Annotated in this window: 53 protein-coding genes, 1 pseudogene and 1 riboswitch (1 of these 55 running past the window's edge); of the genes and pseudogenes, 31 read left to right on the top strand and 23 right to left on the bottom strand. The window is 74.2% G+C overall.

Going from position 1 to position 54797, the window contains the following annotated elements; genetic code table 11:
- On the bottom strand, positions 1-583 hold the start of the coding sequence (locus ACWEJ6_RS39540; protein WP_452430580.1) for a DUF5722 domain-containing protein. It extends 983 nt beyond the left edge of the window; the window shows 583 of its 1566 coding nt (coding positions 1-583); it begins with the start codon at positions 581-583; its stop codon lies off the left edge, out of view.
- Positions 584-672: 89 nt separating this feature from the next.
- Positions 673-1710 carry a LacI family DNA-binding transcriptional regulator gene (locus ACWEJ6_RS39535; protein ID WP_387680919.1) on the bottom strand — a complete coding sequence of 346 codons (1038 nt, stop codon included), beginning with the start codon at positions 1708-1710 and terminating at the stop codon, positions 673-675.
- Between the two features lie 168 nt (positions 1711-1878).
- Here ACWEJ6_RS39535 and ACWEJ6_RS39530 point away from each other — a divergent pair, with 168 nt between their 5' ends.
- Genes ACWEJ6_RS39530 through ACWEJ6_RS39510 form a run of 5 tightly spaced genes read left to right on the top strand, consistent with a single transcriptional unit; the run spans position 1879 to position 11419 of the window.
- On the top strand, positions 1879-5103 hold the full coding sequence (locus ACWEJ6_RS39530; protein WP_452430577.1) for a family 78 glycoside hydrolase catalytic domain: 3225 nt from the start codon (positions 1879-1881) through the stop codon (positions 5101-5103).
- A gap of 5 nt (positions 5104-5108) precedes the next feature.
- On the top strand, positions 5109-5999 hold the full coding sequence (locus tag ACWEJ6_RS39525) for a carbohydrate ABC transporter permease (RefSeq protein WP_387680913.1): 891 nt from the start codon (positions 5109-5111) through the stop codon (positions 5997-5999).
- Positions 5996-6820: a carbohydrate ABC transporter permease gene (locus ACWEJ6_RS39520; protein ID WP_452430574.1), complete on the top strand. Its 825-nt coding sequence runs from the start codon at positions 5996-5998 to the stop codon at positions 6818-6820. The genes ACWEJ6_RS39525 and ACWEJ6_RS39520 overlap by 4 nt, the downstream gene beginning before the upstream one ends.
- Positions 6821-6869: 49 nt before the next feature.
- Positions 6870-8312, top strand: coding sequence for an ABC transporter substrate-binding protein (locus ACWEJ6_RS39515; RefSeq protein ID WP_452430572.1), 1443 nt, complete (start codon positions 6870-6872; stop codon positions 8310-8312).
- Positions 8313-8323: 11 nt separating this feature from the next.
- Positions 8324-11419: a DUF5722 domain-containing protein gene (locus ACWEJ6_RS39510; protein ID WP_452430570.1), complete on the top strand. Its 3096-nt coding sequence runs from the start codon at positions 8324-8326 to the stop codon at positions 11417-11419.
- 45 nt (positions 11420-11464) lie between these two features.
- Here ACWEJ6_RS39510 and ACWEJ6_RS39505 read toward each other — a convergent pair whose 3' ends face one another.
- Both ACWEJ6_RS39505 and ACWEJ6_RS39500 read right to left on the bottom strand, forming a co-directional pair.
- Positions 11465-12067, bottom strand: coding sequence for a histidine phosphatase family protein (locus tag ACWEJ6_RS39505; protein ID WP_452430568.1), 603 nt, complete (start codon positions 12065-12067; stop codon positions 11465-11467).
- Positions 12068-12119: 52 nt separating this feature from the next.
- Positions 12120-13358, bottom strand: a complete 1239-nt coding sequence (locus ACWEJ6_RS39500) for a PEP/pyruvate-binding domain-containing protein (RefSeq protein WP_452430566.1) — start codon at positions 13356-13358, stop codon at positions 12120-12122.
- Between the two features lie 58 nt (positions 13359-13416).
- Here ACWEJ6_RS39500 and ACWEJ6_RS39495 point away from each other — a divergent pair, with 58 nt between their 5' ends.
- Both ACWEJ6_RS39495 and ACWEJ6_RS39490 read left to right on the top strand, forming a co-directional pair.
- On the top strand, positions 13417-13806 hold the full coding sequence (locus ACWEJ6_RS39495) for a DNA-binding protein (RefSeq protein WP_387680898.1): 390 nt from the start codon (positions 13417-13419) through the stop codon (positions 13804-13806).
- Positions 13803-14438 carry a transcriptional regulator gene (locus tag ACWEJ6_RS39490; protein WP_387680895.1) on the top strand — a complete coding sequence of 212 codons (636 nt, stop codon included), beginning with the start codon at positions 13803-13805 and terminating at the stop codon, positions 14436-14438. The genes ACWEJ6_RS39495 and ACWEJ6_RS39490 overlap by 4 nt, the downstream gene beginning before the upstream one ends.
- Positions 14439-14537: 99 nt before the next feature.
- On the opposite strand, the gene ACWEJ6_RS39485 is transcribed toward ACWEJ6_RS39490, so the two are convergent.
- The 7 genes from ACWEJ6_RS39485 to ACWEJ6_RS39455 form a co-directional block, all read right to left on the bottom strand.
- Positions 14538-15929 (bottom strand): MBL fold metallo-hydrolase, encoded by a 1392-nt coding sequence (locus tag ACWEJ6_RS39485; protein WP_452430563.1) that lies wholly within the window; start codon positions 15927-15929, stop codon positions 14538-14540.
- A 171-nt stretch (positions 15930-16100) separates the two neighbouring features.
- On the bottom strand, positions 16101-16370 hold the full coding sequence (locus ACWEJ6_RS39480) for a metal-sensitive transcriptional regulator (RefSeq protein ID WP_352328991.1): 270 nt from the start codon (positions 16368-16370) through the stop codon (positions 16101-16103).
- A gap of 81 nt (positions 16371-16451) precedes the next feature.
- Positions 16452-17180: a hypothetical protein gene (locus ACWEJ6_RS39475; protein ID WP_452430560.1), complete on the bottom strand. Its 729-nt coding sequence runs from the start codon at positions 17178-17180 to the stop codon at positions 16452-16454.
- Positions 17167-17679, bottom strand: a complete 513-nt coding sequence (locus ACWEJ6_RS39470; protein ID WP_358010973.1) for a SigE family RNA polymerase sigma factor — start codon at positions 17677-17679, stop codon at positions 17167-17169. Before ACWEJ6_RS39470 ends, ACWEJ6_RS39475 begins: the two co-directional genes overlap by 14 nt.
- A gap of 492 nt (positions 17680-18171) precedes the next feature.
- The gene (locus tag ACWEJ6_RS39465; RefSeq protein WP_452430558.1) at positions 18172-20409 is read right to left on the bottom strand and encodes an Orn/Lys/Arg family decarboxylase; all 2238 of its coding nucleotides are present in this window, start codon (positions 20407-20409) and stop codon (positions 18172-18174) included.
- A 96-nt stretch (positions 20410-20505) separates the two neighbouring features.
- Positions 20506-21042 (bottom strand): 2'-5' RNA ligase family protein, encoded by a 537-nt coding sequence (locus tag ACWEJ6_RS39460; RefSeq protein ID WP_452430556.1) that lies wholly within the window; start codon positions 21040-21042, stop codon positions 20506-20508.
- Between the two features lie 151 nt (positions 21043-21193).
- Positions 21194-21691: a winged helix-turn-helix transcriptional regulator gene (locus tag ACWEJ6_RS39455; protein WP_452430554.1), complete on the bottom strand. Its 498-nt coding sequence runs from the start codon at positions 21689-21691 to the stop codon at positions 21194-21196.
- A gap of 93 nt (positions 21692-21784) precedes the next feature.
- Here ACWEJ6_RS39455 and ACWEJ6_RS39450 point away from each other — a divergent pair, with 93 nt between their 5' ends.
- Complete coding sequence (locus tag ACWEJ6_RS39450; protein WP_358300405.1) at positions 21785-22165, top strand: TIGR03618 family F420-dependent PPOX class oxidoreductase; 381 nt, start codon at positions 21785-21787, stop codon at positions 22163-22165.
- Here the strand turns inward: ACWEJ6_RS39450 and ACWEJ6_RS39445 are convergent.
- A complete protein-coding gene (locus tag ACWEJ6_RS39445) occupies positions 22134-23285 on the bottom strand; it encodes a hypothetical protein (RefSeq protein ID WP_452430551.1) in 1152 nt (383 codons plus the stop codon). The genes ACWEJ6_RS39450 and ACWEJ6_RS39445 overlap by 32 nt on opposite strands.
- Before the next feature lie 120 nt (positions 23286-23405).
- Here ACWEJ6_RS39445 and ACWEJ6_RS39440 point away from each other — a divergent pair, with 120 nt between their 5' ends.
- Entirely contained in the window at positions 23406-24497 is a 1092-nt protein-coding gene (locus ACWEJ6_RS39440) for a sensor histidine kinase (RefSeq protein WP_452430549.1), read from the top strand.
- Positions 24494-25123, top strand: coding sequence for a response regulator (locus ACWEJ6_RS39435; RefSeq protein WP_452430547.1), 630 nt, complete (start codon positions 24494-24496; stop codon positions 25121-25123). Before ACWEJ6_RS39440 ends, ACWEJ6_RS39435 begins: the two co-directional genes overlap by 4 nt.
- 31 nt (positions 25124-25154) lie before the next feature.
- Here ACWEJ6_RS39435 and ACWEJ6_RS39430 read toward each other — a convergent pair whose 3' ends face one another.
- Positions 25155-25931: a class I SAM-dependent methyltransferase gene (locus ACWEJ6_RS39430; RefSeq protein ID WP_452430545.1), complete on the bottom strand. Its 777-nt coding sequence runs from the start codon at positions 25929-25931 to the stop codon at positions 25155-25157.
- A 104-nt stretch (positions 25932-26035) separates the two neighbouring features.
- Between ACWEJ6_RS39430 and ACWEJ6_RS39425 the strand changes: the two genes are divergently transcribed.
- Positions 26036-26578: an RICIN domain-containing protein gene (locus ACWEJ6_RS39425; RefSeq protein WP_387680869.1), complete on the top strand. Its 543-nt coding sequence runs from the start codon at positions 26036-26038 to the stop codon at positions 26576-26578.
- 42 nt (positions 26579-26620) lie between these two features.
- Here ACWEJ6_RS39425 and ACWEJ6_RS39420 read toward each other — a convergent pair whose 3' ends face one another.
- Positions 26621-27226, bottom strand: coding sequence for a TetR/AcrR family transcriptional regulator (locus ACWEJ6_RS39420; protein ID WP_452430542.1), 606 nt, complete (start codon positions 27224-27226; stop codon positions 26621-26623).
- Between the two features lie 69 nt (positions 27227-27295).
- Between ACWEJ6_RS39420 and ACWEJ6_RS39415 the strand changes: the two genes are divergently transcribed.
- Positions 27296-28828 carry an FAD-dependent monooxygenase gene (locus tag ACWEJ6_RS39415; RefSeq protein ID WP_452430540.1) on the top strand — a complete coding sequence of 511 codons (1533 nt, stop codon included), beginning with the start codon at positions 27296-27298 and terminating at the stop codon, positions 28826-28828.
- Positions 28829-28857: 29 nt separating this feature from the next.
- Here ACWEJ6_RS39415 and ACWEJ6_RS39410 read toward each other — a convergent pair whose 3' ends face one another.
- Together ACWEJ6_RS39410 and ACWEJ6_RS39405 are read right to left on the bottom strand one after the other, a co-directional pair.
- The gene (locus tag ACWEJ6_RS39410; protein WP_352360314.1) at positions 28858-29178 is read right to left on the bottom strand and encodes a DMT family transporter; all 321 of its coding nucleotides are present in this window, start codon (positions 29176-29178) and stop codon (positions 28858-28860) included.
- Between the two features lie 2 nt (positions 29179-29180).
- Entirely contained in the window at positions 29181-29828 is a 648-nt protein-coding gene (locus ACWEJ6_RS39405) for an FMN-dependent NADH-azoreductase (RefSeq protein ID WP_364393589.1), read from the bottom strand.
- A 113-nt stretch (positions 29829-29941) separates the two neighbouring features.
- On the opposite strand from ACWEJ6_RS39405, the gene ACWEJ6_RS39400 reads away from it, so the two are divergent.
- Entirely contained in the window at positions 29942-30562 is a 621-nt protein-coding gene (locus ACWEJ6_RS39400; RefSeq protein WP_387680859.1) for a TetR/AcrR family transcriptional regulator, read from the top strand.
- Positions 30563-30656: 94 nt separating this feature from the next.
- Here the strand turns inward: ACWEJ6_RS39400 and ACWEJ6_RS39395 are convergent, their stop codons facing one another.
- Positions 30657-31604 (bottom strand): alpha/beta hydrolase, encoded by a 948-nt coding sequence (locus ACWEJ6_RS39395; RefSeq protein WP_452430537.1) that lies wholly within the window; start codon positions 31602-31604, stop codon positions 30657-30659.
- 201 nt (positions 31605-31805) lie between these two features.
- A riboswitch (cobalamin riboswitch) is annotated at positions 31806-32010 on the top strand.
- 129 nt (positions 32011-32139) lie between these two features.
- On the opposite strand from ACWEJ6_RS39395, the gene ACWEJ6_RS39390 reads away from it, so the two are divergent.
- Both ACWEJ6_RS39390 and ACWEJ6_RS39385 read left to right on the top strand, forming a co-directional pair.
- Positions 32140-34587 carry a ribonucleoside-diphosphate reductase subunit alpha gene (locus ACWEJ6_RS39390; protein WP_452430535.1) on the top strand — a complete coding sequence of 816 codons (2448 nt, stop codon included), beginning with the start codon at positions 32140-32142 and terminating at the stop codon, positions 34585-34587.
- A 17-nt stretch (positions 34588-34604) separates the two neighbouring features.
- Positions 34605-35600 (top strand): ribonucleotide-diphosphate reductase subunit beta, encoded by a 996-nt coding sequence (locus ACWEJ6_RS39385; RefSeq protein ID WP_452430533.1) that lies wholly within the window; start codon positions 34605-34607, stop codon positions 35598-35600.
- A gap of 56 nt (positions 35601-35656) precedes the next feature.
- Here the strand turns inward: ACWEJ6_RS39385 and ACWEJ6_RS39380 are convergent, their stop codons facing one another.
- Positions 35657-35953 (bottom strand): DUF4287 domain-containing protein, encoded by a 297-nt coding sequence (locus ACWEJ6_RS39380; RefSeq protein ID WP_452430531.1) that lies wholly within the window; start codon positions 35951-35953, stop codon positions 35657-35659.
- Between the two features lie 105 nt (positions 35954-36058).
- Between ACWEJ6_RS39380 and ACWEJ6_RS39375 the strand changes: the two genes are divergently transcribed.
- From ACWEJ6_RS39375 to ACWEJ6_RS39355, 5 genes are all read left to right on the top strand, one after another.
- The gene (locus ACWEJ6_RS39375; RefSeq protein ID WP_452430529.1) at positions 36059-36904 is read left to right on the top strand and encodes an alpha/beta hydrolase family protein; all 846 of its coding nucleotides are present in this window, start codon (positions 36059-36061) and stop codon (positions 36902-36904) included.
- Positions 36905-36986: 82 nt separating this feature from the next.
- Positions 36987-37493, top strand: a complete 507-nt coding sequence (locus tag ACWEJ6_RS39370; protein WP_452430527.1) for a GNAT family N-acetyltransferase — start codon at positions 36987-36989, stop codon at positions 37491-37493.
- Positions 37494-37627: 134 nt separating this feature from the next.
- Entirely contained in the window at positions 37628-38344 is a 717-nt protein-coding gene (locus ACWEJ6_RS39365; RefSeq protein WP_452430525.1) for an alpha/beta hydrolase, read from the top strand.
- A gap of 146 nt (positions 38345-38490) precedes the next feature.
- Positions 38491-38805 (top strand): hypothetical protein, encoded by a 315-nt coding sequence (locus tag ACWEJ6_RS39360; protein WP_452430523.1) that lies wholly within the window; start codon positions 38491-38493, stop codon positions 38803-38805.
- 27 nt (positions 38806-38832) lie between these two features.
- Positions 38833-39519, top strand: coding sequence for a hypothetical protein (locus tag ACWEJ6_RS39355; RefSeq protein ID WP_452430520.1), 687 nt, complete (start codon positions 38833-38835; stop codon positions 39517-39519).
- Positions 39520-39541: 22 nt separating this feature from the next.
- On the opposite strand, the gene ACWEJ6_RS39350 is transcribed toward ACWEJ6_RS39355, so the two are convergent.
- The 4 genes from ACWEJ6_RS39350 to ACWEJ6_RS39335 all read right to left on the bottom strand — a co-directional run bounded on the left by ACWEJ6_RS39350 (position 39542) and on the right by ACWEJ6_RS39335 (position 44546).
- Positions 39542-42145, bottom strand: a complete 2604-nt coding sequence (locus ACWEJ6_RS39350) for a LuxR C-terminal-related transcriptional regulator (RefSeq protein WP_452430518.1) — start codon at positions 42143-42145, stop codon at positions 39542-39544.
- Between the two features lie 94 nt (positions 42146-42239).
- On the bottom strand, positions 42240-42881 hold the full coding sequence (locus ACWEJ6_RS39345) for an NAD(P)-dependent oxidoreductase (protein WP_452430516.1): 642 nt from the start codon (positions 42879-42881) through the stop codon (positions 42240-42242).
- The gene (locus tag ACWEJ6_RS39340; protein ID WP_452430514.1) at positions 42878-43702 is read right to left on the bottom strand and encodes an SGNH/GDSL hydrolase family protein; all 825 of its coding nucleotides are present in this window, start codon (positions 43700-43702) and stop codon (positions 42878-42880) included. Before ACWEJ6_RS39340 ends, ACWEJ6_RS39345 begins: the two co-directional genes overlap by 4 nt.
- 55 nt (positions 43703-43757) lie before the next feature.
- Positions 43758-44546, bottom strand: coding sequence for an SDR family NAD(P)-dependent oxidoreductase (locus tag ACWEJ6_RS39335; RefSeq protein ID WP_452430512.1), 789 nt, complete (start codon positions 44544-44546; stop codon positions 43758-43760).
- A gap of 69 nt (positions 44547-44615) precedes the next feature.
- Here ACWEJ6_RS39335 and ACWEJ6_RS39330 point away from each other — a divergent pair, with 69 nt between their 5' ends.
- Together ACWEJ6_RS39330 and ACWEJ6_RS39325 are read left to right on the top strand one after the other, a co-directional pair.
- On the top strand, positions 44616-45083 hold the full coding sequence (locus ACWEJ6_RS39330; protein WP_397217766.1) for a MarR family winged helix-turn-helix transcriptional regulator: 468 nt from the start codon (positions 44616-44618) through the stop codon (positions 45081-45083).
- Positions 45084-45205: 122 nt separating this feature from the next.
- Positions 45206-45961: a sigma 54 modulation/S30EA ribosomal C-terminal domain-containing protein gene (locus ACWEJ6_RS39325; protein WP_452430510.1), complete on the top strand. Its 756-nt coding sequence runs from the start codon at positions 45206-45208 to the stop codon at positions 45959-45961.
- 51 nt (positions 45962-46012) lie between these two features.
- On the opposite strand, the gene ACWEJ6_RS39320 is transcribed toward ACWEJ6_RS39325, so the two are convergent.
- A complete protein-coding gene (locus ACWEJ6_RS39320) occupies positions 46013-46438 on the bottom strand; it encodes a pyridoxamine 5'-phosphate oxidase family protein (protein ID WP_364341719.1) in 426 nt (141 codons plus the stop codon).
- A 210-nt stretch (positions 46439-46648) separates the two neighbouring features.
- Between ACWEJ6_RS39320 and ACWEJ6_RS39315 the strand changes: the two genes are divergently transcribed.
- The 9 genes and pseudogenes from ACWEJ6_RS39315 to ACWEJ6_RS39275 form a co-directional block, all read left to right on the top strand.
- A complete protein-coding gene (locus ACWEJ6_RS39315; RefSeq protein WP_358300482.1) occupies positions 46649-47815 on the top strand; it encodes a globin domain-containing protein in 1167 nt (388 codons plus the stop codon).
- A 73-nt stretch (positions 47816-47888) separates the two neighbouring features.
- Positions 47889-48380 carry a hypothetical protein gene (locus ACWEJ6_RS39310; RefSeq protein WP_358300485.1) on the top strand — a complete coding sequence of 164 codons (492 nt, stop codon included), beginning with the start codon at positions 47889-47891 and terminating at the stop codon, positions 48378-48380.
- A 15-nt stretch (positions 48381-48395) separates the two neighbouring features.
- Positions 48396-48953 carry a hemerythrin domain-containing protein gene (locus ACWEJ6_RS39305; RefSeq protein ID WP_397178915.1) on the top strand — a complete coding sequence of 186 codons (558 nt, stop codon included), beginning with the start codon at positions 48396-48398 and terminating at the stop codon, positions 48951-48953.
- On the top strand, positions 48946-50373 hold the full coding sequence (locus ACWEJ6_RS39300) for a nitronate monooxygenase (RefSeq protein ID WP_452430506.1): 1428 nt from the start codon (positions 48946-48948) through the stop codon (positions 50371-50373). The genes ACWEJ6_RS39305 and ACWEJ6_RS39300 overlap by 8 nt, the downstream gene beginning before the upstream one ends.
- Positions 50370-51560, top strand: a complete 1191-nt coding sequence (locus ACWEJ6_RS39295) for a TIGR04053 family radical SAM/SPASM domain-containing protein (RefSeq protein WP_452430504.1) — start codon at positions 50370-50372, stop codon at positions 51558-51560. The genes ACWEJ6_RS39300 and ACWEJ6_RS39295 overlap by 4 nt, the downstream gene beginning before the upstream one ends.
- Before the next feature lie 22 nt (positions 51561-51582).
- Entirely contained in the window at positions 51583-51969 is a 387-nt protein-coding gene (locus ACWEJ6_RS39290; protein WP_452430502.1) for a hypothetical protein, read from the top strand.
- Positions 51966-52403, top strand: coding sequence for a hypothetical protein (locus tag ACWEJ6_RS39285; RefSeq protein ID WP_452430500.1), 438 nt, complete (start codon positions 51966-51968; stop codon positions 52401-52403). The genes ACWEJ6_RS39290 and ACWEJ6_RS39285 overlap by 4 nt, the downstream gene beginning before the upstream one ends.
- A gap of 110 nt (positions 52404-52513) precedes the next feature.
- On the top strand, positions 52514-53509 hold the full coding sequence (locus ACWEJ6_RS39280; RefSeq protein ID WP_452430498.1) for an Acg family FMN-binding oxidoreductase: 996 nt from the start codon (positions 52514-52516) through the stop codon (positions 53507-53509).
- A 57-nt stretch (positions 53510-53566) separates the two neighbouring features.
- Positions 53567-54797: pseudogene (locus ACWEJ6_RS39275) on the top strand (multicopper oxidase domain-containing protein); the annotation flags it as partial.

Raw genomic sequence — 54797 nt, 5'->3', positions numbered from 1 at the left:
CGCAGGCCGTGCCCTGGCCGCAGCCGATGTCGAACCAGGTGTTGCTGTTGACCTCGTTCATGACGACGAAGTCGGCGATGCGGCCGTTGCCGTGCTGCCCGTCGTAGCGCTGGGCCAGCATGCCGGCGAAGCGGCCGTAGTCGGCCGGGTCGTCGGGGACGCAGAACTTCTCGAACCCGGGGGCGGCGGGCGTGCAGGGACGGGCCCCGCGGGCCCAGGCCGGGGTGCCGTAGACGACGGCGGTGACGACGAGACCGCGGGCGGTCCAGTCCCTGATGGCGGCGTCGACGGCCGAGCCGACGGTGAAGCAGCGTCCGCCGAACTCCTGCGCGCCCGCCGCGCACGGCGGCGTCTTCACACTGGGCTCCCAGTCGGCCCAGATGAGGTTCATGGCGACGCCGCCGGCGTTGTTGCCGGCGATCTCGTTCTTGTCAGGCCAGAAGTCCGGTTGCAGGCCCTTGATGCGGTAGTCGGACCTGACCGGGTACGGCAGAGCGGCGGCGGTGGTGGTGACGGTGGCGGCGGCCGGAGCGGCCGGAAGGAGAAGTAAGAGGACGGCGGCGATACGGGCAACCCAACCCATGGGACCTCCTGGATTTAAACGTCTCAACAATGAGGCCCAGAAGGCGGCCAGGCAAGACCCGATTCGCTGCGGCGGACTGACTTGAAACGTCACTGAGGAACGGTCGACGCCCTGACCATGAGCTCCGGCTGGAAGACGATCTCCTGGTGCCAGTGGTTGGCGTCGCCCCGGGCGTCGGTGAGCAGCAGCTCCGCGGCCGCCTGGCCGAGCTGGTGCTTGGGCTGCCGGACCGAGGTCAGCGACGGCGACAGCAGCTCGGCGAACTCGACGTCGTCGTAGCCCAGCACCGCCATGTCGTGCGGGACGCGCACCCCGCGCCGCTCCAGGCCGCGCAGCGCGCCCAGCGCCACCGTGTCGTTGACGCAGAACAGCGCCGTCGGCCCCTTGCGCGCGGGCAGCCGCTCCAGCGCCGCCTCGCCCTCGCGCGGCGTCAGCGCGGGCAGCGTGACCTCGGTGATCACCTCGTCGGGGTCGAGCCCGGCGGCCCGCACCGCCCTGGCCAGCCCCTCGCGCCGATCGGCGCACTGGCGCACGATCGGCGGCCCGTTGAGGAAGGCGATGCGCCGGTGGCCGAGCGCGAGCAGGTGGGCGCCGGCCAGCTCGCCGCCCCGGACGTTGTCCACCGCCACCGCGCAGAGCTGGGCGTCGGCGCCCGGCCGGTCGAGCAGCACCATGCCGATGCCGCGCCGGCGCAGCTCCACCAGATGGGAGATGTCGGGCCCGGCGGGCGTGATGAGGATGCCGGGCACCCGGTGCTGCTCCAGGATCTGCAGGTAGTGGGCCTCCTTCTCGACCGAGTCGCCGGAGCTGCACAGCACCAGGAGCAGCTGCTCCTGCGACAGCCGGGTCTCGATGCCCGGCAGCACCTCGCTGAAGAACGGGTTGCCGATGTCGCGCACCATCACGCCGACCGAGCGGCCCGAGCCGCCGCGCAGCTGCCGGGCCGGCGCGCTGGGCACGAAGCCGAGCGTCTTGATGGAGGCGCGCACCCGGCGCAACGTGCGCTCGGCCACCAGCTCGGGCCGGTTGAGCACGTTGGAGACCGTTCCCACGGACACGCCGGCATGGGCCGCGACGTCGACCATGCTGAGCCGGCGGCGCTCGGCCGGCTTGTGGATGTCGGTCACCGGTGGACAGCCCTTCTGGTCACCTGGCAGAGAGGGCCAGTCTACTGGTTGAAATGTTTCAGCCAAACGAACCCGCGCTGCACATCTGGAACCGGGGCATTGACGGATGTACCTCACGGTGCCTACGGTGCGCATTGCTTGAAATGTTTCAACTAGCCGGGAGTACCCTTGTCGCATCTCGCCGTGACCGACCTGCGCGTCGAAGGACTGGCCGAACCACTCGGCCTCGACGTGGACACGCCGGAGTTCTCCTGGCGGATCACCGGGGCCGGGCGTGGACGGGCGCAGAGCGCGTACCGGCTGGTCGTGGCCCGGGAGGGCGATCCGGCCGACGAGGAGGCCGAATCCGTCTGGGACAGCGGCGTGGTGAGCTCGGCCGCGACCTTCGACGTCCCGTACGGCGGCGCCGCGCTGCGGCCGAGGACGCGCTACCAGTGGCGGGTCAAGGTGGCCGACGAGCACGGCGAATGGTCCGGCTGGAGCCCCGCGCACTGGTTCGAGACCGGGCTCGGCGAGGCCGGCGGCTGGATGGCGGGCTGGATCGGCACCCCCATGGTGCCCGGCTCCGAGCGGCTGCCGTCGCTGGAGAACGTGCCGCGCATCTGGGTCGCCGGCCCGCTCGGCCCGTCCGGGGCGCCGGCCGGGGCGTTCCGGACGCGGTTCTCGGTGCCGGGCGGGGCCAGGCCGCTGTCGGCGTGGCTGGTGATCGGCGACGGCGGCGGGACCGAGGCGGCCGGATCGGCCGGGTCGGCCGAGGTGGTCCAGGCGGCCGGGTCGGTCGAGGCGGTCGAGGCGTACGTCAACGGGGTGCGGGTCGCGGGGGAGCGGCGGGCGGGCGCGTTCGTGGCCGACGCCGGCGACCTGGTGGCCTCGGGCGAGAACGTGCTCGCGATCAGGGCCGCCGGGCGGGGGCTGTGCGTGCGGCTGGAGGTCGTGGTCGAGGGGCGGCCCGCGCTGCCGCAGCTCGTCCCGGTGGCGGGCGAGAGCACGGTGACCGTCACCTCCGGCGGCCGGTGGCGGGCCGAGGACCGGCCGGGCGAGGGCTTCGAGCAGCCCGGCTTCGACGACTCCGGCTGGCGGCTGGCCGAGGAGGTCGGGCTGCACGGCGACCCGCCGCTGGGCCGCGAACCGGTCGGCGACCGGCCGAGCCCGTACCTGCGGCGCGAGTTCGGCGTGCCGTCGCCGGTGCGCCGGGCCAGGCTGTACGCCACCGCGCTCGGCGTCTACGAGATCCACCTCAACGGCGCCCGGGTCGGCGCCGACCACCTGGCCCCCGGCTGGACCGACTACCGTCACCGCGTCACGTACCAGACCTACGACGTGACGGCGCTGGTGTCGGAGGGACGCAACACGATCGGCGCGGTCCTCGCCGACGGCTGGTACGCCGGCAACATCAGCTGGTTCGGCTCCTTCCAGTACGGCCGCCGCCTGGCCTTCCGCGCCGAGCTGGAGATCCTGCACGAGGACGGCACCCGCACCCGGCTGCGCACCGACGCCGACTGGCGCGCCGGCTCCGGCGCGATCCGCTACGCCGACCTGCAGAACGGCGAGCGGCAGGACCTGGCGGCCGAGCCGCTCGGCTGGACGGCCGCCGGGTTCGACGACTCCGGCTGGGCGCCCGCGGTGCCGGTGAGCCCGCCGGCCGGCCGGGTGACCGCCTCCGTCGCGCCGCCGATCCGGGTGCACGAGGAGGTGGAGCCGGTGCGGGTGTGGGAGCACCGGCCCGGCGTGTGGATCGCCGACTTCGGCCAGAACCTGGTCGGCTGGGTCCGGCTCACCGGCCGCGCCGGCCGCGACCGCCCGGTGGTGCTGCGGCACGCCGAGGTGCTCGACCACGAGGGCGGGCTGCACCTGGCCAACCTGCGCTCGGCCCGCGCCACGGACGAGTTCCTGCCCCGCGGCGAGCAGGCCGAGACGTTCGAGCCGAGGTTCACCTTCCACGGCTTCCGGTACGCCGAGGTGTCCGGCCTGCGCGCGGCCCCCGAGTCGATCACGGCCAGGGTGGCCCACGCCGCGATGGAGCCGGCCGGCGAGTTCACCTGCTCCGACGAGCGGCTCGACCGGTTGCAGCGCAACATCGTGTGGGGGCAGCGCGGCAACTTCCTGGCCGTCCCCACCGACTGCCCGCAGCGGGACGAGCGGCTCGGCTGGACCGGCGACATCTGGGCCTTCGCCCCGACCGCCCTGTTCAACTACGACGCCGCCGCCTTCCTGCGGAGCTGGCTGACCGACGTGGTGGACGCCCAGGGCGACGACGGCGCGGTCACGCACGTGGTGCCCGACGTGCTGTCGGGCCGCGGCCTGTCGCCCAACCCCAAGGAGGCCGGCTCGCCCGGCTGGGGCGACGCGCTGGTCATGCTGCCGTGGGCGCTGCACCGGCTGCGCGGCGACGCCCGCGTGGTGGCCGCCTGCTTCGAGCCGATGCTGCGCTGGCTGGCCTATCTGGACCGGCGCTCCGAGAACGGCATCTTCCCCGACGAGGGGTTCGGCGACTGGCTGTCGATCGGCGCCGACACCCCCAAGCGGCTCGTCGGCACGGCGATCTTCGCGCTGTCGGCCCGGCAGCTGGCCGGGCTCGCCGCCGCGCTCGGCCGCGACGCCGACCGGCGCTCCTGCCTGGAGCTGTACGAACGGGTGCGCCGGGCCTTCCGGGCGGCCTTCGTCGAGGGCCCCGGCGTGGTGGCGAGCGGCACGCAGGCCGCGTACGTGCTGGCCGTCACCGCCGGGCTGCTGGAGGAGCACGAGCTGCCCAGGGCCGCGGCCCGGCTGGCCGGTGACGTCGAGGCGCGCGGCGGCCACCTGTCGACCGGGTTCCTCGGCACGCCGTACCTGCTGGACGCGCTCACCTCGACCGGACGGCTGGACGTGGCCTACCGGCTGCTGACGCAGGACACCTTCCCGTCCTGGCTCTACCCGGTCGTGCACGGCGACGCGACGACCATGTGGGAGCGCTGGGACTCCTGGAGCCACCACCGCGGGCTGCAGGACCCCGGCATGAACTCCTTCAACCACTACGCCTACGGCGCCGTCGGCGACTGGATGTACCGGACGGTCGGCGGCCTGGCCCCCGGCTCGCCCGGCTACGCCGACATCGTCGTGCGCCCCCGTCCCGGCGGCGGGATCGGCTGGGCGCGGACCGCCCACCGCACCCGGCACGGCCAGGTGGAGATCTCCTGGCGGCTGACGGACGGCGGCCTCGCCCTGGACGTCGTCGTGCCGCCCAACACCCGCGCCGAGGTGCACGTGCCCGCGCCGCCGGAACGGGTGACCGAGGGCGGCCGGCCGGCGGCCGAGGCGGAGGGCGTGACCTTCGACCGCCTCGACGACGGGGCCGCGGTCTACCGGGTCGGCTCGGGCTCGTACGCGTTCCGCACCACCGCTGAGAGGCATTGACGATCGTGACCAGCACCAAAGCGCGCCGACGGATCCCGTGGGGCGTCTACCTCGTCCTCCTGCCCACCTTCGCCCTGCTCGCGGCGTTCGCCTACTACCCGGCGCTCAACGGCATGCTGCACTCGCTGTACGAGTGGCGGCCAGGCTTCGGCTCGCCGTTCGTCGGGCTGGACAACTACCTCACGATGCTCGGCGACGACCTGTGGTGGGCCTCCTTCCGCAACGCCGGGATCATCTTCGTCTGGGCCGTCACGCTCATGTGGGTGTTCCCGCTGCTGGCCGCCGAGCTGGTGATGTCGCTGTCCGGCGAGCGGCTGCGGTTCGTCTTCCGCACCCTGCTCATCCTGCCGCTGGCCTTCCCGGCCGTGGTCAACGTGCTGCTGTGGCAGTTCATGTACGACCCGCGCGACGGCGTCGTCAACAGCCTGCTGCGCGCGCTCGGCCTGGACGGGCTGGCGGGCAACTGGATCGGCGACCCCGCCACGGCGCTGGCCGCGCTGATGACGATCGGCTTCCCGTGGGTGGCCAGTCTGCCGTTCCTGGTCTTCCTGTCGGCGCTGCAGAACGTGCCGGCCGAGATCTACCAGGCCGCCGAGGTGGACGGCGCCGGCCGGCTGCGCCGCTTCTGGAGCATCGACCTGCCGATGATGTTCCGCGACGTCAAGCTGCTGCTGGTGCTGGCGGTGATCTCGGTGCTCCAGTACGGCATGCAGGCCCACATCATGACCAAGGGCGGCCCCGACAACGCCACGCAGGTGCCGGTGCTGCGCATGCTCGACGCCGCCTTCGTGGACACGAGCTGGGGGTACGCGGCCGCGCTCGGCACCGTGCTGTTCGCCCTGACGCTCGGCGTGAGCCTGGGCGCGCTGGCGCTCGGCAGGAGGTCGGGATCGTGAGCCGCACCCGCAGGACCGACCTGGTGGCCGGCGGCATCCTGGCGGTGCTGGCCTTCGCCGGGCTGTTCCCGTACCTGTTCATGCTGGCCGCCTCGGTCAAGGACAACGAGCAGTTCTTCGGCAGCTACTGGTCGCCGGCCTGGCCGGTGCACCTGGACAACTACGCGGCGGCCTGGGAGCAGGTCAGCCCGTACCTGTTCACCTCGTTCGTGGTGGCGGCGCTGGCCATCGCCGGCACGATGCTGCTGGCCCCGGCGGCGGCGTTCGTGTTCGCCCGCTACCGCTTCCCGGGGCGCAACGCGCTGTTCGGGCTGATCGCGGCGCTGCTCATGGTGCCCTCGATCACCAGCCTGATCCCGCTGTTCGTGCTGATGCGCGACCTCGGCATCCTGGACAGCCGGCTGGTGCTGATCATCCCGCACGTCACCGCGAACACGGTCTTCGGGATCGTCGTCATGCGCACGTACATGGCGCAGATCCCCGAGGAGATCTTCGAGGCGGCGCGGGTGGACGGGGCGGGCGGCGTCCGGCTGTTCCTGGCCTTCATGCTGCCGCTGGCCCGGCCGGTCATCGGCACGGTCGCGCTGATGACGGTGCTGGGCGTGTGGAACGACTACTTCTGGCCGCTGCTCACCGTGCAGACCGACGCCTACCGGACGATCCCCGCGGGGCTGGCCTTCTTCGCCAACCAGAACGCGCAGCAGTGGGGCCCGCTGTTCGCCGGCTACGTGCTGGCCAGCCTGCCGCTGGTGGTGCTGTTCACGTTCCTGTCCAAGTGGTTCCTGGCGGGCATCCAGGGCGGCATCGTGTCCGGCAAGTGAGCCGGCGTCCGTGATTGAAACGTATCAATAGGAAAGGACCCGTACCCCGATGAGAACACCCCCCAAGAGCGGGCTCGCGGCGCTGGCCGCGCTGCTCTCGCTGACAGGCTGCGGCCTGCTCGGCACCGGCGGCACGTCCGCCCAGGACGGCGGCGGCAAGGTGACGATCACGCTGGCCGGCCCCAACCAGTGGAACGCCAGCGGCAGCAGCTTCGGACCGGCCTGGGAGGCGCTGGTCGACGCCTTCGAGAAGCGCGAGCCCGGCATCGAGGTCAGGACGCAGGTGCTGCCCCTCGACGGCTTCATGCAGACGATCACCACCCAGCTCGCCGCCGGCACCGCGCCCGAACTGGTCTTCAACCAGCCGCCGCACAAGGCCCACGAGGTGCACGCGCTCGACGCCGAGCTGCAGAAGCCCAACCCGTACGTGCCGGGCAACCAGCGCTGGATCGACGTGTTCAGGAAGGAGTACTACGGCCCCGCCGTCTCCAAGGCGCTGAGCAAGGAGAGCGGCAAGCTGGAGTACGTCCCCTTCAACCTGGTCGCCATCGGCCTGTTCTACAACAAGGACGCCTTCGCCAAGGCGGGCGTCGACCAGCCCCCCGCCACCTGGGAGGACTTCAGGAGCGCCTGCGGGAAGCTCAAGGCGGCCGGCTTCGACCCCGTCGCCCTCGACAAGGGCGGCCTGGCCGCCGGCTGGACGTGGGAGGCGGTCAGTACCCAGCTCATCGACAAGTACCACGACGACTGGAACCTCTTCGACGCCACCGGCAAGCCGGGCAAGGCGCCGACCGTGACCGAGAAGTCGATGAGCAGGGTCATCAAGGAGGGCACGCTCACCACCAGGACGCCCGAGGTCGCCGAGTCCCTGAAGATCTACAAGGAGTTCTTCGACTGCGGCACGCCCAACTGGACGGGCGTCGCCGACGGCGGCGCGACCGTGGGCTACCGCGACTTCGTCTCGGGCAAGGCCGCCATGTCGTGGGGCACGGACTTCGCCGTCGAGGCGCTGAAGGCGGACGCCAAGTTCGCGCTCGGCACGATGCCGTTCCCGACCATCACCAAGGCCAGCACGCCGCTGTCGTCGGAGGCCCCGGCCCGCTACGGCGCCTCGATCGGCGGCACCAGCTACATGATCCCCTCCACCGTCAAGGGCGAGAAGTACGCGGCGGCGGTCAAGTTCCTGCAGTACATGAGCTCGCCGGCGATCAAGCCCTGGCTGGACGCGACCGGCGGCCTGCCCGCCGTCGAGGGCGTCGAGCCGTCGGCCGAGACCGCCGGGCTGCTGGAGGGCGAGTGGGGCAAGCCGTTCCGGGTGGTGGCCCTGCCGGGCGGCCCGGAGGGCACCTCCTTCCGCGACGTCTTCGACGGCTACCTGCTCGGCCGGCGCTCCCTGGAGGAGGAGCTGGCCGACCTGGACAAGTGGTGGAAGCGCGGCATCGAGGCCGGGATCAAGAAGAACGCCTGGGGCGACGAGGACTGGGCGAAGTAGGAGGAGATGACATGCGGTTGTTGATCGCCCTGGCGCTGGCCGTCCCGATGCTGGCCCTCCCGGCGCAGGCGCTGCCCGCGCGCGCGGCGGCGGCCGGCGGGGTGAGCGGCGTCGAGGTCGGCGGGGACACGATCACCGTCACCGGCGTCGCCCCCGGCCCGGCCGTGCTGTACGCGCTGGACACCTGGCAGGACTCGCCCGCGGGGGAGCAGCCGGTCGCGTCCGTCGAGGCGGGCCCGTTCCGCGTCGAGGTGCCCCGGATGGACGGTGACCAGGACCGGCTCTACGACAAGTTCCTCGCGGTGGGCGCGGACGGCCCGCTGGGAGAGGTGCACTACGCCGACAAGCTGAGCTTCCCGTCGGCCAACCAAGCCCCTTATCCCGAAATGTCGGGCAAAAAGGGGTTACAGGTGCAGATGACCGACGACGCCGAGGAGATCGGCGTCCAGCACGCCGGCATCAACCTGGCCCTCGACTCGGTCATGACGGCCGGGCCGGGCGCCCCGGGCAACACCATCGAGTTCGTCTCGCAGGGCAAGACGTACTACTTCGACCGCGGCGCCGTCGCCGGGCTCGACGCCCAGGTCAAGCCGCTGTCGGACAACGGCGTCCTGGTCAACATGATCGTGCTGGTCTACAACAGCGGCGCGCCCAACTCCGCCGCGCGCACGCTCATCCACCCCGACGCCGAGCTGGGCAAGGGCACGGTGTACGCGTTCAACACCAAGACGGCCGAGGGCGAGGCGCACTTCACCGCCGCGATGGAGTTCTTCGCCCAGCGCTACAGCCAGGCCGACGGCCGCTACGGCCGGGCGTGGGGCTGGATCGTCGGCAACGAGATCGACGCCCAGCAGTTCTGGTACAACATGGGCCGCCAGGACCGTGCCGTCTTCCTCGACCAGTACGCCCGCGCCATGCGGCTGACCTGGGAGGCCGTGCGCAAGGCCGACGCCGCCGCCCGCGTCTACACCTCGCTGACGCACTTCTGGACGGGCGCGGCCAACGACGACCCGAAGTACACCTACAAGGGCCGCGACGTGGTGGACGGGCTCAACGCCCTCACCAAGCGCCAGGGCGACTTCGACTGGAACATCGCCTACCACCCCTACCCGGAGAACCTGTTCAACCCGGCGTTCTGGAACGACAAGACCGCCACGGACGGCTTCGACACCCTGCGGATCACGTTCAAGAACATCGAGCTGCTGCCGCGCTACCTCGCCCAGGACGACCTGACCTACCACGGGCAACGGCGGCGGGTGATCCTCTCCGAACAGGGCCTGAACTCCCAGGACTACTCCGCCAAGGAGCTGGAGCTGCAGGCCGCGGCCTACGCGTACGCCTACTACAAGATCGCTTTCGCCGACGGCATCGACTCCTTCATCCTGCACCGGCACGTCGACCACAAGCAGGAGGGCGGCCTGCGGCTCGGCCTGTGGACGTGGGACGAGGAGCACAGCGCGCCCTCCAACGCCGGGGAGCGCAAGCCCCTGCACGAGGTGTTCGCCGCCATCGACACCGACCGGTCGCTGGAGGTGACCGAGTTCGCCAAGAAGATCATCGGCATCTCCGACTGGAAGGACGTCATCCCCGGCTTCGACCCCGCCGAGCTGGCCGTCAGGAAACCGCCCGCCGCGGTGGGCACGCAGCTCGACGCCAGGCCGGTGGCCGAGCGGGTGATCTCCGGCTTCGAGACCGGCGCCGACGGCTGGCGGCCCTCGGACAACGCCGCCGCCGTGGAGCGGGTGGCCGTGGACGGCGGGCACGCGCTGCGCGTGCGCTTCGACCGCGACCTGCCCGGCTGGTCGCGGTACGCCAAGTCGTACAAGGGCGCCGACGTGCTGTTCGGCAAGCCGCTCGACGCCTCGCGCACGCCGTCGCTGTCGGTGTCGGTCCGGGTGCCGCCCGAGGCCGACGACGGCTTCAAGCCGGGCAACGTCTTCACCGCCAAGGTCCGTGTCTACGGGCGCGGCGGCGCGGTCGCGGAGGGCGTCGGCACGGTCGACCCCGAGCTCGGCTGGAACCGGCTCACGCTGGACCTGTCCCGCTGGGCCCCGCGCGCCGCGATCTCCCGGGTCAAGGTGTGGGTACGCGGCTCGGCCGGCTCCGACTGGGCGGGCTCGTACGACCTCGACCGGCTGAGCCTGGCCGCGGCGGCGCTGCCCGGCCTCGCCCGGCGCAACGTCGAGGTGAGCGCGTCCACCGCCGAGCGCGGCCGGCTCGGCTCCAAGGTCACCTTCACCGTCACCAACCGGGACGTGCTGCCGATGGCCGGCCGGGTCACGCTGTCCGCCTGCGACGGCGTGGCCGTCGATCCGCCCGCGCTGCCGGTGACCGGCCTGCGCACGGGCGCGAGCCGCACGACGGAGACCACGCTGACCGCGTACGCGCCCGCGAACCAGGAGTATCCGGTCGTGTGCGCCTCCTACCTGGGGCACACGGACCGGGTGACGTTCCGGCTGCCGCCGCAGGCCGCGTACGTGCCGCCCGCCCCCGACGCCTTCGCCAACCAGGAGCTGGCCGACGGCTTCGACCAGGCCGGCGGCTACCAGGCCCACCGGGTCCAGCCGGAGGACAAGGAGCTGCCGCAGGTGACGTACGCGGGCGGCGCGCTGTCGGCCGCGCACCCGTCGGCGTCCTGGTTCGGGCTGATGTCGTCAGGCGTCTCGCCGCGCAACCCGGCGTTCGCCACGGCGATCACGATCAGGAGGTTCCAGGGCGACTCCACCGACATGGACACCGTCTACACGGGCCTGGTCAAGGACGGCAGCACGGACGTGGCGGCGTTCTACGTCAACAGCCACAGGTTCGCCGGGTTCGAGGTGCGCGGCCCGCAGGTGCCGGGCGGGATCGCGGTCTTCGGCGTCAAGCAGGGCGTCACCGTCCCCGACGGCGGCCGCTTCGCGCTGTCGCTGGTGGGCGAGCGGGCCGCCATGTACGCCGACACCGGCTCCGGCTGGGAGCTGGTGACCGCGGCCACGCTGGAACACCTGCCGGCGTTGTCGGACCCCGAGGTCAGGGCCGGTTACCGCTACGGCTTCGGCGTGCGCGGCGACCCCGGCCCCAGCCCCCTGGTGCTCGACGCGGTGGAGGGACGCAGCATCTCCTGACGCGGCATCCCCTGACGCCACCTCCCGACGCGCCCGCCCCGCCGCTCACGGCCACATGTCCTGCGGGAACCCGGTCCAGCGCAGGCCGGACGGGAGGTGGCCCAGGTCGTTGAACATCACCATCGTGGGCGGCAGGCCGGTGCGGTACTCGATGATCGTCAGGCCGGTGTTGGCGCTGTTCAGGCCGAGCCACCGCGGCGGCGGCGCCTCCAGCGCGTGCCGCACCAGCCAGGCGATCTGACCGGCGTGCGTCACCAGCACCTCGTGCACGTCGGACGCGGGCTCGTCGGGGACCTTCGCGAAGCGGGCGACCAGGGCGTCGGCGAGCGCGCGGCCCGCCTCCGCCTCCGCCTGGTCGAAGCCGTCGAAGTAGCCGGCCCAGGACGCGGGCGTCTCGGCGGGGGCGGGCACGTACGGCACATGGTCGACGAGTTCGTCGGCCGCGGCCACCGGCACGCCGGGCAGAGGCCGGGCGAGCTCGCGCGCGCTCTCGGCGGCACGCGGCAGCGGCGAGTGCCACACCGCGCCGATCGGCATCCCGGCCAGCCGTTCGCCGAGCAGGGCCGCCTGCTGCCGCCCGGCGTCGGTGAGCTGCCCGAACGCGTCGGCCGCGCCGTGGCGGGCCAGGTAGAGGCGTCGTAGCGACATAGGTGGTCGGGGAGCGGCGTGTCGCAGGCCGCTCCCCTCTCCTTTCCCAGGGTCAGGTGGCGGTGACGGTACCGGCGGTGCCGTCGACGGTGACGAGCGCGCCGTCCCGGAGCCTGCTGGTCACGTCCGGGACGCCGAGGACGGCGGGGATGGCGTGCTCGCGGGCCACGATCGCGGCGTGGGACAGCACGCCGCCGGTCTCGGTGACGACGCCGGCGACGATGCGCAGCAGCGGCGTCCACGCCGGGTCGGTGAAGGGGCAGACGAGCACGTCGCCCGGGAGCACGCGGGCGAAGTCGCGCGGACCGCGCACGATCCGCGCGGTGCCGGTCACGGCTCCGCGGCTGCCCGGCGTCCCGACGAGCGCCCCGGCAGGCACGTCCGCCGCCGGGGCGGGCGGGCCGGCGGTCGGGGGAGCGGCGGTGATCGGGCGGGCCTGCAGGATCCAGACGCGGCCGCCCGCGACGGCCCACTCGACGTCCTGCGGCCCGCCGCGCAGGGCCGCGATCCGCGCGCCCAGCCCGGCCAGCCGCACGGCGGTCGCGTCGTCGATCGCCGCCCGCCCTCGGACGTCGTCGGGCACGTTCCGCACGACGAGCCGCGCGCCCTCCCGGTCGAGGCGGGTGCGTTTGTCGGCCACGGCGCGCACGACCGAGCCGTCCGCGGCGACCCGGTAGGAGTCGGGGGTGACCGTGCCGCCCACGACGCTGGGCCCGAGCCCCCACGACGCCTCGATCCCGGTGGGCTCGTCCGGCCCGCCGGGGGTGAACATGACCCCGGACGCCTCGGCGTCCAGGTGGCGCTGGACGACCACGGCCATCGCCGGCCCGTCGCCGGACCCGTCGCCGTCGCCGGACCCGCGGGCGGCGGCGGCGCGCGGCGAGAACAGCGAGGCCCAGCAGGCGCGCACGGCCTCGGCCACCCCGCCCGCGCCGCGCACGGCGAGGAAGCTCTCGTACCGGCCGGCGGCCGAGCTCAGGCCGGTGTCCTCGTCGGCCGCCGACGACCGCACGGCCACGGGCGGGTCGCCGAGCGCGCCGAGCCCCCGAGCCAGCGCCGCGGCCAGCCCGGCGTCGAGCGTGCGCGCCTCGATCGCCCGCCGCGCCGCGGCCAGGTCGTCCGGTCCGGCGGTGTGCCGCCCGAGGTCCAGGCCGCGGACTGCGGCGAGGTAGGCGGCGAACGGCACCACGAAGCCGTCCGGGACCGGCAGCCCGGCCCGCAGCAGCGCGCCGAGCGCGCCGCCCTTGCCCCCGCAGGTGTCGGCCGCGGCCTCCACAAGGGGTACGATCATCCGCCCGCCCTTCAACAAAATGTTGACGATGTCCCGCCGATTGTGAATCATGGCCCGCATGCAACGCAACCACGACCCCGCCCTGAACGCGGACCAGCTCCACGCCCAGCGCGAGACGGAGGCCCGCCGGCGGCTCATGGCCCTGGGCGCCGACCTGCTCGACCCGCGCCCGTGGCAACCCCCGCCCGTCCCGCCGTCGGCGGTCGACCTGACGCGGTTCGCCGTCTGGCGCAACGCCGGCCTGGAGCCGGAGGACATCCTGGGGGCGCTGGCCCTGCTGCCCGCCGCGCGCGCCGAGGTCGAGGCGATCGAGTCGGCCCTGCTGTTCACCGCCCGCAGCGCCGGGCTGACCTGGGCGCAGATGGCGGAGGCGATGGGGTTCAACTCGCCGCAGGCGTGCCAGCAGCACTACACCCGCCTGACCACCCGTCAGGAGGCCGGCTCATGACCTGGCAGTCCGCGCCCGGCCTGCTGGCGCTGCACGCCGTACGCGTCACCGGCTTCGCCGACACCCCGGTGCTCGCCCGCCGGTACGCCCTCGGCGTGGCCGAGACGGAGGAGGAGCTGCTCGACGCCGAGGCGCGCGGCTGGGTGAGCCGCTCCGAGTTCGCCGGCACCGGCGGCTGGTCGCTCACCGAGACCGGCCGGGCCGAGGACGAGCGGCGCCTGGCCGCCGAGCTCGACCAGGCCGGCGGCGGGCAGGAGGTCCGCGACGTCCACCGCGAGTTCCTCCCGCTGAACGCCCTGCTGCTCAAGGCGTGCACCGACTGGCAGCTGCGCCCGGACGGCCGCGACCGGCTCGCCGCCAACGACCACTCCGACCCCGCCTGGGACGCCCGGATCCTGCACGAGCTCACCGTCGTCGGCCGCGCCCTCCAGCCGCTCGCCGACCGGCTGACCGGCGTCCTGGCCCGGTTCGGCGGGTACGACACGCGCTTCGCCGCGGCCCTGGCCCGCGCCCGCAACGGGGAGGGCGCGTGGGTCGACCGCACCGACGTCGACTCCTGTCACCGCGTCTGGTTCGAGCTGCACGAGGACCTGATCTCCACCCTCGGCCTCGACCGCCACGCCCACTCCTGACGGCGGCGCGCGTCCGGGCGCGGGGTGGGGTGGTGCGCACAGCAGGCCGAGCGGCACGTCGCGGGAGCCCGGGACGCGCGCGGCGGCGAACTCGCCGGGTCAGTCGTCGGTGATGGTCAGGCCCGCCTCGGCGGCCGCCGCGTAGGCGTCGTCGATGTGCACCACGCGGCGTCCGGCGCGGGCGAGCAGGCTGGTGGCGGCGGCCGCCCGGTAGCCGGAGCCGCAGTGCGTCCACACCGTGCCGGCCGGGACGTCGGCCAGGCGGTGCGGCAGGTCGGGCAGCGGGATGTGGGTGGCGCCCGCGACGTGGCCGGCCCGCCATTCGTTGGTCATGCGCACGTCCAGCACGACGTCCGGGGCGGGCAGGTGCGCGGGCGCGCGCCCGGCGCGGACGGCGGCCAGGTCGGCGAACGTGGCCACCGCCAGCTCGCCCAGCCGGTCGTCGTGGCCGCCGGCCCACCGGCCGGGGTCGCCGGTCGCGGCGGCGGCCGGGCGGTCGACGCCGATGCGGGCCAGTTCGCGCTGGGCGGCGGCGACCTGCGCGGCGTCCTCGCCCAGCAGGGTGATCGGCGCGCCCCACGGGGCCATCCAGGCGAGCCAGGTGGACATCGGGCCGTCCAGGCCGAAGCTGAGGGTGCCGGTCAGGTGGCGGCTGGCGAACGCCTTGCGGGAGCGCAGGTCCACCACCCATTCCCCGGCCGCGATCCGCTTCCCGAGCTCCTCGGGGTCGGCGGTCCGTACGGGGGTGAGGTCGATCGGGCCGCCGCCCTCGGAGTTGCGCGGGCCCATGTGGGCGTAGTAGGCGGGGTAGGCGTCGAGACCGGCGAGGGTCTGGGCGACGAAGTCGTCGGCCTCCAGGCGCAGCGCCGGGTTGGCCTGCCGCTCGCGGCCGATCGTGGAGGCCGGGGCGTCGGCCTGCGTGGCCGAGCAGAAGCTGCCGAAGCCGTGGGTGGGCCACACGTGGGCGCCGTCGGGCAGCAGGTCGGCCAGGCGGTGCGCCGAGGTGTGCTGGTGGTGGGCCAGGTCGTGGGCGTGCTCGGCGCCGAGCAGGTCGGTGCGGCCGGTGGTGCCGAAGAGCAGGGAGCCGCCGGTGAAGACGCCTTCGGGGCCGTCCGGGCCGGTCAGGATGTACGACAGGTGGTGGAAGGTGTGGCCGGGCGTGGCCACCGCCTGGACGCTCATGGCGCCGGACAGCGTGACCTCGTCGCCGTCGGAGACCGGCCGGCGGTCGAACCGCACGGTCTCGTCGGCGGCGACCAGGTAGGCGGCGCCGGTCACCCGGGCCAGGGCCAGGCCGCCCGAGACGTAGTCGTTGTGCAGGTGGGTCTCGGCCACGTGGGTGATGCGCACGCCGAGCCTTCCGGCCAGGGCGAGGATCCGGTCGATGTCCCGCTGCGGGTCGACGACCAGGGCGACCTGGCCGTCGTGGGCGAGGTAGCTGCGGTCGCCCAGGGAAGAGGTCTCCACCACCTCGATGTGGATCGTGCTCATCTTCTTCGCCGCCTTCGTGTCGTCGCAGTCGCGGTCCGGCCGGTTTCCGGGTCAGGGACCGTCCTACCCATTGATACCCTGGGGGGTATCCGGCAGGTAAAAAGACGGGCATGCTCGGGCGTACGAGTTCATTCGTCGCCGTCGGATGCCCGTGGGGAGATCAGTGCTGCATCAGGACAGGGCCAGGAACAGCTTCTCCAGCCGCTCCGGCGTGATGGCCGGCTCCTCGCCGCGCTCGCGCGCCGCCTGGCACTGCTGCAGGCCGGTGGAGATGATCTTGAATCCGGCCCGGTCCAGGGCCTTGGACACCGCCGCGAGCTGGGTCAGCACCCGCTCGCAGTCGTCACCGTTCTCGATCATGGCGATCACCCCGCCGAGCTGGCCGTGGGCCCGCTTGAGCCGGGTGAGCGCCTCGGCCAGGACGGCCGCGTTCATGTCCATTCGCTCCACCTCCACCGCCAATATACCCCCCGAGGTATGGTGCCGCGCACGTCCGCGGGGGCGCGGTGGAGGCGGAGGCGGTCACGGGTTGGGGGTGAGCCCTTCGGCGATCTTCTTCAGCTCGGCGGACACGCCCTCGGCGTCGCGGAACTCCTTGGCGTACGTCGGGCTGAACATGATCTCGGCCCACTGCTTGTCGCCCATGCGGAGGAAGAGGGTGGGGGTGCCCGCCATGCCGTCCTCACCGACGTTCTGCACGACCAGGTAGCCGCCGCGGTCGCCGACGGTCACCTCCTCGCCGTCCCCCTCGTCGCGGTAGGCCGCGATCCGGTCGCCGAGCTCCTGGACGGCCCCCTCCTCGTACATGTAGATCTGCACCCGGTAGGAGCCCGGGTCGTCGCCCTCGTAGATGTAGGCGGTGGTGTACTTGTCGCCGAAGTCCACCGACCAGCCCGACCACATCAGCCGCTCGGGCAGGTATCCCACCTTGACGTGCCCGAACTTCATCCCGTCGCCCAGATCGCCGAGGCTCGGCGGCTCCGACGGCTGAGGCGGGGTGTCGTCGATGGCGGGCGGCTCCGGCGTCACGGAGATCGTGACCTGGCCGCCCGTCGCGGTCGTCGTGCTCGCGCCCAGGTACGCCACGGGCGCGGCCACGACCGCCACGGACGCCGACAACGCCGCGATCCGGCCCCTCACCCGCCTGCGCCGGGACCCGCGCACCACCCGTTCCACCAGGTCGGGCGCGGCGTGCAGCCGGGCGGTCTCCTCCGTCATGAGCCGGAGGAGCTCCTCCTCAAGCGTGGGCATTCCTGATCACTCCTTCCACTGTCTCCCGTCCGAGGGCCGAACGGAGTTTGGCCGTCGCCTTCGACGCCTGGCTCTTGACCGTGCCGACCGAGCAGCCGAGCACTTCGGCGGTCTGCGCCTCGCTGAGGTCCTCCCAGTACCGCAGGACGATCACCGCCCGCTGCCGGGGCGGCAGGGCGCGCAGCGCGTCCATGAGCACCTGGCGCAGGTCGGTGTCCGTCGCCCGGTCCGGAGTGTCCGGCGGGCTGTGCATCGGGATGATCCTGAGGATCGCCCGGCGGCGGGCCCGGCTGATGGCGGCGTTGACGATGACGCGGCGCACGTACGGCTCGGGGCTGTCGTGGCGGACCCGGTCCCAGTTCCGATAGGTGCGCTCCAGCGCGGTCTGCAGCAGGTCCTCCGCCTCCGCCTCGTCGCCGCAGGCGAGGTAGGCGACCCGTAGCAGGCTCGTGGCGCGTGCGGCCACGAATGCGCCGAAGTCGTGTTCCGTGGCGCTCACGGCTGTCTGTCCGATTTCACGCTTCCTTATACGCCTGGGCGTCGGCGGCGGTTGCCCGCGAGAGCGGGGGAAGGCGGCGGGCAACCCTTCGGAGCGAGTCGATCGACGGGGAAGACCGTGCGGCTGTCCACCGAGCCGGCCAGGGGCCACGTGAGGGCCGTGCGGCAGCCCGTCGAGTTCGAGCCGGCCGGGCAGTCGCTGACCTACGACGAGGTCCAGCGCCTGCCCGCCGACCCCGCCCGGCTCAAGGACTGGCTCACCGAAGCCGGCGGGTCGGCGGCGTCCCCGAGAGCGCCCTGGCCGGCTGGGTGGCCGGGACGTTGCCCCGGCTCCCGCACGCGCTGCCCGCGCCGAAGGAGGCCCGCGACGGTTGATCGTCGACAGCGGCAGGATGGCGCTGCTGTCGCAGGAGCACACCGCCGGTGGCAGCGAAGGGGCCCGTGAAGTCGTCCGTCACCACCCTGGCCGAGGTCGGCTCTTCGGGGGCGGCCGTCAGTCGCGGAGGACCTCCACCCAGTAGCGGCCCTCGCCGTCGCGGTGGGCGCCGTGGATGTCGGTGGCCAGGTCGGGGAAGGTCCGGTCGAAGTCCTCCAGGGCGCGCAGGTAGTGCATCAGCGGGCCGTCGGCCGCGCCGGTCGCCTCGCCCGGCATCAGCATGGGGATCCCGGGCGGGGTGACCACCACGGTCGCCGCCACCACCCGCCCGGCCAGCCGGGCCAGCGGGACCCGCTCGGTACGGGAGCGGATCATGGCCTGGTAGACGTCGGCGGGCGTGGAGACCGGCTCCGGCAGCGCGGTGAAGACCTGGTCGAGCAGCGCGCCCACGCCCGAGTCGCGCAGCTTGGCGTGCACCTCGCCGCAGAACGCCCGCAACGACACGCCGGACGGCCCGAACCCGGGCAGCACGTCCGCCAGCGCCCTGTCGTCGTCGTAGGCGTTCTTGAAGTCGGTGAGCGCGTCGATCAGCGTGCCCCACTTGCCCTTGGTGATGCCCATCGAGAACAGCACCAGCAGGGTGTGGTCGCCGGTCTTCTCCACCACGATGCCGCGCCGCTGCAGGTAGGCGGCCACGACCTTGGCCGGGATGCCCCACTCCAGCGTGCCCTCGGCCGCGTCCGCGCCGGGGCAGGTGATCGTCACCTTGACCGGGTCGAGCAGGGCGTAGTCGTCGCGCATGCCGTCGAAGCCGTGCCAGGCGGCGCCGGGCTCCAGCACCCAGCAGCGCGGCTCCGAGCTCAGCAGCGCCGGGTCGGCGTCGGCGAAGGGCACGGCCCGGCCGGTGTGCGGGTCGAGCACCGAGGGCGGCTGCCAGAGGCCGAAGAACCAGCCGGGCCGGCGGCCGTCCTCGCGGATGCGGGCGGCCAGCCGGGTCATCGCCTGCCGGAACCGGACCGCCTCGACGATCGCCTCGCCGGTCAGGAACGACCCGGAGGGGCCGTCCATCATCGCCGCGGCCACGTCGAGGGAGGCGATCATGGGGTACAGCGGCGAGGTCGAGGCGTGCATCAGGTACGTCTCGTTGAACGCGTCGAAGTCGACCGGCGCCCGCGGCGCGGGCCGGACGTGCAACATCGCCGCCTGCGACAACGCGGCCAGCAACTTGTGCGTGGACTGCGTGGCGAACACGGTGGGACGCTCCGGGCCGGGCAGTGTGCGCTCGTCGACCGACATGGCGTACCGGCGGGAGTAGAGCGGGTTGAACCGGCCGTAGGCGAACCACGCCTCGTCGAAGTGCAGCCGCGGCACGGTGGCGCCCAGCAGCTCGGCGACCCGGACCGCGTCGTAGCAGACGCCGTCGTAGGTGGAGTTCGTGACGACCGCGTACGCGGGGTCGCCCGCCGCGAGCGGATGGCCGGCCACCCGCGCCCGGACGGCGGACGCCTCCAGCGCGGCGGCCGGGATCGGCCCGGCCAGCCCCAGCCCGTTGCGCTCGGGAACCAGGTAGACCGGCCGCGCGCCGCTGATGGCCAGCGCGTGCTGGATCGACTTGTGGCAGTTGCGGTCGACCAGGACGGTGTCGTCGCGGGCGATCGCGTGGTGCCCGACGATGCGGTTGGCGGTGGAGTTGCCGTTGACCACGAAGAACGTGCGCTCGGCGCCGAAGACGCGGGCCGCGTTGTGCTCGGCCTCGCCGATCGGGCCGGTGTGGTCGAGCGGCGAGCCCAGCTCCCCGACGGAGATCGACAGGTCGGTGCGCAGCAGCCGCTCGCCGTAGAAGTCGAAGAACGCCCGGCCCACGGGCGACTTCAGGAACGCCACGCCGCCCGCGTGCGCCGGGGTGTGCCAGGAGTAGGGGTGGTGGTCCTCCAGGTGCAGCAGCGCGCGGAAGAACGGCGGGAGGATCTGGTCGGCGTACTGGTCGGCGGCGTGCGCGATGCGCCCGGCGATGAACTGCGGGGTGTCCTCCAGCGGGAAGACGTAACCCTGGATGACCTCGTACACCCACAGCGGCAGCTCCTGGTCCTGGGTGATCAGGAAGACCGGCAGGCCGCGGAAGCGCTTGGCCACCGCGGCCAGCAGGTCTTCGGCGCCGGGCGCGTCCCAGGCCGCCAGGATCGCCGTGAGCGAGGCGTCGGACCCGACCACCGCCAGGGCGTCGGCCGTGCGGCGGGTCCAGCGCACCTGGAGGCCGAGCTCGCCCATCTCGGCGCACACCCGGCGGATCTGCTCGGCGAGCGCCGAGTCGGCGTCGGGGTGTTCGGTGACGGCGGCCAGAACCGTTCGCTCCATACGGCACTCCGTGATCGATCAGGGACGGGAATCTCCCCTGATCGTAACGCCAAGGAATGGCAAAGACACGGTGAGTGACGAAAGCCTGTCAGGCGCTCAGAAGTGGCGCCCGAGCGCGAAGGTCCGGTCCGCGTGCCAGCGGCGGCCGTCGCTGACCAGCAGGCGCACCTCGCGGACCCGGGCGGCCAGCGGCAGCCCCGCGGCCAGCTCGGCCTCCACGTGGTCGAGGAGCTCCGGCTCCTGCTGGTCGGCGACCGTGAGGTGGGGGACGATCGAGGCGAACCGGCCGCCGTAGGGCGGGGCCTCGGGCCACCGGGCGGCGACCGCCTCCGTCAGCTCCCGGAACGGCCGCTCGGGGTCGGGGGAGAGGTAGAGCACCCCGGGGAACCTGCCGCATCCGGCGAACCGCACGTCGAAGGCGGGATGCGCGCCGATCAGCCGGTCGAGCGCCCCCTCGTCGAGACGGTCGCGATCGAGGAACGGGTAGAGGATCGTCACGTGCGCGGGGACGCCGTCGGCGGCGGCGGCGTCCAGCCGGGAGCGCCAGGGGCCGACCAGCGGCTCCGCTTCGGGGATCGCGGCCACGAGCGCCGTTCCGCCGGCTCGGTACGGGCCCGCTTCCGTGGGAGGCATGACTCAGGCTCCCAGGCCGTCGGTGGCGCCGGCCACCGATTTACCCGGGCCGGTCGGCCGTGCCGCCGGCCGCCGATCTACCCGGGCCGGTCCTCTGTGGCGCCGGCCGCCGATTTACCCGGGCCGGTCCTCCGTGGCGCCGGGTGCCGATTCATCCGGGCAGGCCGGCCGCGCCGGGGCCGGGCGCCGATTTGTCCGGGCCGGCCGCGCCGGGGCCGGGCAGCAGGTCGACGTCGCCGGAGTGCATCGGCGCGCCGCAGTGGGCGCAGCGCAGCTCCACGGCGCTGATCTCGCCGCAGGCGTGGTGGCGGTAGAGCACGGGCGGCCCGGCCTGGCCCGCGAGCCACCGGTCACCCCATCCGGCCATGACCATGAGCAGGTCGACCAGCTCGGCGCCCTTGGCCGTCAGGTGGTATTCGTGGCGCGGCCGCCGGTCGTAGGGGCGGCGTTCGAGGACGCCGTGGTCGACGAGGTGGGTGAGCCGTTCGGTCAGCACCTTGCGGGAGATGCCGAGATCGGCCTGGAGCTGGTCGAACCGCCGTACTCCGGCCCACACGTCCCGCAGGATCAGCGGCGACCACGGCTCGCCGATCACGTCGAGGGTGCGGGCGATGGAGCAGGCCATCTCCGCGAAGTTGGTGCGCTGCATGGACCCACCCTACCTTTCGGGGTTCCCTGAAGGAACTCTCGGTGCTACGGTTACAGAGTCTCCTCAAGGAACTCCAAAACCCGGAGAGAACCCATGAAACTCGACCCCGACGTGCGCGGCGTGCTCGACGGCACCCCGATCGCCCATCTCGCCACCGTCCTGCCCGACGGCGCTCCCCATTCCGTCCCGGTCTGGATCGGCACGCACGGCGACCATGTCGCCGTCCTCACCGGCCCGCGCTCCCGCAAGGCGCTCAACCTGCGGCGCGACCCGCGGGTCGCGCTCTCCCTGACGCCGCCCGGCGACCCGTTCCGGCCGGTGCTCGTCCGGGGCCGGGTCGTGGAGTGGGTCGAGGGCGAGGCGGGCTGGGAGATCGTCGACCGGATCGCCGCGAAGTACATCGGCGGTCCCTACTCGCGCGCGGAGGAACGGGTCGTCCTGCTCATCGAGCCCGACCGGCAGAGCGCGGGCTGACCTCCGCCGCCGGAGGCGGGCTCGCCCGGCGGCGCCGGTGGTAGCAGACGGCGGCGGTGGCCAGCGCGGCGCCCCACACCGGCCAGAAGCACTCCGGCAGCCAGGCTCCCCACTCCTCCAGGGCGAACCGGCCGGCCACGGTCCAGCGGATGTAGGTGAGCCCGGCCACCGTGACGATGATCGAGACGAACCCGGCCGGGACGACCGCCAGCAGCGGCGGCACCCGCCGGCCGCGCAGCCCCGGGATCCACCGCGGGAACACCTCGCCCCACCGCTGGACCAGCCCGAGGGTCAGCACGCCGCCCAGCGCCCCGAACGTCGCCAGGTACGCCCCCGCCAGCCACAGCCCGTCCTCGCCCGCGGCCAGGAACTCCGTGCTCACGCCGAGCGGGATGCCCAGCGCCCAGGCCCACCGGGTGGCGCAGTAGACCAGCGGCACCGCGACCGCCACGTACACCGCGATCCGCCCGCGCGCCGGGGTGAACCAGTTCCCGCGCCCGCGCCCGTGGTCCCGCGCGGCGGCGGCCAGCAGCAGGCCGCCCAGCACGCACACGAGCTGGTTGAGCACCGGCCACGGCCAGGCGTCGGCGAACGTCGCGCCGCCCAGCCCCCAGCCGAACAGGGGCGCGGCCAGGAGCAACGGCGTGTAGGCGACGCCCATCATCAGCCGCGAGTCCGGAACCACCAGCACCAGCAACGCGGCGATCGGCCAGGCCAGAAGGACCGGCACCCGCCCCCACACCCCCTTCGCCGGGCGCTCACCACCCCGGGGGCTCGTCCCGGGTCGGCGCGGCGGCCCGAGCCGGAGCGGCGGAGGGTCGCCCGGCCCAGGTCGGCGCGGCGGAGGGGCGTCCGGTCCGGGGTCGTTCGCCGGGTGGGCGTCGTCGCGGCGGGCCAGGGCCAGTGCCGTCGCGGCCACCAGGGCCGAGAACGCCGCGATCCACCAGCCGAACGGCGGCGCCGTGCCGGCCAGGATCGACAGCGCGCCGTCGGGGTCGGGATCGTCGGCCCCCCAGGGGTAACCGGGCGCCCCGAGCGCCCACGCCGCGCCGAGCAGGCCGTAGGCGACCGCCCACAGCGCCGCCGCGTACCCGTACCGGCCGGAAGTGAAGATCGTCATGCCGACGAGCCTTCCAGCGCGGGCGCACGGCGGGCAGATGCCGTTCGGCACCTCCCGCGGGCCGCGGCAGTGCCGTTCGGCACGTGGGGGCGCGCGGCGCGGGCGCATATCGTGTCCTGGGTGAACGTGCTGTGGATGGCCGCCGCCGCGCTGCCGGCGGCGGTCGCCGTCGCCGTGGCGGCGATCGGGTTGTTCCTGACCAGGAGCAGGGCCGGGAGCAGGGCCGGGAGCAGGGCCGGGAGCAGGGCCGGGTGGCTCGCCTGGCTGGTCCTGCCGGCCGCGGGCGCGTCCCTGGCGGTCACGGCCCTGTGGCGGGCCGCCGGAGGGCCGTCCACGCCGGGCGTCGGCGCGCTGGGCATGGCCGAGAGCGCGGCGCTGACGGTCGCGGCCGGGCTGGTCGTCCGGTACGCGCCGGTCCGCCGGGCCGTGCCCGCGGCGCTGCTGGCGGGGCTCGCCGCGGCCACCTGGCTGCCGCGGGTCTTCACGCCGGCCTCCGCGCTGGAGGCGGCAGGGGCGTGCGCGTTCTGGGGGGCGGGCGTGCTGGCGGGCGCCGCCGTGGGCGCCTACCTGCGCCTGCTCGACGTACGGCAGCGGCGGGCGGTGGCCGACACCCGCACCGTCCTGCGGCTGCGGCTGGCCGGCGACCTGCACGACTTCCTCGCCCACGACATCAGCGAGATGGTCGCGCACGCCCAGGCGGGCGCCGTCGCGGGCGATCCGCTGCGGGCCCTGGAACGCGTCGAGGCGGCCGGTCAACGGGCCCTGTCCACGCTCGACCGCACGCTCGACATGCTCCACCACGACCGGCCCCCCGGACCGTCCGGCGACCTGGACGGCGTCGCCGAGGCCGCCGCGCGCTTCTCCGCCGCCGGATCCGCGCACGTCGGCGTGCGGATCGACCGCGCGGCGGCCGTCCCGGCGGAGACGGCGGCGCTGGCCTACCGGATCGTGATCGAAGGGCTGACCAACATCCGGCGGCACGCGCCGCGGGCCGGCCGCGTCGAGCTGTCCGTCACGACGCCGGGTGACGTCCTGGAGATCACCCTGACCAACGACGGGACGTCCGGCGCGGCGGGCCGCCGCCGCGGCGGCTCCGGCCTGCCCGGCCTGGCCGCGCTCGTCGCCGAAGAAGGGGGCGAGCTGGTCGCGGGGGCCGTGCCGGACGGGTGGTCGCTGGCGGCGCGGCTGCCGCTGCGACAATCTCCCGGGTGAGCATCCGCATCCTCGTCGCCGACGACCAGGAGGGCATCCGCGACGCCTTCCGCCTGATCCTCGACGCCCAGCCCGACCTGAGCGTGGTGGCCGAGGCGGCCGACGGCCGCACCGCGATCGACACCGCCCTCGCCGTCCGGCCGCACGTGGTGCTCGCCGACATCCGCATGCCCGGGGCCGACGGCATCGAGGTGACCCGCGCCCTGGCCGGCACCGGCATCCACGTGGTGGTCGTCACCACGTTCGGGCTGGAGGAGTACGTGCAGGCGGCGCTCAGGCACGGCGCGGCCGGGTTCGTGCTGAAACGTTCGGGCCCCGCGCTGCTCGTGGAGGCCGTCCGGGCGGCCGTGAACGGCGACATGCTCATCAGCCCCCAGCTCACCGTCCGGCTGCTGCGCGGCAGCGGCCCGGAACGGGAGGTGTCGGACGTGGTGCTGACCGAGCGGGAGGACGAGATCGTGGCCCTGGTGGCTCAGGGGCGGACCAACGCGGAGATCGCCGCCGAGCTCTTCCTGTCCCCGGGGACGGTGAAGAACCATGTCGCCGCGGTCCAGCGCAAGATCGGCGCGAGGAACCGCGTGATGATCGCGGGATGGGCGTGGGCGACCGGCAGGGCCCAGCCGTGACGGGGTGCGCCCGTCCGTGCCGTGCCGCCGGTCAGGGGAGGTGGCGGGCCAGGTAGAGGGCCGTCTCGACGTTCAGGGCGACCTGCTCGCCGAGCGTGTCGAGGAGCGTGCCGAACAGGTTCTCGCGCACGTCCTCGGCCAGGATGCGGTAGGACGACTGGGTGGACAGCAGGGCGACGTAGTCGGCGGCCGAGACCGTGCGTCCCGACCGGTAGAGGCGGGTGCCGAGGTCGCCGAACTCGGGCGGCAGCCCCATCTCCCCGGCCCACTCGCGGGCTCCGGCCTCCTCGCCGATGGGCCTGCCGATCGGGCCGGTGTTGGGCCTGATGTGCGGGGCGAACCGCTCGTGCGCGGCCAGCAGCCGCGCGGTCACCCCCTCGTCGGCGGGCCAGTCGACGTTCCAGAACAGGGCGAGCCCGCCGCCCGGGGCCAGCGCCGCGGCGGCCCGCTGCCAGCGCACCTCCTTGTCGACCCAGTGCCACGCCTGGGCGCAGTACAGCAGGCCGAACGCCCGCTCCGGGACGTACTCCTCGAACGCCGAGACGGTGACCGTCACGTTCGGCCGGTCGGCGGTCCGCCGGGCCAGCACGGCGGCCATGGCCGGATCCGGCTCGGTGGCCACGACCTCGACGCCGGTCGCCGCGAACAGCTCCGTCGCCTTCCCCGTGCCCGCGCCCACCTCCAGCGCGGGCCCTCCGGCGTAGGCCAGCACGTCCGCGGCCAGCTGCGCCGGGTAGCCGGGCCGGACCCTGTCGTACTCGTCGGCGACCTCGCCGAAGACCCTTCCTTGAATCCGTTGTGTTGTCATGTGCACGATCCTCATTCATGATCGTCCAGGCGCACAACCCCGTCGCGCACATTGAGTACGCGCTACTCAGGCCCTACGAGCCCGGCCGTCGCACGCTTGGTCGCATGAAGACACATCTCCTTCGCCCGGCGGCCGTCGCCGCCCCGCTGCTCGTCCTCGCGCTCACCGCCGCCCCGGCGCCCGCGTCGGCCTCGTCCGTCTGGGCCGCGTCCAACGTCCAGCTCGTCAACCGGCAGACCGGCAAGTGCCTGACCATCGCCGGGGGCGTCAGCACGGAGAACAACGTGCACGCCGTCCAGTACGACTGCGACAGCCACCCCTCCCGCCGCTGGGACGTCTGGGGCTACTCCAGCGCGGCCCTGCAGGTCAGGAACCGGCAGACCGGCAAGTGCCTGACCATCGCCGGCGGCGTCAGCACCGAGAACAACGTCGTCGCCCTCCAGTACACCTGCGACACCCACCCCTCGCGCTACTGGGCGCTCGGCAACCGCGTCGGCCAGTACGTCGAGTTCCGCAACGTGCAGACCGCCAAGTGCCTGACCATCGCCGGCGGGGTCAGCACCGCCAACAACCTGGAGGCCGTCCAGTACACCTGTGACGGGCACCCGTCCAGGTTCTGGGAGATCCGCGACTACTACGGGAGCTGACCGGCTCGCCGCCACGGGGAGGCCGCCCCTGGTGGCCGCCGGTCAGCCGGGGGACGCGCCCAGCAGGGGCAGCCACACCTCGTCCACGATCTCGGCGATCGACTCCTCCGGCACCCGGCGCATCGTGACGAGCATGTCGTGCCGGAGCAGGTCCAGCGGCAGGTTCACCACCCTGGACGAACGCGGCACGTCGGGCAGCTCGCCGCGCTCGACCGCCCGGCACACGATCGTCTCGAACGCGGTCGCCCGGCCGGGTGGCAGCAGGGTGTCGCGCAGCTCGGTGAGGCTGGTGCCGGCCTCCCGGAAGTAGTCGGCGAGCTGCACGCTCATCAGCGTCAGCATGCCCGCGCGGTCGTCGCCGGCGTTGCGCAGGAACCCGACGGCGTCCTCGCGCAGGCTGCCGGTGTCGGGCACGTCGATCAGCCGCCAGAACTTGGCGAGGGTGGCCAGCAGCAGGTCGTCGCGCCGGGGCCAGCGCCGGTAGAGCACCGGGCGGCTGGTGCCGGCGCGGGCCGCGACGGCCTCGAAGGTGAAGCCGTGGTAGCCGTGCTCGACCAGCACCTGCCAGGCGGCGTCGAGGATCGCCTCCTCCAGCGCGGGGCCGCGACGGCGGGACGCGCCGCCGGGGGCAGGGTGCTTGAGAGTCACTTGCGTATCTTATCCCGGCGCTCTACGGTGGCCGGAATTAGATACAGCCCTGTACCCCAAGGACCGTCCATGATGTTCGACGTCATCGTCGTCGGCGCCGGGCCCGCCGGCCTCTTCCTCGCCTGCGAGCTGCGCCTGGCCGGCGTGCGGCCGCTGGTGCTGGAACGACGGCCGGAGCCCGACCTGTCGGACAAGGCCCACGGCCTGGCCGGCCAGGTCGTCCGGCTGCTGGACCACCGCGGCCTGTTCGAACGCTGCGGCGGCCGGGGCGTCCCGGGGCCGGCGCCGGGCCACTTCTTCGGCGGGATGCCGTTGCCGCTGCACACGCTCGGCGAGGCCAACCCGATGTACCTCCTGCCCTGCGACCAGCGCGACCTCGAACGGGTGCTCGCCACGCGCGCGGCCGAACTGGGCGCGGAGGTGCGGCGCGGCCAGGAGGTGATCTCCTTCGCCCAGGACGCCGACCGGGTCGAGGTCGTGACCCGCGGTCCCGGCGGCGCCGAGACCACCCTCACCGCCCGCTACCTGGTCGGCTGCGACGGCGGCCACAGCATGGTCAGGAAGGCGGCGGGCATCGGCTTCCCCGGCGTCAGCGACGATCACGTCGTGGACCGCTCGGCCCTCATCGGCCCGAGCGAGCACGTCCGGATCCTGCCCGGCGGGCGCGTCCTGATCGAGGGGCTCGGCGAGATCCCCGCCCACTTCCACCGCACCGATCGCGGCGTCTTCACCCTCCTGGCCCACGACCCGCGGCGGCCGCTGATCAACACCGCCGAGTGGGAGGAGCATCCGGCGGGCGGCTACCCGGGGCCGGGCGCGCCGATGACGCTGGCCGAGATGGAGAAGAGCGTCGAACGCGTCCTCGGGGTGCGCCTGCCGCTGAGCCCGCCGCCCGAGGGAGCGCCGGTCATGCTGCGCCGGCTGTGCGGGCGCAACACCCGGCTCGCCGACCGCTACCGCGCCGGACGCGTCTTCGTCGCCGGCGACGCCGCCCAGGTGAGTCACGGGCCCACCCTGAACCTGGCCCTCCAGGACGCCGCCAACCTGGCCTGGAAACTCGCCGTCACGCTCCGGGGGCGGGCCCCGGAAGGGCTGCTGGACAGCTACGAGACCGAGCGCCGCGCGTGCGCGGAACGCGTGGTCACCCAGACCCTGGCCGCGACCGCCCTGCTGGCGCCCGGCGCCGAGGTCACCGCACTACGACGGCTGTTCGCCGAGCTCCTGGGCCGTACGGAGAACCTGCGCATGATCGCCGAGCTGATGGCGGGCGGCGACGTCCGCCACGACATGGGGGAGGAGCGGCCCGCCGGGCCCACCGGCTGGTTCGCGCCGTCCCTGGCGCTGACCACCGGCGACGGGCGGCCGCGGCGCCTGGCCGAGCTGATGCGCGACGCCCGCCCCCTGCTCCTGGACCTGACCGGCGGCGACGCCCTGGCCGCCGCCGCCGCGCCCTGGCTCGGCCGGGTGCGCCACGTGGCCGCCACCGCCGCCGACGCCCCCGCCCCGGCGCTGCTCGTCCGGCCCGACGGCTACGTCGCCTGGGCGGGCGCGGGCCCCGACGGCCTCAGGGCCGCCCTCGCCCGCTGGTTCGGCCCGAGCTGAGCCCGGCCGTCCGGCCGGACGGGGAGGGGTCACTCCGGGCTGGTGAGGCGGGCCAGCACGATGCCGCCGACGATCAGCGCCAGCGCCGCCATCCGGCCGATCGACATCGGGTCCTTGTGCACGACGACGCCCAGGGCGATCGCGCCGACCGCCCCGATGCCGGTGAAGACCGCGTACGCGGTGCCGACCGGGAGGGTCTTCATCGAGTACGACAGCAGCCAGACCGCGGCCACCATGAGGACGAAGCAGATCAGCGTGGGCAGCGGCCTGGTGAAGCCCTGGGTGGGCTTGATGCTCTGCGCCCAGGCGATCTCGACCAGCCCGGCCAGCCCGAGGATGAGCCAGTTCATCGTCAGAACTCCTTCCCCAGGTCGCGGGCGCCGCGCAGCGCGGCGGCGTACAGCTCGTCGTGCTGGGCGCGCAGGTGGAACAGGCCGGGGTCGATGCGGGAGTTGGCCAGCTCGGCGGCGACGACGGTGGTGTCCTCGACGGCGAAGTGGCCGGCGAAGAAGTCACGCAGGTAGCGCTCCTGGTAGTCGAACCTGGCCTTGGGGGCGCCGGGCGAGTAGGCCCCGCCGCGCGCGGTGGTGACCACGAAACGCCGCCCGGCCAGGGACATCTTGGGGAAGGTCACCTGGTCGAGCCAGGCCTTGAGCGCCGACGGGATCGAGTAGTTGTACATCGGGGTGGCGATCAGCACCACGTCCGCGGCCACCAGCTGCGACAGCAGCGGCTCGACGATCGCCCACGCGGCCGCCTGCTCCGGGGTGCGGGCGGCCTCGTGGTAGCGGGAGATGTCGGTGATCTGGTTGGCCATGACGTAGTCGCACAGCTCGGTCCACGCCTCCCCGATGTGCGGCACCGGCTCGGCGGCCAGGTCGCGGTGGACGTAGGTGCCCTCGGGGTGGGCGGACCGCCACGCCTCGGCGAAGGCGTCGCCGAGCTCGCGGCTGATCGAACGGCGTCGGGCGCTGGCGTCCAGGTGCAGCAGAACGGCCATGGGAGGGGCTCCTCGAAATAAGTGGACATGACGTCCGTTTTGCGGTCGAGGTGACCGTAGCAACTAAGCGGGCACGTTGTCCACTTATGCCGGGGTGGGTTAGAGTCGCCGCCATGGAGTCCCGTACCGAGTTGCTGACCGGGCGTCCCGTGGCGGAGGCGGGCCGCCCGCGCGAGCGCGCCGACGCCGCCCGCAACCGCGCCAAGGTGCTCGCCGCCGCGGCCGAGCTGTTCGCCACCCGCGACCCGCGCGGCGTGACCATGGACGACATCGCCAAGGCCGCCGGCGTCGGGCGGGGCACGCTCTACCGCCGCTATCCCGACACCGTCTCGATCGCGCAGGCCCTGCTCGACGAGCACGAGCGCGAGCTGCAGGAACGCCTGCTGCGCGGCGACCCGCCGCTCGGCCCCGGCGCGCCCCCCGCCGACCGGCTCGCCGCCTTCTACGCCGCGATGGTCGGCCTGCTGGACGAGCACATCTCGCTCGTCCTGGGCGCCGAGCAGGGCGCGCTGCGCTACGCCACCGGCGCCTACGGGTTCTGGCGGGCGCACGTGCGGGTGCTGCTGGCCGAGGCGGGCGTCCCGGAGACCGAGGCGCTGGCCGACATCCTCCTCGCCCCGCTGGGCCCCGACGTCTACGCCGAGCAGCGCAGGCGCGGGCTCACCCCCGAGCAGATCACCGCCGCCCTGGCCCGCCTGGCGCACGGCATCGTCGCCCGGGACGCCGGGCGCTGACCGCGCCTGCGCCGGCACCCGGTCGGATCATGAAGCAGAACCCGGCGCCGCGCGAGGGGCCGGCCCGTCCTCGCCTGCCCGCTCCGGTCGCGGGTTACGCGGTGAGGGCGTCGCGGAGGAAGCCCAGGATGTCCGCCCGCGCGTCCTCGGCCTGGGGGGCCAGCACCGGCATGCTGAGGAAGGCGTGCCCGGCCTCGGGGTACTCGGCCAGGCGGGCGGGGGTGCCGGCGGCCTGCAGCGCCTCGGCGTAGCGGCGGCCGTGGTCGGCGATCGGGTCGTGGGTCGGCACCGCCACGAGCGCCGGGGCCAGCCCGCCCAGGTCGCCGGCGTGCAGCGGGGAGAGCGCGCGGGCGTCCGTCCCCTCGGGCACGGCGAGCCGGTGGAACAGCCGCAGCACCGGCACGCTGAGCGTCGGGGTGTCGGCGTACTGGGTCATCGACGGGTGGTCGAACATCGTCCCGGCCACCTCCACGGCGGGGTTGACCAGCACCTGGGCCTTCAGGGGGAGACCGGCGTCGCGGGCCCTGATCGCCGCCAGGGCGCAGATCAGCCCGCCGCAGCTCTCGCCGAACAGGACGGCCCGCGCCGGGTCGACGCCCCACTGCGCGGCGTGCTCCAGCACGTGCCGGAGCACGTCCCAGCCGTCGTCGGCGGCGGCGGCCAGCGGCGTGTGCCAGTCGAGCAGGCGGTGGTCCACCGAGACGACGACGGCGGGCAGGTGGGCGGCGAGGTGGCTGTTGACCCAGTCGCTCTGCGGCGCCGTGCCGACGAAGCCGCCTCCGTGCACGTGCAGCACGAGCGGCAGGACGTCCCCCGGCTCGCCCGCTCGGGGCCGGTGGACCCGGACGCGGATGTCGCGGCCGGGCAGCGCCACCGTCCGCCAGTCGATGGCGGCGCCGGGATCCGGCCGGCCGGTGATCGCCTGTGCCTCGACGGAGGCGCGCAGCCGGTTCTCCGCCTCGACGTAGGCGGCGAGTTCGGCGGGGGTGATGGTGTCCCAGTCCGGCGTGACCGGACGGCGGCCGGTGGAGGTCTCGCTCATGGTGGTCTCCTCAGGTTTTCGCTACTTGAAGTATCGATACCTAAGGTAGCGAAAACCGGGCATGGCCGGTCTATGACCTCGATCACATCTCGTTCCGCCCGTGAGGCGCGCGGAGAGCGGCCCCGCGGCAGGTGGCCGGATCGGAGCGGGCGTTCTTCGCAACACGAGATGTTGGGTGTGACTTTTTGATCCGCCCTATATATGGTGTCTCCCGCAGCCGGTTCGGTCGCCCCGCCAGGGCGGCCGAGGCAAGAGGGAACCCGGTGGGAATCCGGGACTGCCCCGCAGCGGTGAATGGGAACGACCGCCGTCAGACGCACTGGGCCGAAGGCCCGGGAAGCGACGGCCAGTAGGCAGCGACAGCATGCCCATGAGTCCGAAGACCTGCCGGCGCGCCGCGCGCGATCATGCGCGCGCGGCTGGTCCGAGGCCGCGCGGGACGGTGGACGGCACCGGCGAGAGGGCTGTGGCGCCTCGCCGTCCGCCTCCTGCGCGCGTTCTCGGCCACTGACCGAGTTCACGAGGGGAGAGCGCAGTGACGGTCACAGGGGACCCGATGACGGACCTGGCCGGGACGGCGCGGGCGGACGCCGACAGGTCCGCGCCGCGGCGCGTCCAGATGCAGGTGCGCAAGCGCAACGGCACCGCGGAGCCGGTCGACGTCAACAAGATCGTACGTGCGGTGGAGCACTGGGCGACCGATCTGACGGACATCGACCCGATGCGGGTGGCCACCAAGACGATCAGCGGCCTCTACGACGGGGCCACCACCGCCGAGCTCGACCGGCTGTCCATCCAGACGGCCGCCGAGATGATCGGCGAGGAGCCGCAGTACTCGCGCCTGGCCGCGCGGCTGCTGTCGGGCTACATCGACAAGGAGGTCCGCGGGCAGGGCGTGGCCTCCTTCAGCCAGGCGATCCGGCTGGGCCACGCCGAGGGGCTCATCGGCGACGAGACCGCCGAGTTCGTCAACGCCAACGCCCGCAAGCTCGACGACGCCATCGACGTCACCGCCGACCTGCGGTTCGAGTACTTCGGGCTGCGCACGGTCTATGACCGTTACCTGCTGCGCCACCCGTCCACCCGGCTGGTGGTGGAGACGCCGCAGTACTGGCTGCTGCGCGTGGCCTGCGGGCTGGCCGAGACGCCCGCCGAGGCGGTCGGCTTCTACCGGCTCATGTCGTCGCTGGCCTATCTGCCCAGCTCGCCGACGCTGTTCAACTCCGGCACCCGGCACACCCAGATGTCCTCCTGCTACCTGGTCGACTCGCCCCGTGACGAGATCGGCTCCATCTACGACCGTTACGCCCAGGTGGCGCAGTTGTCGAAGTTCGCCGGCGGGATCGGCATCTCCTGGTCGCGGGTGCGCTCCCGGGGCGCGCTGATCCGCGGCACGAACGGGCACTCCAACGGCATCGTCCCGTGGCTGCGCACGCTCGACGCGTCCGTGGCCGCCGTCAACCAGGGCGGCCGGCGCAAGGGCGCGGCCTGCGTCTACCTGGAGCCCTGGCACCCGGACGTCGAGGAGTTCCTGGAACTGCGCGACAACACCGGCGAGGACGCCCGCCGCACCCACAACCTCAACCTGGCCAACTGGATCCCCGACGAGTTCATGCGCCGGGTCGAGGCCGACGGCATCTGGTCGCTGTTCGACCCCGACGAGGTCCCCGAGCTGCCCGACCTGTGGGGCGAGGCGTTCGAGGAGGCCTACCGCGCCGCCGAGCGCGACGGCCGGTACGTCCGGCAGGTCAAGGCCCGCGACCTGTACGCCAAGATGATGCGCACCCTGGCCCAGACCGGCAACGGCTGGATGACCTTCAAGGACGCCGCCAACCGCCTGTGCAACCAGGCGGCCGAGCCCGGCAACGTCGTGCACCTGTCCAACCTGTGCACCGAGATCGTCGAGGTGTCCAGCGACGCCGAGACCGCGGTCTGCAACCTGGGCTCGGTCAACATCGCCGCCCACCTGACGGGCACGGGCCCCGGCGGCGACATCGACGGCGGCATCGGCGGCGGCATCGACTGGGAGCGGCTGCGCGCCACCGTCCGCACCGCGGTCACCTTCCTCGACCGGGTGATCGACATCAACTACTACCCGAGCGAGCAGGCCGCGGCCAGCAACCCGCGCTGGCGCCCGGTCGGCCTCGGCGTGATGGGCCTGCAGGACGTCTTCTTCGCCCTGCGCCTGCCGTTCGACTCGGCCGAGGCCAAGGAGCTGTCCACCCGGATCGCCGAGGAGATCTACCTGTCGGCGCTGGAGACCTCCGCCGGCCTGGCCGAGCGCTTCGGCGCCCACCCCGCCTACGACCAGACGTGGGCGGCCCGCGGCCGGCTCCAGCACGACCTGTGGGGGGAGAGCGGCACCCAGGCCGGGCGCTGGGATGCGGTGCGCGAGCGCATCGCCGCCCACGGCCTGCGCAACTCGCTGCTGATCGCGATCGCGCCGACCGCCACCATCGCCTCGATCGTCGGCTGCTACGAGTGCATCGAGCCGCAGGTGTCCAACCTGTTCAAGCGCGAGACGCTGAGCGGGGAGTTCCTGCAGATCAACAACGCGCTGGTGGCCGAGCTGAAGTCGCGCGGCCTGTGGAACGACCGCGTCCGGGCGGCCATCAAGCAGGCCGAGGGCTCGGTGCAGGGCATCGCCGAGCTGCCGGAGGACATGCGCCGGCTGTTCCGCACCGCCTGGGAGCTGCCGCAGCGGGCGCTGATCGACATGGCCGCCGCGCGCTCGCCGTTCATCGACCAGAGCCAGTCGCTCAACCTGTTCATGAGCGCGCCGACGATCGACAAGCTCTCGTCGATGTACCTGTACGCCTGGAAGTCCGGCCTGAAGACCACCTACTACCTGCGCTCGCGCCCGGCCACCCGCATCCAGCAGGCCACCGTGCCCCTCGCGCCCCCCGCGCCCCTCGCGAACAAGTCCGAGGAGGCCCTGGTGTGCTCCCTGGAGAACCCCGAGTCGTGCGAGGCCTGCCAGTGACCCCCGAGGAGAATCCGATGTTGCTCGACCCGGGCATGAGCCTGACCCTGCGGCCCATGCGCTACCCCCTGTTCTTCGACCGCTACCGCGACGCGATCAAGAACACCTGGACGGTCGAGGAGGTGGACCTGCACTCCGACCTGAGCGACCTGCCCAAGTTGTCGGCGGCCGAGCGCCACCTGGTCAGCCGCCTGGTCGCCTTCTTCGCCACCGGCGACACGATCGTGGCCAACAACCTGGTGCTCAACCTCTACCAGCACGTCAACGCCCCCGAGGCGCGCCTGTACCTGAGCAGGCAGCTGTTCGAGGAGGCGGTGCACGTCCAGTTCTACCTGAACCTGCTGGACACCTACGTGCCGGACGAGGAGGAGCGGTTCGCGGCGTTCGCGGCGGTGGAGAACATCCCCTCCATCCGGCGCAAGGCCGAGTTCTGCTTCCGCTGGATCGACTCCATCGGCAGCCTCCAGCGGCTGGAGACCCGCGAGGACCGGCGGGCGTTCCTGCTCAACCTGATCTGCTTCGCCGCCTGCATCGAGGGCCTGTTCTTCTACGGCGCGTTCGCCTACGTCTACTTCCTGCGCTCGCGCGGCCTGCTGAACGGGCTGGCCTCGGGCACGAACTGGGTCTTCCGCGACGAGTCCATGCACATGGCCTTCGCCTTCGACGTGGTGGACGTCGTCCGGCAGGAGGAGCCGGGCCTCTTCGACGCGGAGATGGCGAGCCAGGTCAGGGAGATGCTGGCCGAGGCGGTCGACTGCGAGGCGCAGTTCGCCGAGGACCTGCTCGGGCAGGGCGTGCCGGGCATGTCGACCGCGGACATGCGCTCGTACCTGGAGCACGTGGCCGACCGGCGGCTGGCCCAGCTCGGCATCGAGCCGCTGTACGGGTCGAAGAACCCGTTCGCGTTCATGGAGCTGCAGGACGTGCAGGAGTTGTCGAACTTCTTCGAGCGGCGGGTGTCGGCGTACCAGGTGGGGGTGACCGGCTCGGTCAGCTTCGACGCCGACTTCTGACCCTTACAGATCTACAAGGTAAAGCCGCGCGGCGGGATTCGCCCCCGCCGCGCGGGTCAGGCAGGCTCCGGGCGGTTGTCCTTGCCGTCCAACCAGAGGACGTCGGACTCGTCGCGGTGGGAACCGGTGGTGCCGACGTGCTTGGCGTCGATCCGCGGACCCTTCTTGATCACGTGGACGAGGGCCATGGCGTGGCCGCGGCCGAGGTCGTAGTCCTGCTTGAGCCAGTCGATGATCGTCCCGGCCTTGGTGGACGGGGCGTCGAGGCCGCGTTCCTCGGCCAGGGCGATGAACTCACGGGGGGTCAGTCCGGTCTTGGCTTCGATGTTGTCCAGGTAAGCCTGGAAGGACATGGTGTTCTCCGCTCGTCATGGGGTGTTGCGGCCATGATGCACCATTTCGGGGGGTGCGCCGTCTCAGTAGAATGCCGTTCCGCCGAGTGCCGAGGGGTGACGGTGATGGACGAGCGCGAACTGAGCTGCCCGTGGGAAGGCGTCCTGGTCACACCGGGCCCGGCCGTCCGTACGGGCGTGCTCGTGCTGGCGGGGTCGAGCGGCCGGATCGAACGGGACAGGGCCCGGCTGCTGGCCGCGGAGGGGGTGACCGCGCTGTCGATCCGCTGGTTCGGCGGTCCGGGCCAGTCGCCGGGCATCTGCGAGATCCCGCTGGAGACGTTCGTGTCGGCCGTCGATCTGCTGGAGTCCACCGGCGTCCGGCGGGTCTGTGTGCTGGGCATGTCGAAGGGGGCCGAGGCCGCGCTGCTGACCGCCGTCCGGGACCGGCGGATCGGCGGGGTGGTGGCGCTGTCGCCGACCTCGCTCGTGTGGGGCAACGTCGGGCCGGGGCCGGACGGGGAGAGACGTCCCTACCGGTCGTCCTGGACGTGGAAGGGGCGGCCGCTGCCGTTCGTCCCGTACGACGACGACTGGGCCGAGGCCGAGCCCGAGCACGGCCCGCTGGCCCTGCGCGAGCTGTACGAGCTCAGCCAGCGCACGTTCGCCGATCTGTTGCCGGCCGCGGAGATCCCGATCGAGGCGGCGGCGGCCGACGTGCTGCTGGTGGCGGGAGGGGACGACGCCATGTGGCCGTCCCTGCCGTTCGCCGGGCGGCTGGCCGCGCGGCGTCGTGCCGCCGGCCGCCCGGTGCGGGTGGTCAGCCGGGCCGAGGCCGGTCATCGTCCGCGCCTGCCGGGGGAGGGGCCCGCCCCCGAGTCGCCGGACTTCCTCTACGGGGGCGACCCGGTCGCCGACGCCGGGCTCGGAGCCGACGCCTGGCCGCACATCCTCGACCTGCTGCACGGCTGACGCCCGCGGGTCGCCTGCGATGATCGTCTTCTGCTAGTTTGTACCTTCCGGCCGGATGTTGCATCTGGCCGAGAGTGCTTGTATGACCATTTCTCCGGTGAACGTGCGGCCCGTTGAGGCCGCGGATCACCCCACCGTCGAACGCCTCTGGCTCATGTTCCGCCACGACATGGCGGACTTCCAGGGCGGGCTCCCCGGCCCCGACGGCACCTACCACGGCGACCGCCTGCGCACCGCCCTCGATGACGACGACTGGACGGCCTACCTGTTCACCAGCGGCGACCGGCCGGTCGGGTTCGCGTTCGTGCGTGCGGCGGCCGGTCCGGTCCGGGTGCTGAACAGCTTCTTCGTGGTCCGCGGCGCCCGCCGGTCCGGGATCGGGCTGCGGGTCGTCCGGGACGTGATCTCCCGGCATCCGGGGTCGTGGCGGATCGCCTTCCAGGACGCCAACACGGCGGGCGTGGCGTTCTGGCGGCGCGTCGCGACCGAGTTCGCCGGTGAGGCGTGGACGGAGGAGCGCCTGCCCGTCCCGAACCGCCCGGACGTCCCGCCGGACGTGTGGATCTCCTTCACCGCAGCCGAAATCTGATGGTGTGGTACGTTTTCGCCACGCATTCGAACTGAGGGGGTGAGACCGATCAACGTTGTGACAGGTCGGGGCTCCCTCACGCGCATCGCCTAGGGAGCGCCCGCACAAGGCATCCCGAAAGGCTCAGGACGCGCATGCGTTTTCTCTCCCGGACGTCGGCCGACGGCGTCATCGAACGATCCTTCGCCCTCGGCGGCATCCCCGGCGTCCTGTGGACCCCGCAGGACGCCGAACCCCGCGGCCTGGTCCTCATCGGGCACGGCGGCGGGCAGCACAAGCAGGCCCCGGGCGTCGTGGGACGCGCGCACCGGCTGGCGGCCGAACGCGGTTTCGCGGCGGCGGCCATCGACGCACCGGCCCACGGCGACCGGCCCGGAAGCGCCGAACACGAGCGGATCATCGCCGCGATGCGGGAGCGGATGGCCGGCGCGGGCGACCCCACCCCGCTGCTGGCCGAGCTGCACACGCTGCTGGCCGCCCAGACCGTGCCGGAGTGGCGGTCGGTCCTGGACGCGCTCGGCGACCAGGGGCCGGTGGGTTACTGGGGCGTGTCGCTGGGCTGCGCCCTGGGGATCCCGCTGGTGGCCGCCGAGCCGCGGATCGGCGCGGCGGTCCTGGGGCTGAGCGGCACCTCGCTCGCCTCGGCCCGGGCCGCCGCCGGGATCACCGTCCCGGTGCGGTTCCTGCTGCAGTGGGACGACGAACGGGTGCCGCGGGCCGAGGCCCTGGCCCTGTTCGACGCCCTGGCCTCGGCCGAGAAGACCCTGCACGCCAACCCCGGCGGGCACGCGGACGTGCCGGACTTCGAGATCGACAGCGCCCTGCGCTTCCTCGCCGACCGGCTGGCCTGAGGCCGCCGCCGGCCGGGAGGCCGTCCCGGCCGGCGGGGCGCCGATGAGTACGGGCGGGCGCGGCTGAGCACGTGCGTGCTCACGACAGGGGGCCCGCGGCGCGGCCACCATCGTGGTGCAGGAAGACCACGGCATGGAGGTGGGCGATGCACGACGAGCAGAACGGCGTCCGGGAGCCGTCCGTCGGCAGGAGAGGGCTGCTGCGGCTGACGGGGGCGGCCGCGGTGGCCACGACGGCGGCGATGGTCCTGCCGTCCGGGCGGGCCGCGGCGACGCCGGCCGGACAAGCGCGGACGCAGACGCAGGGCGCGGACGGCTCGGAGGCGCGGGACCGGGACTGGCGGTTGCGCACCGAGCAGCTCCGCGCCAACGGCGACAGCCTCCGGCGCAGCGCCGAGCTGACCAGGCAGAGCCTGGCCGGCCAGACGGCCCTGCGGATCCCGGCCGGACCACCCCGCTGACCACAGCCGACACAAGGAGGACGGACCATGACGTTTTTCGCAAGGGTCGGCTGGACGTGGGAGGCCGGCGGCGCGGTCCTGGGCGCCCCCACCGTCGCCCCCGCCGTGCACGACCTGACCACCGGCCATCTGGCGCTGCGGATGGCGACCAACCGCGGCGCGCCTTCCACCGCGGACCAGATCACCTCGCTGGGCGCGTCGATCGGCGTCCCGCGCAACGAGAACGGGCGCATCGACGGGCCCTCGGTGGCCCAGGTCGGGGCGACGTTCCGGCTGGACCCCGACTCCCGCTTCCACGTCGAGAGGTCGTGGAACTCCTCCGAGCTGTCGGTGACCCTCGCCATCAGCCTGGAGGACCTCACGGCGGGCACCGTCGTCACCGGGCCGGAGTTCGTCATCGCGCGGGACTCGGGGTTCAACGTGGGGGAGAACAAGCTGCTGTTCAGCAACCCGGCGCCGGGCGGGTCGGCGGCGGTCAGCGGCGACTTCGCCTGCGCCGCCCGCCACGACTACCGGGCGTGGATCGACCTGCACGCCCGCGTCAGCGGCGCGGGGTTCGGCGGGAGCGGCGGGTCGGGGGCCGACCTGATCGCCGGCGTCGTCGCGCCCACGCTCTCCTTCTTGTGGTACTTCACGCCGTTGCAGGGGGCCGCGCCGTCGTCGTGGACCCGCGAGGCGACCGCGCCACCCGCCCGCGCCGCCGACCGGGTCTGACTGCCGGGCCGGGGGGCGGCCGTCAGGGGCGCAGGACGTCGCGCAGCTCGCCGCGGCTGGTGACGCCGAGCTTGGCGTAGGCGCGGGCGACGTGGTTGTCGACGGTGCGTTTGGAGATGCCCAGCCGTTCGGCGATCTGCCGGTGGGTCAGGCCGGTCAGCGCCAGCGTCGCCACCTCGCGCTCGCGGGCGGTCAGCTCGGCGGTCGAGGGCAGCCGTTCGGCCAGGGCCAGGCCGGGGCAGCGGCGCAGGTGCTCGGCCGACAGGCCCCAGCAGCGCCGGGCGGTGTGGGCGCGGCCGTGCTCCCGGTGGCGGCGCGCGGCGCGGCCGTACCCCTCGGCGGCCAGGGGGTGCAGGCCGAGGCGGGCGAGGTCGCCGGCCGCCGCCTCCAGCGCGGCGGGGTCGCCGGTGCTGATCGCCGCCGCGTATCGCAGGTAGGGGGACTCGCCGCCGTCCGTGGTGGTGGCGGGCGGGGCGGTCGGTACGTCCGCGCCGAGCCGGACGGCGTCGGCCAGGGCGAGCGCGTGCACCGCCGCGGCGCCCATGGCCTGCGCCCGGACGGCGGTCGCGCGGGCCAGGCCGGCCGCGGCGCGGGCGTCGCCCCGGGCGGCGGCCACCCACGGCCGGGCCAGGTCGGCCCACAGCCCGAACATGGTCGCGGGCGGCCACTCCAGGCGGTCGGCGGTGCGCAGCGCGTCCTGCGCGGCGTCGGCCTCACCGGCCAGCGCCTCGGCGTGCGCGACCTCGCCGTAGAGCAGGCGGTGGAGCAGGCGGCCGGTGACGGTGTCGGGCCGGTGGAGGACGACGGCCTCGCGCAGCCTGCGCCGGGCCTCCGCCACGTCGCCGGAGAACCGGGCGACCTGGGCCATCGCGATCGCCGCCACCATCAGCGCGTACTCCCAGCCGTGGGCGAGGGCGGCCTCGTGCTCGCGTCCGGCGAGCCGCGCGGCCAGGTCCGTACGGCAGGCCAGGAGCGCGCCCTGCACCTGGACCAGCGCGGTGGTCGGCGGCAGCCACGGCATGTTCTCCACCGCCTCGGCCAGCACGGGATCACGCGCGTCGTGCGGCGGCGCGGGCGGCCGGCCGCCGTAGGCGCCGGCCAGCTCGTGCGCCAGGCGGGCCTTGACCTCGGCCTCCTTGTTGACCATCCCCGCCCGGAACAGCGGCGGCAGCTCCGACAGCGCCGGGCGCAGGTCGCCGGAGAACGCCGCGAACACCGAGCTCAGGGCCGCCCGCTCCTCGGCGTGCTCCGGGGGCAGGCCCGCGTCGCGGGCGGGCAGCGCGCGGTGGGCGGCGGGGTCGCCGAGCCCCCAGAACAGCGTCTCGGCCCGGCCGAACGCGATCTTGTCGTGGTGGTGGCCGGCGGTGGCGACGGCGTCCATGACGTCGAGCATGGCCATGAGCTCGCCGGTGCGCTCGCCGGAGATGAGCACCCGCCACAGGACCTGCGCCGCGCCGACGCCCTGCTCGACGTCGCCGTTCAGCAGGGCCGACTCGGTGGCGGCGCGGGCGAGCTGTTCGGCCAGCGGCAGGTCGAGCAGCGTCCAGGCGCGCCGGGTGGCGGTCAGCAGCATGCCGGGCGGCTTGACGCCGGCGTCGAGGCTCCAGCGGACGATGCGCAGCGCGTCGGAGCGGCGGCGGGCCCCCGTGGCGGCGATGGCCTCGGCCAGCACGCGTTTGGCCCTGCGGGTGCGCAGCTCCGGGCAGCCGTCGCGCAGCGCCTCGCCGTACAGGGGGTGGGCCAGGCGGAGCAGGGAGCGGCGGCCGTCGCGCTGGATCCACAGCAGGCCGCGCGCCTCCAGGCGGGTGAGCAGGTCTTCGGGGACGAGCCGGGTGACCACGCCGACCGAGACCGGCTCGGCCAGGGCGAGCAGTTCGAGCGCCCACCGTTCCTGGTCGGCGAGCGCGCCGAGCCGCCTGGCCACCAGCTCGGTCAGCCGGGGGGCGACCAGCCAGGGGCCCTCCCACCGCCACACGCTTTTGGTCTCGGCCAGCGTCCCGGCCTGCATGCCGGCCAGCACGACCTCGCGCAGCAGGAGCGGGTTGCCGGCGGTCAGCTCGTGCAGGCGGCGTACGGTGAGCTCGGCCGCCTGGCCGCCGAGCACCTCGTGCAGCACCTGGCCCACCTCGGACGGCGACAGCGCGGCCGGCTCGATCCGCTCGGCCAGCCCTTCGGTCCACAACGCGGCCAGCCACTCGGAGAACGGCTCGCCGGCGCGCAGCACCACCAGCACGAACGCGGCCCGCGTCCGGGCCAGGTGGCGCAGCACGGCCGCCGACTCGTCGTCGAGCAGGTGGGCGTCGTCCACGACGACCACCGCGCGCCGCGACCCGGCCGTCAGGGCCGCGACCATGGCCCGCACCAGCACGCCGCGGCTGGCCACGCCCACGACGCCGTCGGGGACGAGCACGCCGAGCGGGCCGAGCGGCACGTCGGAGTTGCCCGAGGTGGCCGGCACGGAATGCACGACGAACCTGGACGGATCGAGCGTGGCGAGCGCCTCGTACACCAGCCGGCTCTTGCCGACGCCCGGCGGGCCGGTGATCGCCAGCGCGCCGGCCGCCGGATCGCGCAGGGCGGTGGTGACGCGGCCCAGATCGGACTCCCTGCCCACGAACGGCCACATGCCCGCCTCCCGCTGCGTCGTCTGCCGCAGTCTGACACGCCGGACGGGCGCGAGTCAGCCGGAATGTCGCCTTCGCCGGCGTTCGCCTGACAGGTCAGGAGCCGCCGGCGATCTCGACGACGGCGTGGCGGTTGTGCTCGTCGGTGAGGTGGTCGAGCAGGTAGTGGGCCAGGTCGGCGCGGGAGATCGAGCCCGCCTTGGCCAGGGGCGCGTTCTCGGCGGTGCGGTAGCGGCCGGTCAGGGGCCCGTCGGTGAGCATCGGCGGGCGCACGATCGTCCAGTCGATGTCGTGGGCGGCGGTGACGGCGGCCTCCATGCGTCTCATGTCGGCGTAGCCGTGCCGGTAGAGGCGCTGGATCACGAAGCGGGTGACCAGGCGGCGGCCCAGCGGCGTGCCCGGCGGGATGTCCAGGCCCGCCGACGACAGGCACAGCAGGCGGCGCACCCCGCCGTCGCGCATGGCGGCGATGACGTTGGCGGTGCCCTGGGAGTAGACGGTGGTGGGGTGGCCGCGGTCGGTGCTGCCCAGGCACGACAGCACGGCCTCGTGCCCGCCGACGGCCTCCCGCCAGGGGCCGGGGGTCAGCACGTCGCCGCCGATCACGCTCACCCGCTCGCCCGCCGGGACGCGGCCGGGGTCGCGGGCCAGGACGGTGACGTCGTGCCCGGCGGCGACCGCCTGCTCGACCACCTGGCGGCCGGTGCCGCCGGTCGCGCCGAGGACCATCAGCTTCATGCCGCACCGGCCAGGGCCCGTACGACGGCCTCGGCGATCTCGCGCTGGCCCTCGATGCTCAGGTGCACGCCGTCGTCGAGGAAGTGGTGGTCCTCGCGGACGGCGAGCCTGGTGTCCACGGTCGGCTCGGGACGGCCCAGCAGGTGGTCGGCGGTGGCGTCGACGTCCTTGCCGGCCCAGGTGATGCCGGCGCGCCGGAAGTGCGGGTAGGCGGCGGCGCGCGGCTCGTCGAAGGGGCTCGGGGTGAGCCAGACCCAGCGGACGGGCCCGCGCTGCTGGGCCAGGTCGTGCAGCATGGCCAGGTTGCGCTCGGTCTCGGCGGCGCTGACCAGGGTGGGCGCGTCGGGGGCCAGGTGCTGGGCGTCGTTGGCGCCGATCATGCACAGCACCAGGTCGGGCCGCTGGAAGCCGAGGGCGGGGAGCTGGGTGAGCGCCTGGGTGGTGGTGCTGCCGGCGATCGCCAGGTTGGTGAAGCGGACGGCGTCGCCGGGACGGCGCAGCGCGACCAGCCGGCGCAGGATCTCGAACCAGGACAGGCGGTCGGCGGTGGTGCTCTCGCCGAGGGCCACCACGTGGAAGGCGTCGCGGGAGCCCTCGGGACGCAGCGGCAGCCGGTCGACGGCGTCGGCGAGGCCGGGCCGGGCCAGCAGCGTCTCGGCGGCCTGCCGGGTCTGCTGGTCGAAGGCGTCCAGCAGCGCGCGGTAGGCGTCGGCGTCGAGGCCGAACAGGGCGGCGAGGCGGGCCTCGTCCGCGCCGATCAGGTACGGCAGGGCGCCGGGCCGCTGGAACCGGACGAGCCGTTCGGTCATCGGGTCGGTCATGACAGGGCCTCCGTCTGGATGGTGGATGCGGGGGACGGGCGGAGCACGGCGTGGATCACGAGACCCGTCCGCCGGTGAGGTCGAGGGTCGCCCCGGTCACCCAGGAGGCGGCGGGCGAGGCGAGGTAGAGGACGGCCTGGGCGACGTCGGCGGGACGGCCGACGCGCCCGAGCGGGAAGGCCGCGGCGAGCTGGGCGAGCCGCTCGGCGGGCAGCGCGGCGAGCTTGTCGTTGAGCACGGCCGAGGGCGCCAGGCAGTTGACCCGCACGCCGTCGCCGCCCACCTCGGCGGCCAGGTGCCGGGCGAACATGACCACGCCCGCCTTGGCGGCGGCGTAGGCGGCGTTGGCGCCTCCGGGCTGCCGGCCCGCGGTGGACGACATCAGGATGATCGACCCGGCGCGCCGCTCCAGCATGCCCGGCAGGAACTCGTGGACGGTGAGGAACACCGAGGTCAGGTCGGACTCCAGCACGGCGCGCCAGCGGCCGGGGTCGAGCCCCGCGGTCGGCGCGGGCGCGCCCTGCCCGCCGGCGAACGGGGCCAGGATCTCCACCGGTCCGAGCGCGGCCTCCACCTCGGCGCGGATGCGGGCCAGGGCGCCGGTGTCGGTCACGTCGCCGGGCGCGGCCAGCGCCCGGCCGCCCTCGGCGGTGATCGAGGCGACGACGCGGTCCACCGCCCCGGTGTCGCGGCCGGTGACCGCGACCCGGACGCCGTTGGCGGCCAGCGCGTGGCAGGTCGCCGCGCCGATGCCGCGGGAACCGCCGGTGACGAGGGCGACCTTGCCCTCCAGTCCTGGATGTCTGGGCCAGTCAGGCCGGTCGGTGGTCATCTGGGTGGTCATCGCATATTGCTTCTCTCTAGAGAAAGGTTCACCCTTGTGAAAGGTTCTGTGCGGAGTACAGTATGCGCTGTGTCCGCGTCCCGCAACCGCCCGATGGGCGTCGCCTTCCTGCTCGCGCAGCTCGGCGCGCACGCCGCCGGCCGGTTCGCCGCGCGGGTCGCCGAGCTCGGCCTGTCGCCGTCCGACGTCGGGCTGCTGCGGATGATCGCCCTCCAGCCGGGCCGCAGCCAGCAGTCGCTCGCCGCCGACCTCGGCGTCGTGCCCAGCCGGGTCACCGCGCTGCTCGACCCGCTCGACCGGGCCGGCCTGGTGGAGCGGCGCCGCTCGGCCGGCGACCGCCGCAACCACGAGCTGCACCTGACCGAGCAGGGCGCGAAGGTGATGGAGGACATCAGGAGGACGGCGATGGCGCACGAGGCCGACCTGACCTCGTGCCTCAGCCCCGACCAGCGCGGCGAGCTGCTCGCCCTGCTGGAGCTGGTCGCCGCCGACCAGGGCCTGACGCCGGGCGTGCATCCCGGCTACCGCCGCTCCTGAGGCCGCCGGCCGCCCGGCGGGCCGTAGGTCCCCGCGCGGGAGGACCTACGGCTCTGGCCGCCGCGTCCGCCCAGGCCAGAGGCTTGGATCATCACCACCGGATGCGAAGAAGGTGTTCACGAATGAGGCACAGGCCCATCGCCCTTGACGCCGACGACGTGCAGGTCAGGATCCGCGGCGGCGGCGTGCGCGCGGCCGACGTGCGGCGTGCCCGCCACACCGTGGCCGACCTGACCCGGCTCGCCCACGAGCCGGTGCTCGGCGCGACGGTCAAGCTCGCCGCCACACCGCAGGTCGCGGGGGAGCGGCGGACGGCCGAGGCCGTGGTGGACGTCCAGGGCCGGCTCATCAGGGCCCGGGCCGGCGCCGGCTCCACCCGCGCCGCCATCCACCTGCTCGGCGACCGGCTGCGGGCGCGGCTGCTGGAGAGCACCCGGGACTGGGAGAACCGGCGCGGCCGCCACCCCCGTCCGCCCCACCCGGCCCCGGCCGCCGGGGAACGCCGGATCGTCCGGACCTGCACGGCCGCCCGCGCCGTGCCCGACGAGGCGGCGGTGAACATGGACGACCTCGACTACGACTTCCTGCTGTTCACCGAGACCGCGACCGGCCAGGACAGCGTGATCTACCGCACCGGCGACGGCTACCGCCTCGCCCAGCTCGACCCCCGTCCCGACCTGCCGGCGCCGACCTGCGCGGGGATCTCGGTCAGCCCGCTGCCCGCCCCCCGCCTCACCGCCGGGCAGGCCCTCGACCGGCTGGAGCTGACCGGTTTCCCGTTCGTCTTCTTCGCCGACTCCGCCACCGGGGCGGGCTGCCTTCTCTACCGCCGCGACGACGGGGACTACGGCCTGGTGACCACCGCGCACGAGGACTGAGCGCCGGCGCCGCCCCCGGCCAGGGGGCGGCGCCGCCCGTTCAAGGACCCGTCACACGACGGCCGCGCGGGCGGGCGCGATGCGGCGGCCGGAGATCTGCTCGGCCTCCACCACGATGTAGTGGTCCCGGTCGCCCGGCGCCCACGTCGTCAGCGGCAGCTCAGCCAGGCGGGCCAGCTCGGCGGCGTCGGTCACCTCGCGCGCGTGCCCCACCGCCGTGACCGACCAGCCGGTACGCCGCCCGGCGTCGAAGTCGTCGGCCTCGAAGGCCACCACGGCCCGCCGGGTGGCCGCCGCCAGCTTCGACCCCGTCGCGGTGCGGATCACGATGGACCGCCCGTCGAGACAGAAGTTCACCGGCTGGACGGCGGGCAGGGCACGATCGGTGAACACGATCCGCCCGATGGGCATCGAGGACAGCAGCAGGAAGCACTCCTCCTCGGAGAGCACCTGCAGTCCGGACGAGTCGAGCTGCATGCTCTCCAGGATCCCCCACCCGCCCCCGCCCGCGGCAGGGACGAAAGTCCCATCTTCCCCGGCGACCGGCCCGCGGACGCCGGATGTCCCGTCCGGGACCTTCGGCCCTTCAAAAGCGGACGTTCGCCCCGGTCAGCGACCGGGCCCGCTCCCTAGCCTGGGAACCGGCCCGCGGTCGCGGGTCTCACCCCTGGGACTGTGGAGGTCACAATGTTGTCCGCGGAATCCGCCGCCGTCGTCCGCGCCACGCTGCCCGTCGTGGGCGCCTCGCTCGACGCCATCACCGAGCGGTTCTACGCGACGATGTTCGCCGACCGGCCCGAGCTGCTGGACGGCCTGTTCAACCGCGGCAACCAGGCCAGCGGCGAGCAGCGCAAGGCGCTGGCCGCCTCCGTCGCCGCCTTCGCCACCACCCTCCTGGACCACCCCGACCAGCGGCCCGACCACCTGCTCGCGCGGATCGCCCACAAGCACACCGCGGTCGGCGTCACCGACGACCAGTACGTGATCGTGCACAAGTACCTGTTCGGCGCGATCGCCGAGGTGCTGGGCGAGGCCGTCACCCCGCAGGTCGCCGCCGCCTGGGACGAGGTCTACTGGCTGATGGCCGGCGCCCTGATCGCGATGGAGGCCCGCCTCTACGCCGACGCCGGCGCCGTCGAGGGCCGCACGTGGCGGCGCTGGCGGGTGGCCGGCCGCCGCGAGGAGACGCCCGACGTCGCCTCCTTCCTGCTCACCCCGCTCGGCGAGGAGCCCCCGCCGCCCGCCCGCCCCGGCCAGTACGTCAGCGTCCAGGTCGAGATGCCCGACGGCGTGCGCCAGCTGCGCCAGTACACGCTGTCCAACGCCGGCGACGGCCTGCGCCGGATCACCGTCAAGCGCGTGGACGGCGACCCCGCCGGCGAGGTGTCCACCCTGCTGCACGCCACCGTGCGCCAGGGCGACGAGCTCACCCTGTCGGCGCCGTTCGGCGACGTCACCCTGGACGACTCCGAGGCGCCGCTGGTGCTGGTGAGCGCCGGGATCGGCGGCACCCCCATGGTCGCCATGCTCGACCACCTCGCCGCCACCGGCTCCCGCCGCCGCGTCCTGGCCCTGCACGCCGACCGCTCGCCCGACCGGCACGCGCTGCGCGAGGACATGACCCGCCTGGCCCCCGAGCACGTCTTCTGGTACGAGCACGGCGCCCAGGCCCCCGACCGCGACGGCCTGATGGACCTCGGCGGCGTGCCGATCCCGCAGGGCGCGGTCGCCTACCTGTGCGGGCCGCTGCCCTTCATGCGCGAGGCGCGCGCCGCGCTGCTCAAGGCCGGCGTGGCGGCCCGCGACGTGCACTACGAGGTCTTCGGGCCCGACCTGTGGCTCGCCGCCGGCTGACCGCCCGCCCCGGCGGCCCGCCCGCCGGCCCACCCGCCGGTCCACCGGCGATCCACGTGACCAGGAGGATGAGATGAGCGTTGTCCGAGGCGCGGCGAGGGCGCTGCTGGGCGCCGCCGGCGCCGCGATGGCGGCCGCCGGCCCCGTCATGGCCGCCCGAGGCGTCCAGGCGCGCGGCGAGATCCGCGACGAGCTGCGCCGGCAGGCCATCAGTTTCCCCGGCAAGGGGCTGCCCGCCGAGCTCGCCGCCCACGAGGGCCGCGCCGTCCTGACCGGCCCGCAGGCCAGGGCCTACGCCCAGGTGATCGGCCGCAATGTGCTGACCGCCACCGGCGGCCGGACGTACGCGCAGGTCAGCGCCGAGCTGTTCGCGGCGGGCGGCGCGGACGCCGAGCTGGAGAGCCTGCGGCAGACCGCCTTCACCGGCCAGATGCTGCGCGCCTCCCTGCTCAACGCCTACCAGGCATGGCAGCTCGGCAACCTGGCCATCGGCCTCGGCGGGCTGCTGACGCTCACCGGCGCCGCCCTGCTGACCTGCGGCGCCACCCTCGCCGCCGACGAGTGACAGGGGACGGGAACCATGCGACCGGCGACGTCCGGAACCACCCAGCTGGAGGACTGTGTGCTGTCCATCGGCCATCACTTCACCGAGACCTTCCACGCCGAGCACCGCGAGGTCAGGGACCTGCTGCTCGCGCTGATCGACGCCTTCGGCGCCGGCGACGCGGCGCGGGCCGGGAAACTGGTGGCGGCCCTGTCGGCGGCCGTCGGGCCGCACTTCCGCTACGAGGAGGAGGCCATGTACCCCGGCTTGACGTCCGTCCTCGGCGCGCACTACGTGGACAAGCTGCTCAGCGACCACGACGACACGATCCGCAACATCCGCGAGCTGGCCGAGCTGGCCGACCTGGCCGCGATCGACGGCCTGGGCGAGATCGACGAGAACCAGGCCGCCTGGGGCATCGCCCTGGCACGGGAGATCCTGCCGCACGTCAGCGACTGCGACGGCCTGTCGCTCATGGTCGAGACGCTGCCCGAGGACGACGTCGTGCACATCCTGGCCACCCGCGAGGTGGCCAGGGAGATCAACGCCGACGTGCTCACCTGGGCCGGCACGCTGCGGGCGCGGCGTGTCTGAGGCCGGGCTCCCCGTCCTGATCCAGGGCGGCATGGGCGTCGCGGTGTCCGGGTGGCGGCTGGCGCGCGCGGTCGCCCGTACCGGGCAGCTCGGCGTGGTGTCGGGCACCGCCCTGGACGTCGCCCTGGCCCGCCGCCTCCAGCGCGGCGACCCCGGCGGCGACCTGCGCCGGGCACTGGCCGGCTTCCCCATCCCCGAGATCGCCGAACGGGTGCTCGGACGCTGGTTCGTGCCCGGCGGGATCGCGCCCGGCACGCCGTACCGGCCGGTGCCCCGGCTCGGGCTGCGGCCCAGCCGGGCCCGCGACGAGCTGGCCGTGGTCGCCAACTTCGCCGAGGTCTTCCTGGCCAAGCAGGGCCACGACGGGCCGGTCGGCGTCAACTACCTGGAGAAGATCCAGCTCGCCACGCCCGCCGCCGCCTACGGCGCGATGCTGGCCGGCGTCGACTACGTGCTGATGGGCGCCGGCATCCCGGCGGAGATCCCGGCGCTGCTCGACGCCTTCGCCGCGCACCGCCCGGCCGAGCTCACCGTCGCGGTGGCCGACGCCGGCGACGCCCGCCACACGGTCGGCCTCGACCCGGCCGCGCTGTGGCCCGGGGCCGCCCCGGCCGGACCGCTGCGGCGTCCCAAGCTGCTGGCGATCGTCTCCTCCCACGTGCTGGCCGCCTACCTGGCCCGCTCACCGGTGACCAGGCCCGACGGGTTCGTCCTGGAGACGCCGGTGGCCGGCGGGCACAGCGCGCCGCCGCGCGGCCGGCTGGTGCTCGACGAGCGCGGCGAACCCGTCTACGGGCCCCGCGACGAGGCCGACACCGCCAAGGTCGCCGCGATCGGGCTGCCGTTCTGGCTGGCCGGCGGCTACGCCACCCCCGGCGGCGCGGCCGGCGCGCGGGCCACCGGCGCCGCCGGCATCCAGGTCGGGACGGCGTTCGCGCTGTGCCGGGAGTCGGGCCTCGACGACGGCCTGCGGCGGCGCATGCTGAGCCGGGCCCGCCGGGGCGCGCTGGAGGTGCGCAACGACCCGCGCGCCTCGCCCACCGGCTTCCCGTTCAAGGTCGCGGGCCTGCCCGGCACCCTGTCGGAGCCCGAGGTGTTCGACCGGCGTCCCCGGCTGTGCGACCTGGGCTACCTGCGCACCCCGTACGTCAGGCCCGGCGGCGCGATCGGCTACCGCTGCCCCGCCGAACCCGTGGACGCCTACGTCCGCAAGGGCCGGCCCGCCGAGGAGGCCGAGGGCCGCCAGTGCCTGTGCAACGGGCTGACCGCCGCCATCGGCCTGGGCCAGCACCGCGCCGACGGCTACCAGGAGCCCGCCCTGCTCACCCTCGGCCAGGACCTGGCCTTCCTGGACGGACTGCCCGACGACCACTCGGCCGCCGACGTCGTGGACCACCTCCTGCGAGGAGCACCCGCATGACCGCACCACCCGGCGGGCGGCCGCTGCGCCGCGTCCGGCGCGACGTCGCCGCGAGCCCGTTCATCGTGATCTGGGAGGCCACCCGCGCCTGCCCGCTGGCCTGCCTGCACTGCCGCGCCGAGGCCGTGCCCGCCCGGCACCCGGCGGAGCTGACCACCGAGGAGGCGTACCGGCTCATCGGCCAGGTGGCGGACTTCGGCACGCCCCCGCCGCTGTTCGTGATCACCGGCGGCGACCCGTTCGAGCGGCCCGACCTGCTCGACCTGGTCCGCCACGCCCGCGCCCGCGGCCTGGCCCCGGCCGTGTCCCCGTCGGCCACCCCCGCCCTCGACCCGGCCAACCTCGCCCGGCTGCGCGAGGCCGGGGCCGCCGCCGTCTCGCTCAGCCTCGACGGCGCGACCGCGCCCGTCCACGACGCCTTCCGCGGCTACGACGGCGTGTTCACCCGCACCCTGCGCGCCTGGCGGGCGGCCCGCGAAGCCGGGCTCAAGGTGCAGATCAACACCACCGTGACCCGCCACAACCTGACGAGCCTGCCGGACATCGCCGCCCTGGTACGCCAGGAGGGCGCGCTGCTGTGGAGCGTGTTCTTCCTCGTGCCCACCGGCCGGGGCCGCGACCTGTCGGCCCTGACCCCGCAGGAGACCGAGGACGTGCTGCACTTCGTGCACGACGTCGGCACCGCGATCCCGGTCAAGACCACCGAGGCGCACCACTTCCGGCGGGTCGCCGTGCAACGGCTGATTCTGGCCGGACAGGGCGTGGACCACGCCGAGGCGCTCCGGCTCGGCCCGCTCTACCGCACCCTGCGGCGGCGCGCCGAACAGGCCGGGCTGATCGAGGAGCGGCGCAGCCGCCGCCCGCCCGTCGACGTCAACGCCGGGCGCGGGTTCGTCTTCGTCTCCCACACCGGGACCGTGCACCCCTCGGGCTTCCTCCCGCTGGACGCCGGGAACGTGCGCGACCGGCCCCTGACCGGGATCTACCGCTCCTCGCCGCTGTTCACCGCGCTGCGCGACCCCGACCGGCTGACCGGCCGCTGCGGCGCGTGCGAGTTCCGCACGATCTGCGGCGGCTCCCGCTCCCGCGCCTACGCCTGCTCGGGGGACGTCCTCGGTGAGGAGCCGTGGTGCGCCTACGAGCCCGGCAGCTTCCCCTACCAGAAGGAACTGGCCGCCCATGTATGAGCCGCCCATGTATGAGCCGCCCATGTATGAGCCGCCCGCGCATGACAGGAGAAGGGCCGGCGCGCTGGCCGCGCCCTACGACACGATGCTGGCCGCCTACGCCGCCGCGCTGGCCGGCTCGCCGCTGGCCGCCTCCAGCAAGGCCAGCTACCTGCGCCGCGTCGGCCGCTACCTGACCTGGGTCGCCGCCGCCTCCGACCGCGGGCTGCTGGCGGGCGAGCCGCTGGCCGACACGACGGTGGCCGTCCGCACCGCCCACGCCTACCACGGCGAGCTGCACGGCCGCTACGCCCCCAGCACGATCAACAGCACCCTGGCCGCGCTGGAGGACTTCTACGCCCGGCTCCACCTCGGCGCGACCGGCATCCCCCGCCGGCCGGCGCCCGGCCACCGGGCGGGCGCGCGATGACCTGGTGGGCGGTGGTGCGCTTCCTGCACGTGCTCGGGGCCGCGCTGTGGGTCGGCGGCCAGCTCGCCGTCTCCCTCGTCCTGCTGCCCCTGGCCCGGCGCCTGCTGGACGACGAGCGCCGCGCCCTGGTGCTCGGCGCCGTCGGCCGCCGGTTCGGGCTGCTCACCGCCGCCCTGTTCCTGCCCCTCCAGCTCGCCACCGGCGTGGCCATCGCCTGGCACAAGGGCGTCACCTGGGCCTCGCTCGCCGAACCCGGCTACGGCCGCGTCCTGGCCGCCAAGCTCCTGCTGTTCTGCGCCGTCATGGCCGCCGCCGCCCTGCACGGCTGGGCCGCCGCCCGCGCCCGCCCCCGCCTGGCCCGGACGCTGGCCGTCAGCGCCCTGGTGGGGTCGATCGGCGTCGTGCTGCTGGCCGCCGCGCTGCCCGCCACCTGATCATGGCCGATCGGAGACGCGGAAAGGGACTTTGGTCCCTGACGGCGGCACCGCCGGTCGCGCCATCGTGGAGACATGCCCGCAGCAACCGTCGTGCCGGGAGCCCCGCGATGACCGGCGCCGGCCTCGCCCGCCCCTGGGACGGACCCTTCGCCTCACACGCCGGGGTGCGCCGGATCGTCGCCGCCGCCGTCGCGGCGCCCTCGGTGCACAACACCCAGCCCTGGCGCTTCCGCCGCCTCGACGACACCACCATGGAGCTGTACGCCGACCTCGACCGGCTGCTCGCCGTCACCGACCCCCTGGGACGCGGGCTCGGCATCAGCTGCGGGGCCGCGCTGTTCAACCTGCGACTGGCGGTCCGGATGACCGGGCACGACCCCGGCGTCCTGCCGCTGCCCGACCCGGACGGCCGGCCCGAACTGCTGGCGACCGTGCGGGCCACGCCCGGCGGGCCGCCCACCCCCGACGAGCGGCTCCTGCACGACATGATCCCGCACCGGCGCACCAACCGCTTCCCCTTCGAGCGCCGCCCGCTGCCCAGGGACGTCCTGCTCGACCTGGTCAACGCCGCCCACGACGAGGACGCCACGCTGCTCCTCGTCAAGGGCGGGACGGCCAGGCGAGTGCTGGACATGGTCGCCCTGGCCGACGACACGCTGACGGCCGACCCCGCCTACCGGGCCGAGCTGGCCCGCTGGACCCGGCCGGAGGGCGGCGCCGACGGCGTCCCCGCCCACGCCTTCGGCCCGCGCCCCCGCTCCGGCGAACTGCCCATGCGCGGCTTCGGCGGCGGCGAGGTCGCCGACTTCGAGGCCGAGCCGCAGCTCGTCGCCCTGTTCACCCAGGGGGACGGCCCGCACGACTGGCTGCGCGCCGGGCAGGCCCTCCAACGCGTCCTGCTCACCGCCACCGCGCACGGCGTGGCGGCCTCGATGTTCAGCCAGCCGCTCGACCTGCGCCCGCCGCAGCACCGCGGCGACCGTCCCGGCCCGTTCGGGCACGTGCAGATGTTGATCAGGCTCGGGTACGGGCCGCCGGTCCCGCGCGTCCCCCGGCGCCCGGTGTACGAGGTCCTCGACCGGACGGGGGCCCGGCGTGCCTGAGCGGCGCCGCCCCCGATCCACCGGCCCTCGGCGGCCGCAGACAGGAAGGTGCCCGGAATGCCGGTCGACATCCGGATAGAGAGCGGCAGGCCGATCGACCTGCCGCCGCCGAGGCGGGCCCGCGCGTCCTGGCACCTGCGGGCGAACGCGACCGTCGTGGCCTGGCTGGCGCTGACCGTCGTCGCAGCCCTGGCGGGCGACGTGCTGCCGGCGCCGTCGTGGCTGCTGATCCACGTGTTCCTGCTGGGCGCGGTCAGCACGGCCGTGCTCATCTGGAGCGAGCACTTCACGGTGGCGCTGCTGCGCGTCCGCGGCCCGTCCGAGCGGGGGAGCCTGACCCGGCTGGCCCTGCTCAACACGGCCACGGTCGCCGTGCTGGCCGGCGTGGCGTACGGGCCGTGGCACCTGGCGGCGGCCGGCGCGGCGCTGCTGGCGGGCGTGGTGCTGTGGCACGCGGCCGTCCTGGTCCGGCTCGTCCGCGGCGCGCTGCCCGGCCGGTTCGGCCACGTCATCGGCTGGTACGTCACCGCCGCCTGCGCGCTCGCCGCCGGCGGAACCCTCGGCGGGCTGATGGCCGCCCGGACCGTCCAGGGCGCGCTGCACGAGCGCATGAGCGCCGCCCACTCCCAGGTGAACGTCTTCGGCTGGATCGGGCTCACCGTGCTCGGCACCCTGTTCACCCTGTGGCCGACGGTCCTGCGCACCCGCATGTCGGACCGGACCCGCCGGGCCTCGCGGGCGGGCCTGTGGCTGGCCGCGCCGGGACTGACGGTGGCCGTCGCCGGGCTGCTGGCGGGCTGGCGGTGGGTGGCCCTGGCCGGGCTGGCGGCGTACGCGGCCGGTGGGCTGGCGGTGCTCGTCCCCTTGGGCGACGCGCTGCGGCGCAGGAGGCCGCACACCGGCGCGGCGTGGATGCTGGGCGCGGCGATCGTCTGGTTCGAGGTGGCGCTGGCCGCCGATCTGGTGGTGGTGGCCACCAGGCCGGCGCACCGGGTCGCCGCCGCGCTGGCCCCGCTGCTGCCGCTGGTGCTGGTCGGGTTCGTGGCGCAGGTGCTGCTCGGGTCGCTGCTGCACCTGCTGCCCGCGGTGCTGGGCGGCGGTCCGGCCCGGTTCAAGGAGAACGCGGCGCTGCTGGAACGCGGCTGGCCGGCGCGGCTGGCGGCGCTCAACGTGGGGGTGCCGCTGCTGGTCCTGCCGGTGCCGCGGCCGGTCGCGCTGCTGGGGTGGGCGTCGGTGCTGGCCGCCGCGCTGGCCTTCGCCGCGCTGGCGGCGACAGCACTGGCCCGCC

The organism is Nonomuraea sp. NPDC004702 (genome assembly GCF_053601695.1).
Note: the sequence above shows the minus strand (reverse complement) of the source record. Positions and strands in the feature narration are given on the sequence as shown.

What these genes read in the sequence shown, in the direction of transcription:
- ACWEJ6_RS39405 (WP_364393589.1), bottom strand. Translation starts at nt 29,828, where the DNA reads ATGGCCGTTCTGCTGCACCTGGACGCCAGCGCCCGACGCCGTTCGATC.
- ACWEJ6_RS39430 (WP_452430545.1), bottom strand. Translation starts at nt 25,931, where the DNA reads ATGACAACACAACGGATTCAAGGAAGGGTCTTCGGCGAGGTCGCCGAC.
- ACWEJ6_RS39280 (WP_452430498.1), top strand. Translation starts at nt 52,514, where the DNA reads ATGACCGGCGCCGGCCTCGCCCGCCCCTGGGACGGACCCTTCGCCTCA.
- ACWEJ6_RS39510 (WP_452430570.1), top strand. Translation starts at nt 8,324, where the DNA reads ATGCGGTTGTTGATCGCCCTGGCGCTGGCCGTCCCGATGCTGGCCCTC.
- ACWEJ6_RS39475 (WP_452430560.1), bottom strand. Translation starts at nt 17,180, where the DNA reads ATGCCCACGCTTGAGGAGGAGCTCCTCCGGCTCATGACGGAGGAGACC.
- ACWEJ6_RS39500 (WP_452430566.1), bottom strand. Translation starts at nt 13,358, where the DNA reads ATGATCGTACCCCTTGTGGAGGCCGCGGCCGACACCTGCGGGGGCAAG.
- ACWEJ6_RS39295 (WP_452430504.1), top strand. Translation starts at nt 50,370, where the DNA reads ATGACCGCACCACCCGGCGGGCGGCCGCTGCGCCGCGTCCGGCGCGAC.
- ACWEJ6_RS39445 (WP_452430551.1), bottom strand. Translation starts at nt 23,285, where the DNA reads ATGACGATCTTCACTTCCGGCCGGTACGGGTACGCGGCGGCGCTGTGG.
- ACWEJ6_RS39495 (WP_387680898.1), top strand. Translation starts at nt 13,417, where the DNA reads ATGCAACGCAACCACGACCCCGCCCTGAACGCGGACCAGCTCCACGCC.
- ACWEJ6_RS39485 (WP_452430563.1), bottom strand. Translation starts at nt 15,929, where the DNA reads ATGAGCACGATCCACATCGAGGTGGTGGAGACCTCTTCCCTGGGCGAC.
- ACWEJ6_RS39340 (WP_452430514.1), bottom strand. Translation starts at nt 43,702, where the DNA reads ATGACCGACCCGATGACCGAACGGCTCGTCCGGTTCCAGCGGCCCGGC.
- ACWEJ6_RS39315 (WP_358300482.1), top strand. Translation starts at nt 46,649, where the DNA reads ATGTTGTCCGCGGAATCCGCCGCCGTCGTCCGCGCCACGCTGCCCGTC.
- ACWEJ6_RS39400 (WP_387680859.1), top strand. Translation starts at nt 29,942, where the DNA reads ATGGAGTCCCGTACCGAGTTGCTGACCGGGCGTCCCGTGGCGGAGGCG.
- ACWEJ6_RS39370 (WP_452430527.1), top strand. Translation starts at nt 36,987, where the DNA reads ATGACCATTTCTCCGGTGAACGTGCGGCCCGTTGAGGCCGCGGATCAC.
- ACWEJ6_RS39305 (WP_397178915.1), top strand. Translation starts at nt 48,396, where the DNA reads ATGCGACCGGCGACGTCCGGAACCACCCAGCTGGAGGACTGTGTGCTG.
- ACWEJ6_RS39320 (WP_364341719.1), bottom strand. Translation starts at nt 46,438, where the DNA reads ATGCAGCTCGACTCGTCCGGACTGCAGGTGCTCTCCGAGGAGGAGTGC.
- ACWEJ6_RS39335 (WP_452430512.1), bottom strand. Translation starts at nt 44,546, where the DNA reads ATGACCACCCAGATGACCACCGACCGGCCTGACTGGCCCAGACATCCA.
- ACWEJ6_RS39450 (WP_358300405.1), top strand. Translation starts at nt 21,785, where the DNA reads ATGAAACTCGACCCCGACGTGCGCGGCGTGCTCGACGGCACCCCGATC.
- ACWEJ6_RS39345 (WP_452430516.1), bottom strand. Translation starts at nt 42,881, where the DNA reads ATGAAGCTGATGGTCCTCGGCGCGACCGGCGGCACCGGCCGCCAGGTG.
- ACWEJ6_RS39385 (WP_452430533.1), top strand. Translation starts at nt 34,605, where the DNA reads ATGTTGCTCGACCCGGGCATGAGCCTGACCCTGCGGCCCATGCGCTAC.
- ACWEJ6_RS39355 (WP_452430520.1), top strand. Translation starts at nt 38,833, where the DNA reads ATGACGTTTTTCGCAAGGGTCGGCTGGACGTGGGAGGCCGGCGGCGCG.
- ACWEJ6_RS39425 (WP_387680869.1), top strand. Translation starts at nt 26,036, where the DNA reads ATGAAGACACATCTCCTTCGCCCGGCGGCCGTCGCCGCCCCGCTGCTC.
- ACWEJ6_RS39505 (WP_452430568.1), bottom strand. Translation starts at nt 12,067, where the DNA reads ATGTCGCTACGACGCCTCTACCTGGCCCGCCACGGCGCGGCCGACGCG.
- ACWEJ6_RS39480 (WP_352328991.1), bottom strand. Translation starts at nt 16,370, where the DNA reads ATGGACATGAACGCGGCCGTCCTGGCCGAGGCGCTCACCCGGCTCAAG.
- ACWEJ6_RS39365 (WP_452430525.1), top strand. Translation starts at nt 37,628, where the DNA reads ATGCGTTTTCTCTCCCGGACGTCGGCCGACGGCGTCATCGAACGATCC.
- ACWEJ6_RS39310 (WP_358300485.1), top strand. Translation starts at nt 47,889, where the DNA reads ATGAGCGTTGTCCGAGGCGCGGCGAGGGCGCTGCTGGGCGCCGCCGGC.
- ACWEJ6_RS39395 (WP_452430537.1), bottom strand. Translation starts at nt 31,604, where the DNA reads ATGAGCGAGACCTCCACCGGCCGCCGTCCGGTCACGCCGGACTGGGAC.
- ACWEJ6_RS39460 (WP_452430556.1), bottom strand. Translation starts at nt 21,042, where the DNA reads ATGCCTCCCACGGAAGCGGGCCCGTACCGAGCCGGCGGAACGGCGCTC.
- ACWEJ6_RS39285 (WP_452430500.1), top strand. Translation starts at nt 51,966, where the DNA reads ATGACCTGGTGGGCGGTGGTGCGCTTCCTGCACGTGCTCGGGGCCGCG.
- ACWEJ6_RS39350 (WP_452430518.1), bottom strand. Translation starts at nt 42,145, where the DNA reads ATGTGGCCGTTCGTGGGCAGGGAGTCCGATCTGGGCCGCGTCACCACC.
- ACWEJ6_RS39490 (WP_387680895.1), top strand. Translation starts at nt 13,803, where the DNA reads ATGACCTGGCAGTCCGCGCCCGGCCTGCTGGCGCTGCACGCCGTACGC.
- ACWEJ6_RS39455 (WP_452430554.1), bottom strand. Translation starts at nt 21,691, where the DNA reads ATGCAGCGCACCAACTTCGCGGAGATGGCCTGCTCCATCGCCCGCACC.
- ACWEJ6_RS39290 (WP_452430502.1), top strand. Translation starts at nt 51,583, where the DNA reads ATGTATGAGCCGCCCGCGCATGACAGGAGAAGGGCCGGCGCGCTGGCC.
- ACWEJ6_RS39410 (WP_352360314.1), bottom strand. Translation starts at nt 29,178, where the DNA reads ATGAACTGGCTCATCCTCGGGCTGGCCGGGCTGGTCGAGATCGCCTGG.
- ACWEJ6_RS39375 (WP_452430529.1), top strand. Translation starts at nt 36,059, where the DNA reads ATGGACGAGCGCGAACTGAGCTGCCCGTGGGAAGGCGTCCTGGTCACA.
- ACWEJ6_RS39360 (WP_452430523.1), top strand. Translation starts at nt 38,491, where the DNA reads ATGCACGACGAGCAGAACGGCGTCCGGGAGCCGTCCGTCGGCAGGAGA.
- ACWEJ6_RS39325 (WP_452430510.1), top strand. Translation starts at nt 45,206, where the DNA reads ATGAGGCACAGGCCCATCGCCCTTGACGCCGACGACGTGCAGGTCAGG.
- ACWEJ6_RS39465 (WP_452430558.1), bottom strand. Translation starts at nt 20,409, where the DNA reads ATGGAGCGAACGGTTCTGGCCGCCGTCACCGAACACCCCGACGCCGAC.
- ACWEJ6_RS39380 (WP_452430531.1), bottom strand. Translation starts at nt 35,953, where the DNA reads ATGTCCTTCCAGGCTTACCTGGACAACATCGAAGCCAAGACCGGACTG.
- ACWEJ6_RS39515 (WP_452430572.1), top strand. Translation starts at nt 6,870, where the DNA reads ATGAGAACACCCCCCAAGAGCGGGCTCGCGGCGCTGGCCGCGCTGCTC.
- ACWEJ6_RS39415 (WP_452430540.1), top strand. Translation starts at nt 27,296, where the DNA reads ATGATGTTCGACGTCATCGTCGTCGGCGCCGGGCCCGCCGGCCTCTTC.